The organism is Corynebacterium sp. c3Ub_189 (genome assembly GCF_039907195.1).
Taxonomy (GTDB): Bacteria; Actinomycetota; Actinomycetes; order Mycobacteriales; family Mycobacteriaceae; genus Corynebacterium.
In genome coordinates this window covers 1-57,381 of sequence record NZ_JASBOF010000014.1, presented here as the reverse complement: position 1 = coordinate 57,381, position 57,381 = coordinate 1, and the positions used below count along the sequence as shown (strand labels likewise).

The window sequence follows — 57,381 nt, the reverse complement described above, 5'->3', positions numbered from 1 at the left end:
TTTTCAGCTGGGTCACCTTCGACTGGGAAACGCTCCTTTCGGAACGCAACGGTGACGTCATCGAGCTCGGTACCAAGAGCAGCGAGTTCATCGTTGCTCATCTTGTCGAGCTCAGCGTTAGTGTAATTCTTCTTCACATTGCTCATGAGCGCGATCCAATCCACATAGCGGCGGCGCACAGGGCGCTAATGCCGATAATCCACATTGCCAGGCCTTCCGCTACTGGGCCGAGACCACCTAGGTCCCAACCTGCTGGGGAAGGGGTTTCCTTTGCAGACTTGAGGTAGGCAATGATGTCCTTCTTCTCGTCTGCGGTCAGCTGGCGGTCGGAGAACTTAGGCATGTTCTGCGGACCGGTCAGCATAGCCTGGTAGATCTCCTGCTCGCTGGCCGGAGCCAGCTCCGGAGCGAACTTACCGGAGGACAGGGCGCCGCCCTGGCCGGTGAAGTTGTGGCAGGAAGCACAGTTCATGCGGAAGAGCTCGGAGCCCTTCGCTACGTCTTCTGCCTGGATTTCGCCATTGTAGTTAGCACCACGCAGCGATTCCTGGGCAACGCTTCCGTCGTCGTTGTAGACAATGTCAGCGCCGCCGCCGTTGGCTGCAACATATGCAGCCAAGGCCAGAGTCTGCTGCTCGGTGTAGCGAGGAGCCTTACGCTCTGCCTGGGCATCGTTAGACATCATCGGCATACGGCCGGAGTGCACCTGGAAGTACACGGAACCAGCACCGATACCAACGAGGGACGGACCGCGACCTTCGATGCCCTGCAGATTGGCACCGTGGCAGGTGATACAAGCGGTGTCATAGATGTCCTTACCCTCTTGGACGAGGGCTTGGTCATCTTTTTCCGCCGTGGCGACCTGTGCGTCCGGGGTCAAGGCAGAAGCCAAGACGCCCGCACCGGACAGGCCAATCGCCAAAGCGAAGCCACCGGCAAGGGTGCGCTTCGCCTTGCGGCGACGGCGGGTCTTCTTAGCCGCCGCAGTGGTCTGCTCCACTGCCACGGACTGCGAATTGTTATCCATCATTTTCCTTTAGATAACTCGAACACGGGAGGACTGTTTGGGGATCTTGGCCAGTGCTACTGAACCAAGTAAATAACGGTGAAAACGCCGATCCACACAACGTCAACGAAGTGCCAGTAGTAGGACACTGCCATTGCTGCGGTCGCCTGTGCCGGCGTGAACTTGGACTTAGCAACGCGCGCGAGAATGATTGCAAAAGAAATCAGGCCCGCGGTCACGTGCGCAGCGTGGAAGCCGGTGATGATATAGAACACCGAACCAAAGACGCTGGACTGCACAGTCACACCTGCGTGAATCAACTCGGTCCACTCAAACGCCATGATGCCCAAGAACACAACGCCCAGTACCAGCGTCACGGTGTACCAGAGTCGAAGCTTGTAAACGTCACCCCTTTCTGCGGCAAACACGCCGAACTGCGAGGTCACAGAAGAAGAAATCAGCACTGCCGTAATGAGGAAACCCATGGGCAGGTTGATATGGGCGGTGTGCTCCGCCCAATCGCCTTCCTGACCGTTTGCTCGCGAGGTAAACCACATCGCGAACAGTCCGGCAAAGAACATCAATTCCTGAGACAGGAACACGATGGTGCCCACGCTGACCATATTGGGTCGGTTCAGCGAGGCAGCACGTGGTGCTGTCATACCTTGGTTAGAAACTACGCTCGTCACAGTGGCTATTATGGCTGTTCTGGGCGCTAAAGTCACCTCGATTCCCCCCGCTTTCTCTATTCGTTTTTGATGCTTCATCCAGCGAACGTTCAGCTCGCGAGGGTCAAAAACAATATTCCTCCAAACGGGAACTTTTTGCCCCACTTTCCGACGCCCCATTGATGCAGGTGACACCACCAGCTGGGCACTACCTTGAAATTCCTAAGCACCCCAGACGCCTGCGGCCCACACTTGTCGATGCGCCAATTAGCGCACCCGATCCCAGCCATCCAGAGAGATAAATCACATTCCACGGGCCCCCTAAACGCCCAGCTTTACAACTTTCGAACGACCCCCGCTAAAATCGGCTTCTACGTGCCAGAATGCAGAAGAAGACTAGTCGACAATACGTCACACAGTCAGGTGTCACTCCCCCACCGGCAAAACTTTTCAGAAATCTCGGGAACTTTATGACGCGACAGACGACGCTGGATCGCCAAAGCCCTCCTAGCCATGATGGCTAGGAGGGCGGAGAAGTTTTAGGCAGGGATTCCTTTACATCGAGGAATTAGTGTTTTTCCTTCGGTAGGCCGTACTGCAGGGACAGGCCGGTGCAGGCCGCGATGAGGCAGACAGCGCCGAGGGCAATCAGCCAGAAGTAGAGGAAAATGATTCCCAAGCCGAGGAGGCCAATGGCGCCAGTCATAGCCAGCGGCCAGATGGAGCCTGGGGAGAAGAAACCAAGGATACCAGCGGCATCTTCAGTTTCTGCCTCTTCCCAATCCTCTGGCAGGACGTCACTGCGGTCATCAGTGAAGTGAAGGTAAGCACCCAGCATCATGCACAGCAGGAAGGCGAGGAACATGCCCACGATGCCAACCCACTCGGCACCGTAGAGGTAGCCGTCGTCCTTAACGAAGGTGACGCCGAAGATGTAGACAATCAGCGAGACAAGAAGGTACGTCGCGATTGAGTAAAAGACTTTCGATGTTGCACGCATTGTGTTGTGTCCTTATCTCTTATGCCGCGGTGTTTACGTAGTTGTCGCCCTTAGCGGTGTCACGCTCGCCGGAGAACGGGTGGGTGGTTACCGCGTATGGGTCCTGGCCGATTTCTTCCAGAGCTTCCGCGTTGGTGGCTTCTGGGTTGTCCTCGCGGAACTTCAGGTAGGTGTTGAAGTCCTCCGGAGAGACAACGCGGATTTCAAAGTTCATCATCGAGTGGTAGGTACCGCACATTTCGGCACAACGGCCAACGAATGCGCCCTGCTTCTCAATCTTTTCTACCTGGAAGCTGCGCTCCTGAGCGTTTGCCTCGGGGTGTGCGTAGACGTCGCGCTTGAACAAGAACTCCGGTACCCAGAATGCATGGGAAACGTCGCCGGAAGCCAGACGGAACTCAATCGCGGTATCGGAAGGAAGGACCAGAACCGGAACCTCTTCGGTGGTACCGACGGTCTCAATCTTGTTGTAGTTCAGGTAGGAAAGGTCGCCCATGGACTTGCCGTGGATTGGGTTCGGGTTGTCCACGCCCTCAGGGTCGTGAGCAGTCTTCTCTGCCTCAGCCTGACGCTCCTTGTCGGCACCGTCGTAGTTCTCACCATTGACGTGATTCTCGGCGTAACCGAACTTCCAGTTCCACTGGAATGCAGTGACGTCGACGACAACCTTCGGATCCTTATCCAAGGCGGTGACCTTTTGCTGAGTCTGAACAGTGAAGAAGAACAGGCCCATAATGATGAGGATCGGGACGATGGTCAGAACCATCTCCAGCGGAACGTTGTACTGAATCTGGCGCGGGAACTCGCCCTTGCCATCCTTCTTTGCCTTCTTCGCGCTCCAGCGGAAGATTGCGGTGAGGAACAGGCCCCACATAATAAAACCAACGATCCATGCGGCAACCCAGACCCAAATCCAGAAGTTGTACATGGCCTCCGCCTCAGGGGTAATGCCCTTCGGCCAACCGAATCCCAGGAGGTTCTCTACAGCAGTTGGCGCCTGAACGTCACAACCTGCCAGAGCGAGTCCACCCAGGGCAAGTGCGCCAGCTACGCCCGCCTTGCGGGCAAAGGTGCGCTTATTACGCTGTCCCACGTGTGTTCTGCCTTTCTGTCCACACAAAACTTCTCGAATACTCACAGAGCACTCTTACCCAATCAGAATAGAGGATAATTGCCAGATTCCCAGCCTGTTTAAAGGCATAAAAGGGCACCTAGTGCACTCATTTCATATTCTCCTTCTGGTAGGTTACCGCCCCACCTGCACAATGTTCCAACCGCACCCCCAGCAGCCACAGAATCCATGTGCGCCAATTCACAGGAATCGGACGGAACCATCATCCGAAAGTTCGCACCCCTATCGGGGAAGCTAATTCCAAGGCAGTCGGCAGGTTTCCTTAAGCCGTGGCGTGTTCTGGTTTCACGCCCTCTAGCCGTAAAGTGGGTGACTAGCAGTAGACGCTTATATATAAGGAGCAATCTTTTCATGTGCGGACTTCTTGGCATGCTCGCCGCCACAGGCAACGTAGATAAGTACGTTGACGCGCTGGAACGTTCCCTGCCCTGCATGCGCCACCGCGGCCCAGATGCGGCCGGCACGTGGCATGACGGCGATGCCGCCTTCGGCTTCAACCGCCTGTCCATTATTGACTTGGAGCATTCCCATCAGCCCCTCCGCTGGGGCCCGGAGGACCAGCCCGATCGTTACGCCATGACCTTTAATGGCGAAATCTACAACTACGTGGAGCTGCGCGAGGAGCTCAAGGGCCTCGGCTACACCTTCCACACCGAGGGCGATGGCGAGCCCATCGTGGTGGGCTACCACCACTGGGGCAAGGACGTAGTCAACCATCTGCGCGGCATGTTCGGCATCGTCATCTGGGACACCCACACCAAGACGATGTTTGCCGCTCGCGACCAATTTGGCATCAAGCCGCTGTATTACGCCACTACCGAGGCGGGCACCGTTTTCGCTTCGGAGATGAAGTGCATCCTTGAAATGGCAGACGAGATTGGTCTAGAGCTCAACCTTGACCGACGCGCCATTGAACACTACGTCGACCTGCAGTACGTCCCGGAACCAGAATCCCTCCACGCGAATATTCGCCGCGTAGAATCCGGCTGCACTGTTACCCTTCGTCCAGGCGAAGACGTTGTCGCCGAGCGCTACTTCAAGCCTCGCTTCCCTGTGCAGCAGGTTAAGCAAGGCGAAGAGCAACAGCTATTTAACCGCATTGCAGAGGCGCTCGAAGATTCCGTCGCTAAGCACATGCGTGCCGACGTCACCGTGGGTTCCTTCCTATCCGGCGGCATTGACTCCACCGCTATTGCCACTCTGGCCAAGCGCCACAACCCAGATCTACTAACCTTTACCACCGGCTTCGAGCGCGAGGGCTATTCTGAGGTCGATGTCGCGGCAGAGTCCGCAGAGGCTATTGGCGTGGAGCACATCGTCAAGATTGTTTCTCCTGAAGAATATGCCGAGTCCATCCCGAAGATCATGTGGTACCTGGACAATCCGGTGGCTGACCCCTCGCTGGTTCCGCTGTACTTTGTGGCGCAGGAAGCCCGCAAACATGTCAAGGTAGTTCTTTCCGGCGAGGGCGCGGACGAGCTCTTTGGTGGCTACACCATCTACAAGGAACCACTATCCCTCGCGCCGTTTGAGAAGATCCCGTCGCCGCTTCGTCGCGGACTGGGCAAGCTCTCCCAGGTTCTACCGGAGGGCATGAAGGGCAAGTCCCTGCTTAATCGCGGCTCGATGACGATGGAAGAGCGCTACTACGGCAACGCTCGTTCCTTCAACTTTGACCAGATGCAGCGCGTTATCCCGTGGGCAAAGCGCGAATGGGACCACCGCGAGGTTACCGCCCCCATCTACGCCCAGTCCAAGGACTTTGATCCGGTTGCCCGCATGCAGCATTTGGATCTATTCACTTGGATGCGCGGTGACATCCTGGTCAAGGCCGATAAGATCAATATGGCCAACTCGCTGGAGCTGCGCGTGCCATTCTTGGACAAGGAAGTCTTCAAGGTTGCCGAATCCATCCCTTATGACCTGAAGATCTCGCACGGCACCACCAAATACGCCCTGCGCAAGGCCATGGAACAGATCGTGCCGGCGCATGTTCTGCACCGCAAGAAGCTGGGTTTCCCAGTGCCGATGCGCCACTGGCTGGCCGGCGATGAGCTTTATGGCTGGGCCCAGGACACCATCAATGAATCCCAGACCGAGGACATCTTCAATAAGAAGGAAGTTCTCGAGATGCTCAAGGAGCACCGCGACGGCGTTTCCGATCACTCCCGCCGCTTGTGGACCGTGCTGTCCTTTATGATCTGGCACGGCATCTTTGTGGAAAAGCGCATCGATCCGCAGATCGAGCAGCGCGACTACCCAGTCAAGCTCTAAGAGCCTTCCACACATACAAAGAGGGTGGGTGCCAGTGGCACCCACCCTCTTTTCTGTCCTTCTATTTAGTTGAAGGAATCGCCACAAGCGCAAGAGCCGGTGGCATTCGGGTTATCAATGGTGAAACCCTGGGACTCGATGGTGTCAGCGAAGTCAATCTTGGCACCGGTCAGGTAGGGAACGGACATCTTGTCCACAACGAGGTTTACGCCGCCTACCTGGTCAACCTTGTCACCATCCAAGGTGCGGTCATCAAAGTAGAGCTGGTAGCGCAGGCCAGCGCAGCCACCAGGCTGGACGGCAATGCGCAGAGAGAGATCGTCGCGGCCTTCCTGATCAAGCAGCGCCTTTGCCTTTGCGGCTGCTGCTTCAGTCAGAATGACGCCGGTTGCGGAAGCTGGAGCGGTCATCACTTCTCCTCAATAAGTATTGGATTCGTTGCCACTACCCTACCCGGTTAGTTCAGGTGGGAAAAGGTAGCCCATACCTACAACACCATCTGGGCCGGGCCTATTCCCCTATTCACACCTAAACCTTGTAGTGTGAGGAGCGTGAAACTCCCGTGGCAAAAAGATGACAAGACCTCCACTGAACCCGCCCCTGTACAGGACAAAGCTCAGGCCAAAGTTCAGGAAGAGCCCCAGCGCAAGGGCTACACCCCACCGAAGGGTCGTCCTACGCCAAAGCGCGCAGAGCAAGAGATTGCGCGCGGCGTAAAGCGCGATCCCAATGGCATGTCCGATGCGCAGCGCTACCAGCACCGCAAGGACATGAAGAAGTCCATGAGCAAGGACGAGTGGAAGGAATATAAGAAGAAGGAGCGCCAAGAGCGCCAGCAGGCCAACCGCGAGCAGCAGGCCCGCATGGCAGAAGGCGATCCGCGCTTCCTCCCCGCCCGCGACCAGGGTGAAGTGCGCGCCTATGTGCGCGATTGGGTGGATGCCCGCCGCAGCCTGAGCAACTGGGTCATGCCGATGGCCTTGGTGCTCATCGTGGTCATGTTCTTGACCTACGCGGTACCCAGCATTGCAACAATCATCAACGCGGTAGCGATGGTTATCCTCGTAATCTTCGCCATCGAGGGCGTCATTTTGGCCCGCCGCTGCAATAATGCCGTGCGCGCCAAGTTCCCTGGCACCACCGAAGCCGGCTTTAGTCTTGGTTTTTATGCGTATTCTCGCGCCAGCCAGCCGCGCAAGTGGCGCATCCCGCGCCCCCGCGTGGAGCTCGGCGCTGACGTTTAGGGGGACTACTCATGGCCATTCCGCAGCCCGATAAGCAGGCACATACCGCACAGGACGCGCAGCTCGCCCCTTGGGGGCGCCTGACCGACGCCGCTCAATGGCTGGCTGCTTGCCAAGGCGCGGCACCTGCCCATGAGCCGCGGCGCGTGCGGGCCGTGATTTTCGCGGATCAAGAGACCTCGCTTTCGGCCGCTGAGACCGCTGCGCGTCGCGCCGAGGCCGGGCTGAATGTAGTCACCGTGACGGATTATTCCCAAGCCTACAGCCTTGGAGCCGCAACAGCGGATGCGGAAATTGATGCCGGGGCTGACCTACTGATTCCCGGCGGCGAAGAGCTCGCCCGAGTACCGGCCGTGGTAATGGCAACTATGACGCAGACGGAGCCGGTAGTGATCGTCGGCAAGCAGCGCAGCGTGGAAGACTGGAAGCGCGAGGTCTGCGCTATCCGGGACGCTATGTTTCGCGCCCGTAACCTCGAAGGCATGGAGCTGGTTGAATCGTGCCAGTCCACGGTGCTGGCAGCCACGGTGGGGTTCATTGCCCGAGCCGCGGAGCGCCGCACGCCCCTGCTTATCGACGCCCCCTTGACCGCCACCGCCGCGCTCCTTGCCGAGCGCGATAATCCCGGTGTGAAAGACTGGCTCTTCGCCACAACCCTGTCCGCTGCCCCTGCGCATAAGTTGGCACTGGAAAAGCTAGGGCTCCACCCCCTGCTTGAACTGGGAATGGAGCCACAACCTGCACTAGGCGCGCTCGCGGCGCTGCCAATGTTGCTGACCGGAGTGGAGATCGCTGCGGACGCCTAACCGGGGACTACTTCACTAGGGTATGGAGCCAACCGTGGGTATCCTCCACTGCGCCGCGCTGGATACCGGTGAGGCGCTCGCGCAGGGCCATGGTGATCTCCCCCGCTTCATTGCCATTGACCTGGAAGTCGGCAGAGTCTCCCAACACGTGACCCACCGGCGTAATAACCGCGGCAGTGCCACAAGCAAAGGCCTCTGACATAGCGCCGGATTCGGCATCGCGCTGCCACTCTTCGGCAGTAATGCGGCGCTCGGTGACCTTGTAGCCCACATCCTGTGCTACCTGCAATAGGGATTCGCGGGTAATGCCGGGCAGCAAAGAGCCCGATAGTTCTGGTGTAACAATCTCCGCGCTATCACCAGAGCCATATACAAACATCAGGTTCATTCCGCCCATCTCCTCGATGTAACGGCGCTCAATGGCATCCAACCAGACAACCTGGTCACACCCCTTTTCATCCGCCTGGGCCTGCGCCAAGAGCGAGCCTGCATAGTTGCCCGCAAACTTGGCCGCGCCGGTGCCGCCAGGGGCTGCGCGCACGTAGTCAGTGGATAGCCACACCGAAACCGGCTTGATTCCGCCGCTGAAGTAGGAACCCGCTGGGGAGGCAATGAGCACGTAGCGGTAGGAATTGGCGGGGTGAACGCCCAAGGAGACCTCGGTGGAGATCATAAACGGGCGCAGGTACAGCGCTGCTTCCCCGCCGGCTTCTGGTACCCAGTCCTGATCCACCTCCACCAATTGGCGCAGGGACTCAATAAACTCCTCCTGCGGAAGCTCCGGCATAGCCAATCGCTCAGCGGAGTTGATTAAGCGCTGCGCATTGTGGTCCGGCCGGAAAGTAGCGATAGAACCATCCGGCTGACGGTAGGCCTTGATGCCTTCAAAGATTGCCTGCCCATAATGGAATACGTTGGTGGCAGGTTCCATGGTCATCGGTCCGTACGGGCGCACCTGAGCATTGTGCCACCCCTTTTCTTCGGTCCAGTCAATGGTGACCATGTGGTCTGTAAAGTGCTTGCCAAAGCCGGGGTTGGCGAGGATGTCGCTCAATTCTTCCGCGGAGGTGGGGTTATCGGTACGAGTAATCGTGTAATCAAGCATGCCCACAATCTACCCCTTTATCTATAGCAAGGCAGGAATAAGTTCATCGCCGCGCGGTACAGTGGTGGGAAGATTGATAAGCCTTTCCACAAAGGAGGAGACAAATGGCACAGTCCGATCTACCAGCACGCGGCCACTTTCCCCAGGTAAAGCTGGGAAAGAAGGTTCCTAAGAAGGCGGAAGCTCTACTTATCGCCGCTTTCGAGGGCGAAGGCGGCCTAGAGCTGCCAGGCACCGATCTGCTTGGGGGCGCGGCGCTGCGCTCCACTTATGAAGCACTGGTGGCCGTAGGGGCCTCTGGCAAGGCCGGTGAGGTCACGCGCGTGCCGGCCCCATCCAAGGCGGGCGTAGCATCCATCATCGCCGTTGGCTTGGGCGATGCGGAAGAAGTTGACGATGAGACGCTGCGCCGCGCTGCCGGCCAAGCCGCCCGCTCTATCACCAAGGTGGGGGCCGTAGCCACCTCCCTGGGCGATTTTGGAATCACCCCAGTGGTAGAAGGCCTTATCCTCGGCGGCTATAAGTATTCTGGCCTGCGCTCCGAGTCGGCAGCGGAGACCACCACCTACACCGTGGTGGCGGAGAAGTCCGCTCAAAAGGAGTTCGACAGCGCCAAAATTACCGCCGAGTCCGTCCTCATCGCCCGCGACCTCGTCAATACCCCTTCCAATCTGCTCTATCCAGAAACCTACGCGGCGTTCCTGTCTGCCCAAGCGGCAGAGGCCGGCCTTGAGGTAGAGGTCTTGGATGAAAAGGCGCTGGAAAAGCAGGGCTTTGGTGGCATCATGGCCGTCGGCCGCGGATCCGCCCGCCCGCCGCGCTTGGTCCGCTTGAGCTGGAAGCCGAAGAAAGCCAAGCGCCACGTCGCCCTAGTAGGCAAGGGCATTACCTTTGATACCGGCGGTATTTCCCTGAAGCCGGGCGCCAAGATGTGGGACATGATTTCTGACATGGGCGGTTCCGCTGCAATGGCCGCGGCCATCATCGCTGCGGCAAAGCTGAACCTCAAGGTAGGTATCACCGCTACCCTGCCGCTGGCAGAAAACATGCCGGGCAGCGATGCCACCCGCCCGGGTGACGTCATCACCCACTACGGCGGCATTACCTCCGAGGTACTCAACACTGACGCGGAGGGACGCCTCGTGCTTGCCGACGCCATTGCGCGCGCCAGCGAGGACAACCCCGATTTCCTCATCGAAACCGCGACCTTGACCGGCGCCCAGATGGTCGCCCTGGGTGAGCGCACCGCCGGCGTGATGGGCTCGGAAGAATTCCGCGATCGCATGGCCGAGATCGGCCGCGAGGTGGGCGAGAAGGCTTGGGCCATGCCGCTCCTGGAAGAACACGAAGAATCAGTGAAATCTGCCAGCGCCGATATCCGCAATATCAACGCCAAGCGTGAGGGCGGCATGGAATACGCCGGCACCTACCTCCAGCACTTCGTGGGCGAGGGAATCGAATGGGCCCATATCGATGTGGCTGGCCCTTCCTTCAACACCACGGGCGCTTATGGATACACCCCAAAGATGGGCACCGGCGTGCCCACCCGCACGGTGGTTGCCGCCTTGCGCGAGATTGCTGAATTAAAGTAGCACCACAACAGGCTTAGTGCGTTTAGAATCCTAGAAGCATGAAGCCTGCTTTAATCATCGTTGACGTGCAACATGACTTCTGCCCCGGCGGCGCCTTAGGCACCGAGCGGGGCAACGAGGTCGCTGTAAAAATCGCTACCCTGCAACGGGATTACGAAACCGTCGTAGCCACGCAGGATTGGCACATCGATCCGGGTTCTCACTTTTCTACGGACCCGGATTTTGTCGATTCTTGGCCGGTGCACTGCGTAGCCGAGTCCCACGGGGCAGCCATGCATGAGGCCATCGGGCCGGCGCAAGCCTACTTCCGCAAGGGCGAATACACCGCCGCCTATTCCGGATTCGAGGGCGCTGCGAACGGCACCTTGCTCGCCGACTGGTTGCGCGAGCGCCACATAGACGCCGTGGATATCGTGGGCATTGCCACCGATCACTGCGTGTGTGCCACGGCTGCCGACGCCCTTAAAGAGGGCTTTACCGTCCGAGTGCTGCGTGAGTATTGCTCCCCAGTGGACGAAGCACGCGGCGAAGCCGCGTTGCAAGAGTTAGCCGCTGCCGGCGCCACCATCTGCTAAACACATGAAGACGCCTACGGCCCTCGAACCGAATCTGGTCCGAGGGCCGCTGGCGTCTCTCTACAAGGTGTTTCCATGTATCGGCTAATGCAGCCACCCTCTGGAAACAGGAGGGGTTCTCTCTATCTCTCTCGCATGCGCTCTCTCAAACGCATGAATTAAGTATGGAATGCCGATATTGGATCCGGGTGTCAGGTACCTGAAAGTTTCCTGTTGAATTGTGCCACCAAGGCTCCTACTACCTCACCTCGACAAATACGTCTCCACCCAAATGGCGAAAGCTCTGCGCTATGCGAGACGATTGTTATAGGGTGATCTGCGTCCCCACGGGTGCCCGAGCACGGGCTGAGAGTGCGCTAAAGCTGCGCATAGACCGTTCGAACCTGTTTGGTTAATACCTACGAAGGAAGAGAGGAGCGCTTGCCATGACGGCTGCCCCAGAAAACCACCCTAAGCATTCCTATTCCCCCATTCACCACGACGGTCTAGAAGTTCCAGAGACCGAAATCCAACTGGATGATTCCCCACAAGGCCCCAATGAGCCCTTCCGCGTCTACCGCACGCGTGGGCCAGAATGCGCACCTGAAGTGGGGCTACCGGCCCTGCGCAGCGAGTGGATTAGCGAGCGCGGAGATACCAAAGAGTACGCCGGTCGCGGCCGCGAGCTGGCTGACGATGGACGTGCCGCACAGCGCCGCGGGGCGTCTTCCCAAGAGTGGAAAGGCTCTAAGCGCCCGCCGCTTAAGGCTCAGCCCGGGCGCCGCGTAACTCAAATGCACTACGCTCGCCAAGGAATCATCACCCGCGAAATGGAATTCGTAGCACTGCGTGAGCACTGCGATCCGGAATTCGTTCGCGCTGAGGTAGCTCGCGGCCGCGCCATTATCCCTAATAATGTCAACCACCCCGAGTCTGAGCCCATGATCATTGGGCGAAAATTTCTCACCAAAATCAACGCCAATATTGGTAACTCCGCGGTTACCTCCTCCATCGAGGAAGAAGTGTCCAAACTGCGCTGGGCTACCCAGTGGGGCGCGGACACCGTGATGGATCTTTCCACTGGTGACGATATCCACACCACCCGCGAGTGGATCCTCCGCAATTCCCCAGTTCCCATTGGCACCGTGCCCATTTACCAAGCATTGGAAAAGGTCAATGGCGTGGCAGAGGATCTGACCTGGGAAATCTTCCGCGATACCGTCATCGAGCAATGCGAACAGGGTGTGGACTATATGACCATTCACGCCGGTGTGCTCTTGGCGTATGTACCGCTAGCAAGCAATCGCGTGACCGGCATTGTCAGCCGTGGTGGCTCCATCATGGCGGGATGGTGCCTTGCTCACCACAAAGAGTCATTTCTGTACGAGCACTTCGATGAGCTATGCGAGATTTTCGCTCAATACGATGTTGCATTTTCGCTTGGCGACGGCCTGCGCCCCGGCAGCCTTGCCGATGCTAACGACGCCGCCCAATTTGCAGAGCTAAAGACTATCGGCGAACTTACCCGCCGCGCCTGGGAGTATGACGTCCAAGTCATGGTGGAAGGCCCCGGACACGTGCCGCTCAACATGATTCAAGAAAACAACGAACTCGAACAGGACTGGGCTTCAGATGCCCCCTTCTATACCCTGGGCCCTCTAGTTACCGATATCGCCCCTGGCTATGATCACATCACTTCCGCCATCGGTGCCGCCCATATCGCAATGGGTGGTACGGCCATGTTGTGCTATGTCACGCCGAAGGAGCACTTGGGACTGCCCAACCGCGATGATGTAAAAACTGGTGTCATTACTTATAAGATTGCGGCGCACTCAGCGGACGTTGCCAAGGGACATCCAGGCGCCCGCGCATGGGACGATGCCATGAGCAAGGCCCGCTTTGAATTTCGCTGGAATGACCAATTTGCGCTCTCCCTCGACCCAGAGACCGCTCAGGCCTATCACGATGAAACGTTGCCTGCTGAGCCAGCAAAGACCGCACACTTTTGTTCCATGTGTGGGCCGAAGTTCTGCTCCATGCGCATTAGCCAAGACATCCGCGAGATGTTCGGCGGGCAAATGGCCGAGCTCGGCATGCCGACGCTGGGCGAGCAGGTCCGTGCGGCAGCCCACGGCCCAGCACCACAGGAAGGTATGCAGGAAAAATCCGCCGAATTCCGCCGCAACGGGTCTCAAATTTATTTACGCGAGGATGCTGACCTAGCTTAGCTCTCGCCCTGTATCGGGATTTTCGCCGCGCTCAAATCGGGCGCGGCGTTGCCTTTGTTCTTCCCTTTTGCGCAAGATGCGCTGCCTCTCCATTCGATCGCGCATGCGCTGCGGATAGCCGGTTTCTTCCACGTCATAAATATCGCAGCTCAAAAGTTTGGCCACCGCATCAATTCCTTTCGGCCCGCCAATACGGCGCCGGATAAAATCGCCGTGTTCATCCACAACGACAACGGACATCTCATTGACTACAGTTTCCGGTTCCACAAAGGCCTCTACATATACCTTTCCGGCGGCCCATTGTTGCAGATCCTGCGCGTCTTCCGGGCGGATGGTCTCCCCCGGTCCGCGGGGTGGTCGCAGTGACGATCTGGACTTGTTGCGGCGGAAAGGGTTGAACATAATTCCCTAGCTTACCCGGAAGGAGGGTAGTTACTAACCCCACATCTGCACGAGGGTGAGCATCACGCTGTAAGATTGTCGGGTAGCGATAGAACACTTCCAACTTTCGAGGAGTCTTATAACTCATGGCGAACTCCGTTGAGATGCCCGAGCTGGGCGAATCCGTAACCGAAGGCACCATCACGCAGTGGCTCAAGTCCGTAGGCGACACCGTCGAGGTCGACGAACCATTGCTCGAGGTCTCCACTGACAAGGTCGATACCGAAATCCCCTCCCCCGTAGCCGGCACCATTATTGAAATTAAGGCTGACGAGGATGACACCATCGAGGTCGGCGAGGTCATCGCCATCATCGGTGACGAGGATGAGGCAGGCTCCGCATCCAACGACTCCTCCGCTGACAAGGGCGAGGAAGAAGCAGAAGAAAAGAAGGAAGAGCCGAAGGCTGACTCCTCCAACGGCGGCTCCGGCGACGCAGCCGACGTGGAAATGCCAGAACTCGGCGAATCCGTCACCGAGGGCACCATCACGCAGTGGCTGAAGTCCGTAGGCGACACCGTCGAGGTAGACGAGCCACTGCTCGAGGTCTCCACCGACAAGGTCGACACCGAAATTCCTTCCCCAGTAGCAGGCACCCTGGTAGAAATCCTCGCAGACGAGGACGACACCATCGAGGTCGGCGAAGTCATCGCCCGCATCGGCGACGAAAACGCCACCGCATCCTCCTCCGAGGCCAAGCCAGAGCCACAGGAAGAAAAGAAGGAAGAGCCCAAGGCCGAAGCAAAGGAAGACAAGAAGCCAGAACCGAAGGCTGACTCCTCCAACGGCGGCTCCGGCGACGCAGCCGACGTGGAAATGCCAGAACTCGGCGAATCCGTCACCGAGGGCACCATCACGCAGTGGCTGAAGTCCGTAGGCGACACCGTCGAGGTAGACGAGCCACTGCTCGAGGTCTCCACCGACAAGGTCGACACCGAAATTCCTTCCCCAGTAGCAGGCACCCTGGTAGAAATCCTCGCAGACGAGGACGACACCATCGAGGTAGGCGAAGTCATCGCCCGCATCGGCGACGAAAACGCCACCGCATCCTCCTCCGAGGCCAAGCCAGAGCCACAGGAAGAAAAGAAGGAAGAGCCAAAGGCCGAAGAAAAGGAAGAGAAGAAGCCAGAACCGAAGGCTGAGGAGAAGAAGGAGTCCAAGCAGGATTCCTCCCTGAACACCTCTGCCAAGGTCAACAATGGCGACAACGTTCCTTATGTCACCCCACTGGTACGCAAGCTGGCTGAAAAGCACGGCGTAGACCTCAACACCGTTGAGGGCACCGGCGTGGGCGGTCGCATCCGCAAGCAGGACGTGCTCGCCGCTGCTGGCGAGGGCGATGCACCTGCCAAGTCTGGCGCACAGTCCGATAACTCCCCACGCGCACGTTGGTCCACCAAGTCCGTGGATCCGGCCAAGCAGGAGCTCATCGGCACCACCCAGAAGGTCAACCGCATCCGCGAAATCACCGCCGCCAAGATGGTCGAGGCGCTGCAGATTTCCGCGCAGCTGACCCACGTCCAGGAAGTCGACATGACTGCCATCTGGGATATGCGCAAGAAGAACAAGCAGGCGTTCATCGACAAGCACGGTGCCAACCTGTCCTTCCTGCCATTCATCGTGAAGGCTACCGCCGAGGCTCTGGTCTCCCACCCGAACGTCAATGCGTCTTATAACCCAGAGACCAAGGAGATGACCTACCACTCGGACGTCAACATCGCTATCGCCGTTGACACCCCGAAGGGCCTGCTCACCCCGGTCATCCACAAGGCACAGGACATGACCCTGCCGCAGATCGCTCAGCAGATTGCAGAGCTGGCTGATAAGGCCCGCAATAACAAGCTGAAGCCGAACGATCTCACCGGTGCTACCTTCACCGTGACCAACATCGGTTCCGAGGGCGCCATGCTCGATACCCCGATCTTGGTTCCGCCACAGGCCGGCATCCTGGGCACCGCGGCTATCGAAAAGCGCCCGGTTGTTGTCAACGAGAACGGCCAGGACGCCATCGCCATCCGCCAGATGTGCTACCTGCCATTCACCTACGACCACCAGGTAGTTGACGGTGCGGACGCAGGCCGCTTCATCACCACCATCAAGGATCGCCTGCAGACCGCAGACTTCCAAGCAGACCTCGAAGTCTAAAGGTTCTATCGCCGCTTAAAGCCTCTTAGCCCCACCGCGGGGCTAAGAGGCTTTAGCTATGTCTGGGGTGCCAAGTGGGGGTGACGGATCCGAAAACGGCGGACTAATCCATCCCTTTTTATTCGAGGTGTTGAGGGTGCCTTGCCCCTAAGCCCATGGTGAGCGCACTGGGCGCAGTTCTATACAGTGACGCGCTGCATAAAAGTTTCCAAAGCGGGATCGGCTCACCCATTGTTAAACATATAATTGGGGCGGTTACAGCCACTGTCCCCCTATTAAGGAGTCTCACTGACATGGAATTCATCTCCCGCCACCTAGGGCCGGATTCTGCGGAGCAGGCCACCATGCTTGCGAAGGTAGGCTACGACAGCGTGGACGCGCTGGTCGATGCCGCCATTCCGTCAAAGATCCGCGCCGCAGAACTGCCTCAGCTTCCTGAGGCACTCTCGGAAGATGAGGCGCAGGCTACATTGCGGGAGTACGCCAACCAAAACACCGTGCTGAAGTCCTTCTACGGACAAGGCTTTTCTGACACCCTCACTCCCGCGGTCATCCGCCGCGGTTTATTGGAAGATGCGGGATGGTACACCGCCTACACCCCGTATCAGCCAGAGATCTCCCAGGGTCGTCTTGAAGCGCTGTTGAACTTCCAGACCATGATTGAGTCCCTGACCGGTCTGCCCATCGCGAATGCATCCTTGCTGGATGAGGCCTCCGCCACCGCGGAAGCCGTGGGGCTTATGTCCCGCGCGGTCAAGAAGGGGCGCCGCGTGGTGCTGGATTCTCGCCTGCACCCGCAGGTGCTTACCGTCGCCGCGGAGCGCGCCCGCGCGATTGACCTCGAGGTAGAAATCGTAGACCTGCGCGAAGGCCTCGTGGGCGAGGATCTCATCGGCGCAGTAATCGCCTACACCGGTACCGAGGGCGATATCTTCGATCCCTCCACCATCATCGAGGAGCTGCACACTCGCGGCGCACTGGCTACCGTGGCCACTGACCCGCTTTCGCTGCTCCTGCTGGAGGCACCTGGCTCGCTGGGCGCCGATATTGTGCTCGGTTCTTCCCAGCGCTTTGGCGTTCCACTCTTCTTCGGCGGCCCGCACGCTGCCTACATGGCGGTCACGGAAAAGCTGAAGCGCCAGATGCCTGGCCGCATCGTAGGCGTGTCCAAGGACGCGGATGGGCGCCCCGCTTACCGCCTGGCACTGCAGACCCGCGAGCAGCATATTCGCCGCGAACGTGCCACTTCCAATATCTGTACCGCGCAGGCACTACTGGCCAACGTCGCCTCCATGTACGCCGTCTACCACGGCCCGCAAGGTCTCAAGGCCATTGCCCAGCGCGTCCACGCGCTCGCTTCCTCCTTTGCACAGTCCCTCAAGGATGCCGGGAAGCAACTCGTGTCCGAGGACTTCTTCGATACCGTTACTGTCGCCGGCGTAGACGCCGCCACCATCAAGGCTGACCTCCAGAAGGAGGGCTACCTCGTGCGTACCATCGGCGAGGACAAGGTATCGGTGTCCTTTGGTGAGTCGGCGACCAAGGAGGACGTCGCCAAGCTCGCCCACGCCTTCGGCGCCAATGCCGCTGAGGCCGACTTTGCTCTGCCGGAGAACCTGCAGCGCGGCGAGGAGCCACTGCAGCACGAGATCTTCAATCGCATCCACTCCGAGACCCAGATGCTGCGCTACCTGCGCAAGCTAGCCGATAAGGACTTGGCGCTCGACCGCACCATGATTCCGCTGGGCTCCTGCACGATGAAGCTCAACCCCACCGCCGCCATGGAACCCATCTCCTGGCCGGAGTTTGCGGGCATCCACCCCTACGCACCAGAGGAAACGACCGCCGGCTGGCGCGCCTTGGTAGACGAAATTGAAGGCTGGCTGGCCGAGGTCACCGGCTACGCCAAGGTCTCCATCCAGCCCAATGCCGGCTCCCAGGGCGAGCTGGCGGGTCTATTGGCCATCCGCCGCTACCACGTAGCCAATGGCGATAACGAGCGCGATGTAGTGCTCATCCCAGCTTCCGCGCACGGTACCAATGCGGCCTCGGCAACGCTGGCTAACCTGCGCGTTGTTGTGGTCAAGACCGCCGAGGATGGCTCTATTGACCTGGCAGATTTGGATGACAAGATTGCCAAGCACGGCAACCACATCGCCGGCATTATGGTGACCTACCCGTCCACCCACGGTGTCTTTGACCCCGAGGTTCGCGACGTATGCGATAAGGTCCACGCGGTGGGCGGCCAGGTCTACATCGACGGTGCGAATATGAACGCGCTGACCGGCTGGGCCCGCCCAGGCCAATTCGGCGGCGATGTTTCCCACCTCAACCTGCACAAGACATTTACCATTCCGCATGGCGGTGGCGGCCCGGGCGTGGGTCCGGTCGCAGTAGCCGAGCACCTCATCCCCTTCCTGCCCACCAACGCCGCGGATCCGCAGCTGGATGCCACCACCGCTACCCCGGTAGGCCAGGGCGTGCCAATTACCAATACCAAGTACGGCTCGGCTGGTGTGCTGCCGATTTCCTGGGCGTACCTAGCTATGACCGGTGCGCAGGGACTGGCCCAGGCCTCCGCACACGCGATCTTGGGTGCGAACTACCTGGCCAAGTCCTTGGAAGATTCCTTCCCGGTGCTCTACACCGGCAATGCTGGCTTGGTTGCGCACGAATGCATCCTTGATCTGCGCGCGCTTACCGACGCCTCCGGCGTCACCGCCGCTGACGTAGCCAAGCGCCTCGTGGACTTTGGTTTCCATGCCCCGACCCTCGCCTTCCCGGTGGCCGGCACCCTCATGGTCGAGCCCACCGAGTCTGAAGACTTGGGCGAGCTGGACCGCTTCATTGAGGCCATGCGCACCATCCGCGCCGAGATCCAAGAGATCATCGACGGCGAGGTGTCCTACGAGGGCTCCGTTATCCACCACGCACCATTTACCGCGGAGTCCGTAGGCGCCGATGCGTGGGAGTTCTCCTTCAGCCGCGAAAAGGCAGCGTGGCCTGTGAAATCCCTGCGCCACAGCTACAAGTACTTCCCGCCGGTGCGCCGCATCGACGAGGCCTACGGCGACCGCAACCTGGTCTGCAGCTGCCCACCACCAGAAGCTTTCGACATCGACGATTCTGAGGAGTAACCATGACCGAACTACTCACCTCCCCGCTCCATGCCGAGCACGACAAGCTCGGCGCCACCTTCACGGCCTTCGGCCCGTGGAATATGCCCTTGAAGTACCAGAATGAGCTGGATGAGCACCGCGCGGTGCGTAGCACCGCTGGCCTCTTTGACCTGTCCCACATGGGCGAAATCTGGGTCAACGGCGCCGACGCCGGCAAGTTCTTGTCCTATGCCTTCATCTCCAACTTCGAGCCCCTCAAGGTGGGCAAGGCCAAGTACTCCATGATTACCGCTGAAGACGGCGGCATCATCGATGACCTGATTACCTACCGCTTTGAAGAGGACAAATTCCTCGTCGTCCCGAATGCCGGCAACGCCGATACCGTGTGGGACGAGCTCAATAAGCGCGCCGAGGGCTTCGATGTTTCCCTGAAGAACGAGTCCCGTGACGTCGCCATGATCGCCGTCCAGGGCCCTAAGGCCGCAGAAATCCTCGTCCCGCTGGTAGAAGACAATAAGCAGGACGAGGTATATAACCTCGGCTACTACGCTGCCACCATGGGCAAGGTAGCGCGCACCTTCGCCATTATCGCGCGCACCGGCTACACCGGTGAGGATGGCTTCGAGCTCATCGTGTATAACTCCGATGCCCCACAGCTGTGGGAAGAACTGCTCAAGGCCGGCGCGGAATACGACCTCAAGCCGTGCGGTCTTGCCGCCCGCGATTCCCTGCGCCTCGAGGCCGGCATGCCGCTCTACGGCAACGAGCTCTCTCGCGATATCACCCCGGTAGAGGCGGGCATGGCGCGTGCCTTTGCCAAGAAGGAGGCCGATTTCGTCGGCGCCGAGGTCATCCGCCAGCGCGCCGCCGACGGCCCACAGGTGGCTATCACCGGTCTCACCTCCACGCAGCGCCGCGCCGCGCGCGCCGGAGCCGAAGTATTCGTGGGAGACAAGAAGGTCGGAACGGTCACCTCCGGCCAGCCTTCCCCCACCCTGGGACACCCAGTGGCCATCGCGCTGCTGGAAACCAGCGCTGAACTCGAGCCCGGCGCCGAAGTCGAGGTAGAGATCCGCGGCAAGCGCTATCCTTTTGAAGTAACCGCGTTGCCGTTCTACAAGCGCGATAAGTAAACACTTTCTCAACCAGCCCGAAAGGACTACATCACCATGGCTACCCTTCCACAAGATTTCTCCTACTCCGAAGACCACGAGTGGGTCAACGCCACCGCTGACGCCGTCGCAGGCGCTACCGTGCGCATCGGCATTACCTCCGTCGCTGCCGATCGCCTGGGCGAGGTTGTCTTTGCCGAGCTACCGGAGGTGGGCGATACCGTCACCGCCGGCGAGTCCTGCGGCGAAGTCGAATCCACCAAGTCCGTCTCTGACCTCTATTCCCCTGTCACCGGCACCGTCAAGGCCGTCAACGAGGCCGTGCACGATGACTACGCGGTCATCAACAACGACCCGTTCGGTGAGGGCTGGCTCTTCGAGGTCGAGGTAGATGAGGCCGGCGAGCTCATGGATGCCGCCGCCTACGCATCCGCTAACGGCCTAGACTAATTCGGCCCCACGCGGGAGGGTGTGCCACGCGCATCCTCCCGCTTTGCTTTGCCCACCGCACCAGAGGAAACTTTGAGGCTATGACTGCACCACGCGATCCTTTCTTCCCCGCCGAGCGCTCTATCCGCGCCTCCGATAAGCCACTAGAGGTCCGTTTCCTGGGCCGGATGGACTACCAGGAGGCGTGGGATTACCAGGCCGAGGTAGCGGCCGCCCGCGCCAAGGGCGAGCAGGGCGACGTGGTGCTCGTGGTCGAGCATCCCAATATCTATACCGCCGGCAAGCGCACCCAGCCAGAGGATATGCCGGATAATGGCCTGCCCGTTATCACCGTGGACCGCGGCGGGCGCATTACCTGGCATGGCGAGGGCCAGCTGGTTATCTATCCCATTGTCAAGCTGGCAGAGCCTGTCGACGTCGTCGACTATGTCCGCCGCTTGGAGGAAGCCACCATCCAGACGGTTCGCCAGATGGGGGTGACCACCGCTGGGCGCATCGACGGCCGCTCGGGTGTATGGGTCCCCTCCACCACCCAGGCCAAGGATCCGGCTGCCCCGAAGCGCGACCGCAAAATTGCCGCGCTGGGCATCCGTATTACCCGCGGGGTGACCATGCACGGCTTGGCGCTCAATTGCTGCAATACGTTGGACTATTACGACCACATTGTGGCCTGCGGCATCGATGACGCCGATGTGACCACCCTGTCTCTGGAACTGGGCCACCAGGTCAGCCTCGAGGACGCCACCCAGCCGCTGTTGGAAGCGCTGGACGACGCCCTCTCGGGCCGCCTCATCGTTGCCGACCACACCTTCGGCTCAGCCCCGGATCCCACGAAGCTGGCCAATGAAAGGGCACGGGAGAGGCGTCGGCAAGCGCGGCACTAGCCCTCGTTCGGGGCTGGCGCGGAATAGGATGTGACCCTGGCGACTTATACCTAGAAGAGCTATTAGCCATCACCACCATCAACCGATAAAGTGAGTTTTTGTGACTGTAAAGCCTGAAGGACGCAAGATGCTCCGCATTGAAAAGAAGAATGCGGAGTCACCCATCGAACAAAAGCCACGCTGGATTCGCAACCAGGTCCGCACCGGCCCGGGCTACGAGGACATGAAGTCCCGCGTGGCCGGCGCCTCCCTGCACACCGTGTGCCAAGAGGCAGGCTGCCCGAATATCCACGAGTGCTGGGAATCCCGCGAGGCTACGTTCCTTATCGGTGGCGATAAGTGCACCCGCCGCTGCGACTTCTGCGATATTGCCACCGGCAAGCCGGAAGAACTCGACCGCGACGAGCCGCGCCGCGTGGCCGAAAATATCCGGGAAATGGACCTTAACTACACCACCATTACCGGCGTTACCCGCGACGATCTCCCGGATGAGGGCGCATGGCTCTATGCCGAGGTGGTGCGCAAGATTCACGAGCTTAACCCGCATACCGGCGTGGAAAACCTCACCCCGGATTTCTCCGGCAAGCCGGACCTGCTCGAGGAGGTCTTCGAGGCTAAGCCAGAGGTCTTCGCCCATAACCTGGAGACCGTGCCGCGCATCTTTAAGCGCATCCGCCCGGCCTTCCGCTACGAGCGCTCTCTGGACGTAATCCGCCAGGCCCACGACTATGGCCTGATTACCAAGTCCAACCTGATTTTGGGCATGGGCGAGACCGAGGATGAGGTCGAGGAAGCATTGCGTGACCTGCGCTCTGCCGGCTGCGATATCATCACCATCACCCAGTACCTGCGCCCCGGCCCGCGCTTCCACCCGATTGAGCGCTGGGTGCGCCCAGAGGAATTCGTCGCCCACTCCAAGCTGGCCAAGGAGCTCGGCTTCGGCGGCGTCATGTCCGGCCCGCTGGTGCGCTCGTCCTACCGCGCCGGCCGCCTCTACGTGCAGGCCATGGAAAAGCGCGGCTTCGAGCTTCCAGAAAACCTCAAGCACCTGGCCGAGACCTCCCAGGGTGCCACCGCCCAAGAGGCCTCCACCCTGCTGGAGAAGTACGGCCCCTCGGAAGAGACTCCAGTGACCACCCGCATGGCCAAGACCCCGGCTAATGCGAATTCGGCGGCGGCCACCATCCGCTAAACCGAACGTTTTCATAACGGCCTGCGCTTTTCGCGTGGGCCGTTTTAACATTTATGCCCGTTGACCTTTAAAGTAGGAGCCATGGCGAAAGATGACAAGGCAGCACTAAAGGCTGCAAAGAAGCAAGAACGCGCGGCCAAGCGCCAGCAGCGTAAGCAAACCTGGTCCCAAATGTGGCAAGCATTCAATATGCAGCGCAAGCAGGATAAGGCGCTTATCCCCATCATGCTGGGTGCCTTCCTGGGCATGGGCTTGCTCTTCTTCCTCATTGGCCTGCTTTTTGGCGGCGAGTGGTTCATGCTCATCCTCGGTTTGGGCATTGGCGCGTTGCTCGCCATGTTCCTCTTTACCCGCCGCCTTGAGCGCGATATGTACAAGCGCGTAGAAGACCAGCCGGGCGCTGCCGGCTGGGCGCTGGAACAGCAGCTGCGCAACACCGTGGGCATCGTGTGGTCCGTAAAGACCGGTGTGGCCGCCACCCGCCAGCAGGATCTTATCCACCGCGTCATCGGCAACGCCGGCGTCATCTTCGTTTGCGAGGGCAATAAGAACCGCGTACGCCCCACCTTGAACCAGCTTAAGAAGCGTGTAGACAAGATCGCCGGCGGCGTTCCCATCTACGAGATCTTCGTGGGCAACGGCGAGGACGAGGTTCCCGTATCCAAGCTGCGCAATAAGGTCATGAAGCTGCCGCGCAACTTCAATAAGAACGAAACCTACGACAACATCCGTCGCATCGAGGCCATGGATTCCATGCCGGGTACCACCCCGGGCATGCCCAAGGGCCCTATGCCCCACCAGGCCCAGAACATGGCCGGCATGAACCGCCGCATGCGCCGCGCCCAGCAGCGCAAGAAGAATAAATAAGCGCCTAAAGCTAATCCCTGCTACACCGTCGACGGCGTAGCAGGGATTTTCTTATGCCCAGAAAAGTCGGGCACCTTAGGAGCGAATGACGATGGTGCCGGTGGCGCGGTCGTGCATGCCGCGTCCATCCGCATCAACCATGGCCGCCGGGAACAGCACACCAGTGAGCACCGTGCGCAGCGCCGCGCGCCATAGGCCTACGCGGACACCGGGGACATCGAGTCGCGCCACGCCCATCCCCAGCAACAGCATGCCGGGGGTGCGGGCAAAGAGCCAACCGCAGACAATGCCCATGATGACCCACAGGGCGTAGCCCAAGAAAGCCACACCGCCCAATTCCGTGGTGAACATGTGGATCAGATTGGCAATGAGCATGCACACGATCCAATCAATGGCCACGGCGCCGGCACGGCGGCCAACGGGGGCCAGTGATCCCGGCCCGGACTCCGGAAGGCCGAGCTTTTCGCCCGGCCAGCGGCCAGGGCCTTCCATGTCATCGTATTCGCCCGGAATATTCGGCCCGTCAAGCCACGTACGCTTATCTGCCATGCTCACCAATCTAGCGGGCACAAAGTGAGATGTGAAACGAGGGGAATCGCGATGCCGACGGTGGGAACCTAGTAGGCTATAGAGAGACAATTCACCGGTCAACAACGAGGAGACAAACGTGTCTTTCGAGACAGTGCAGGACATCGTCCAATTTATTAAGGACGAGGACGTAAAGTTCGTCGATATCCGCTTTACGGACGTCCCAGGCACCGAGCACCACTTTTCCATCCCAGCAGATGAGTTCACCGTAGAAGATGCCGAAAATGGCCTTGCTTTCGACGGCTCCTCTATCCGCGGATTCACCACCATCGATGAGTCCGACATGACCCTGCTGCCGGATCCAGCCACCGCGCATATCGATCCGTTCCGCACGGCCAAGACCCTGAACATCAAGTTCTTCGTCCACGACCCATTTACCTTTGAGCCTTTCTCCCGCGACCCGCGCAACATCGCGCGCAAGGCGGAAGAGTACCTGCAGTCCACCGGCATTGCCGATACCTGCAACTTCGGCGCTGAGGCCGAGTTCTACCTCTTTGACTCCGTGCGCTTTGGCACCGACGTCCAGCACGGCTTCTACGAGGTTGATTCCGATGAAGGTTGGTGGAACCGCGATAGCGAGACCAACTTCGACGGCACCCCGAACACCGGCTACAAGACCCGCCTGAAGGGCGGCTACTTCCCCACCGCGCCGTATGACAAGCACGGTGAGGTACGCGACGCTATGGTAGAGAACCTGCAAAAGGTTGGCTTCCAAATCGAGCGCTTCCACCACGAGGTCGGCGCCGGCCAGAATGAGATCAACTACCGCTTCAACTCCATGTTGCACGCGGGCGATGACATTCAGACCTTCAAGTACGTGATTAAGCAGACCGCGGCGCAGTGGGGCAAGACCGCAACCTTCATGCCCAAGCCGCTGGCCGGCGATAATGGTTCCGGTATGCACGCCCACATGTCCCTGTGGAAGGACGGCAAGCCTCTCTTCCACGACGAGGCTGGCTACGCAGGCCTGTCCGATATCGCCCGCTACTACATCGGCGGTATCCTCCACCACGCCGGTGCCGTTCTTGCGTTTACTAACCCAACGCTGAACTCCTACCACCGCTTGGTGCCGGGCTTCGAGGCCCCGATTAACTTGGTCTACTCCCAGCGCAACCGCTCGGCCGCCATCCGTATCCCGATTACCGGCTCCAACCCGAAGGCCAAGCGCATCGAGTTCCGCGCTCCGGACCCATCCGGCAACCCTTACTTGGGCTTTGCCGCCATGATGATGGCCGGCATCGACGGCGTAAAGAACCGCATTGAGCCGCACGCTCCAGTTGATAAGGACCTCTACGAGCTGCCGCCGGCAGAGGCTGAGTCCATCCCGCAGGCGCCGACCTCCCTCGAGGCTTCCCTGAAGGCCCTGCAGGAGGACATGGACTTCCTCACCGAAGGCGATGTCTTCACCGAGGATCTCATCGAGACCTACATCAACTACAAGTACGAGAACGAGATTAACCCGGTTCGCCTGCGTCCTACCCCGCAGGAATTTGAGATGTACTTCGACTGCTAGAGCTGCGCCTGCCCACGCCCCCTCTCGCCACCGGCTTTCCGCCTTCCTAGGCTCCCAAATTGCTGAGTGCCGATTGGGGGCTTTGCAGATCTATTTGCACTTTGGATTCAGAAATTTTGCACCCAACATTGACAAGCGTCCTTGGTTCTTGGCGGTGCCCCACTCCTTGTTGTTTGACTATCGCAGCGTTTTCAAATGCATGGCACTTGAGCAAAACCTTGCGCAAATGATTACTAAGATTGCGCATTTTGAGCTATACTTTAGGCAATCGATACCCCCTCCAAGCTTCCCATAGGAACAGCTCAATATGAGAGGGGGGCTTTGCTATTCTGAAGCAATGAACCGCAGGAAGAAGTTCCTTAGCATTGAAGAGCAAGTCAGTTTAATTCAACGCCGTGGGTTAATTCTTCCTTCCGAAAAATCTGCTAAAGATTTCCTTGAGCGTCAAAACTATTACCGCTTTTCGGGCTACATGCGGTACTTCCAAGAAAACTTAGCCGGTGACGAAGCCAAATTCTTTCCTGGCACCCAGTGGGATGAAATAGTTAATATCTACCGGCTGGACATCGAACTTCGTTCTCTCCTTCTCCGCGGGCTCCAAGAAGCAGAGCTTGCGGCCAGGACGGCCTTTGCTCTCAGCGAAGGTGAAATCCATTCTCCTTATGAGAAGTATCTTCAGCCCACTGCGTACCGGCGCCCACCAAATCCGGCCATGCCGCCCACACACGATCTAATTGTCAGTGAGCTCAAGCGGTCTAAGGAACCATACCTCCATAAATACCAAAAGGACTCAGGGTCCGACGCTGAAAGGTGGGTTTACGATGTCCCAATTTGGGTGGCCGTCGAGGCTCTGTCCTTTGGTACGTTGTCGAAAGCAATAAGCTTCCGAAAAGACAACAACCAAGTTTACGCAAAGACTTGTTCCATTCTTGGCGTAAAGAAACAATATTTAGCGCGCCAATTGCGCTCTTTTACCTTCGTGAGAAATAAATGTGCCCACTCAGCTCGGTTATGGAACAGTTTCGTTTTGGACCAACCTTCAGTTTCTAGTGCTACGAAACGGCGTGCTGAGAAAGTTTTAGGTCAAAATTACGGCGAGAACTCGCTACTAGCAGTAATTGTAGCCCTTGATAACTTTCTCTTTCTTACTAATTCGTGGGATGGATTTTTGGATGAGTATATAGAGCTGGTCAAACGAACTCCGGCTTTCCACCAAGGTATAGCGAATCCTCATCATTCATAGCCCTCTTGGTGCATGAACACACATTGGTATTCCGGACCCTTTTCATGCGACCCCGGCCACATATCCTTAAAGTCTTGACCCCTGCCCCTAATTCAGCGCCAGTTGAGGGTTCTCACCAGCAAAAACGACAGCAAAATTCTGATAACCCGACCGAAAGAAATTAACATGTGGGTGTGACTGATAGATTCCGCCAACTCCCGGCCCCTGGCCCCGCGTGGGGAGGCAGCCTCATGGGCACCTCCATCGTTTCGCGCCTGCTCGTGGAAGAAGGATTGATGATCTTGGCCGGCATTTTTGCCGCCATCGCGTGCGTCATCTTTGTCGTTCTCACCGCGGGCTTCTTGCGCTACCGCCATCCTAGTTTTGAGCGCACCACTATGGCGGAGTGGTCGATGTTTTTCATCGGAATCTTGGCGCTCGGTGCCGCGCTTTCCGGTCTGACGGATATCCCTACCTTCCGTCTCGTGGGCTTTTGGATCGGTGGTCCGGTTACCGTTATTACGTGGGCTATCCAGCTCACGCGCTTTGATGGCGAACCGAGGTTCACTTGGGGCTTGCCACTGGTCGGCCCTATGATTTCGGCTTCCGTTTCCGGTTGGCTGGCTAATGATTACGGCCCGCTCTACCACGTGATGGGTACGGTATTTTTCTTCATGTCCCTGGTGACGGCGGTGCCCACCTTCGCCCGCGTGTATTGGGCCGCATGGCACGGCAAGGTGGATTTCACCGGCGCGAAATCGGCCACCGCATGGGTTCCGCTAGGCGTGGTGGGCCAGTCCACCACGGCAATGCAGATTCTCTTCCCTGGCCCCGTCTCCATCTATTACGGCGTTACGGCGCTTATTATCGCCATTCCGCTGTCCATCTACGCGATGTTTACCTTCTATCCCAATGTGGCACGGTGGGTTCCGTACTCCCCGGCGTGGTGGTCCTGCACGTTCCCGCCAGGAACCGTGAGCATGGGTGGCCACCAGCTGGCATTGGTCAATGGCTCCGAGCTTATCGACGCCATTGCGCTCACCATTCCCGTCCTCCTCACCGCCCACTGGATGCTGTGCTCCACCCGCTTCCTCAGCTGGGTGTGGGAAGGAAAGAAGGAAACCGGCCCTGAAGAGCCGCTCATTAAGACTGGGCCCAAAAGGTAGTAAGGAGGCTAAGCCGCTATGCGAGACGCCAGCTTTGAACGAGGCAAGCGCCGCACACGCCGCCGCACGCCTGAGGCCCGACCGCGGCGCGAGCACTGGAGCAGGGAATACGCAATCTATGCGGAAGATTCCTGGGGCATCGATGACTTAGGGTCCGAGGGCGGCGAGAATTCCGTGCGCACCTATTCCGGTGGCCGCGCAGATGGCAATCGTCGCCGGCGCCGCTGATGCATAATAGCTCCCCTATCACCTTCATCGCCTGGGAGCGCGCCAACCTGGCTGCGGTGAGAGACGTACTCGCTGGCCTGCAGCGAGACGGCATCTATCTGCGCCGCGACCACCTGCTGATGGAGACGTCGTGGCTTGGCACAGGCGCGCGGGACTTCTACGCCACGGCCTGGCGCTGGGGCGCACAAGACTGCCCGCTCTTTTATGACTTAGCCCGGCGCGGACAGCTCCTACTTACTATCGGCGATACCGTGATTGCGTGTGGCAACGGAGCTGATATCGACGCTGCGCGCGATTGCATTGCACAAGAGCTCATCGCCGCCCAGGATCCGCAGCAGTTGTGCGGGCTGCTTGCCGACGCCCCAGAAGACTAGCCCTACAGTCCCGGTTGCTCGCTGCGCTTCATCCAGCCCATGCGCGGGGCAAAACCGCGGGGATGCTTCATCTGCGCTACGGCGTCGGCAATCATGAGGCGGTGGCGGCGCGACACGCTATCGGGAAGCTTTGCCACGGAGAACCACCCTGCCTCGGTATTTTCTTCGTCGCTGATGACCGGCTCTGCGCCATCCGCTACTGATACGCGCAGCGCCGTTCCCATAAAGGTGCACTCATCACCGTTGGGGTAGGTCACTGGTCCGGACTGCCCCACGCCCAATAGCGCTTCCACCTTGGCGTCAAGGCCGACTTCCTCTTTGACTTCTCGCAGCGCGGTGGTGGTAATTTCCTCGCCTGGCTCGCAGATTCCTTCCACCGGGGTCCACGTACCGTTATCGGAGCGCTTTACTAGCAGCACGGAGGGGACTTCCCAGAGTGCGGCGTCTGCCGGCACATCGCGGATGATGATGGCGCTGCAGGCTGGCACAAAGATCTGATCGTGGCCAATCTTTTCGCGCAGCTGAACAATAAAATCTGGAGTCGGCATGCCACCTAGCGTAGACCAGTGCGGCGCACTTAGGCCATGGGCCCCAAGACCTCTTTAGCTAGAAGCTGAATATCGGTGGCCAACGTGAAAGACAGCTCCATGTCCGTCGGCGTGGTTTGGCAGGTATGACCTTCTTCGAGGCGCTGCGTCGTTCCGGAAACCACGCCCACGATGGTTTGTTTTCCTTCTACTTCGCCATACACCGGACCACCGGAGTCACCATTGGTGCTGCATACGTGCGCCCTAGCGGCGAGCGAATCCCGCTGGAGTCCCTCCGAGTTCAGCTGCGCCATCTCTGCATCGTGGGAAAGCGTGCCACAGGTCTCATCGGTCACGCGGCCAAGCTTGCACACCTGATGCGGCAGGTGAGCCAGGGAGGTGGCGACGCTATTGTCCACCACCCCGGGGACATAGTACTCAGCGCTGCCAGTGATCTCGATAAAGGCCACATCGAGGTCGTGGCTATCTTCGGAATAGAAATCAGAGTAGATGACCTCGCCGATAGGTTCGGCGGGGTAGCTAAAGTCGCCGTCGGCGGTTCCGGCCCAGACCTTATCGCCGGGTTTGCCGCAATGGGAAGCGGTAACGGCGATCGTGCGGGCGTCGGCAAGCGTAAAAGACCATGCCGCGGTACACGACTGGTAGTTGAAGTAGGCGCCCGGCCGCGGTTCATCGCCGGAGAGATCTAAGGCGGTGCCCGGAGCGAGCGGCGCCGCGGCTGGGGAATAGGACTCGTTAGGAATGAGGTTTTTATAAGACAGGGCGGAGAAACTTGGTTCTTCCCCACCCCGCACCGGGCTGCAGGCTGCAAGGAACGCGGCCGTGCACACTACAAAAACGCTAGTTGCTCTCCGCGTCCGCATTCCCGGCGTTGTCCTTGTTCTCTTCTTCCGCATCCATCTCCGCCTGGGCGTTGAGATCGCGGATGAACTTTTCCGGATCAAACTCGGTGTAGTGTTCCGGGCCGGCAAAATTTTCTAAGGCCATGGTCTAAACCTCCGTTTTCTGAATCGACGTGGTGATGTAATCCTTGACCGCCGCGGCATCATTAGGCAAGTCCTTGACGTGCCGCTCAGCATCGAGGATGCCGGCAAAGCGCTCGGGTGGCTCAGGGGCAGAGCCGATGGCTTCCGTGATCGTCTCGGCAAACTTCACCGGCAGCGCGGTCTCCAGACACACGATTGGAGTCTTTACCCCCTCGCGCTGTGCGCCACGAGCCACCTTGATGCCGTCGGCCGTGTGCGGATCCGCCAGGTAATCAAAGCGCTCGTGTACATCCTTGATGGTGGCTAGGCGATCGGCATGGCTGGAGGAACCGGACAGGAAACCATAGTCCTCGCGGGCAGCAGCAATCTTGTCGTGGTCGAGGCTAAAGCCGCCCTCTTTCACCTTGGTGCCGAATAGCTCCGCGGTTTCGGCTGCATCGCGGCCGAGCAAGTCGAACGCAAAGCGCTCAAAATTCGAGGCGCGCGAGATATCCATGGACGGCGAAGAGGTTGCCATGGTCTCTGCGGCTGGACGCGGCCGGTAGTTTCCGGTGCGGAAGAACTCATCCAGCACATCATTTTCATTGGTAGCCACGATAAGACGATCAATGGGAAGGCCCATCTGGCGAGCGATGTGGCCGGCACAGATATCGCCAAAGTTACCGGTGGGAACGCTAAAGGAAACTTTCTGATCGGCAGTTTCGGTGACCTTGAGCCAGCAGGAAATGTAGTAGACCACCTGGGCCATCAGCCGTGCCCAGTTAATCGAATTGACCGCGCCAATGCGGTAGGCGGCCTTAAAATCAGCATCTCCCGATACCGCCTTGACCACATCCTGGCAATCATCGAAAACGCCATCTAGAGCGATGTTAAAGATATTCGGGTCATCCAGCCCAAACATCTGCGCCTGCTGGAAGGCCGTCATTCGGCCGGCCGGGGTGAGCATAAAGACGCGAATGCCGTGGCGCCCGCGCATCGCATACTCTGCAGAGGACCCCGTATCGCCGGAAGTGGCGCCCAGAATATTGAGGGTCTCACCGCGGCGGGCGAGCTCGTATTCAAAGAGCTCACCCAAAAGCTGCATGGCCATGTCCTTAAATGCTGCAGTAGGTCCTTCGGATAAATGGCCGATGAAAAGGCCCTCACCTAGTTCGGTGACGGGAACGATTTCGGGGTCCGCAAACTTGGGGCTGGTATAAGCGCGCGCGGCGATATCCTCGATGTCTTGCGATGGAATATCGTCAATGAAAAGCTTAAGTACCTCGGCCGCAAGCGCCGCGTAGCCTTTATCCGCTAGGAGCCTGCGCCATGAATTTAAAGTGGCGGAATCTAGCTGTGGGTAGCTCTCAGGCAGGTATAAACCGCCATCGGAGGCAAGCCCGCCGAGGAGAATATCTGTAAAAGATGCGGGCTGACGGGCGGTATCGCGGGTCGAAATGTACTTCACACAAAAGAATCTTAGTAGTTAAGGCGTAAGGTATCAGCCATGTCGCATCCGAATCCCCGAGAAGTCATTACCACTCAGGCTTTAGGTATTTGGGTAGCCGCCATGGCGGTCTACCTCGTAGCGATTACCGGCCGTACCTCTTTTGGGGTGGCCGGTTTGGATGCCATTGAGCGCTTCGATGTCGATGCCGGCCGTATCGCGGTCTTTACCTCTGTGCAGTTGGGCGTGTATGCCCTAGCCCAAATCCCCACCGGCATCTTGATTGATAAATTTGGCCCGCGCCTACTCCTCGTGGTCGGCGCGGTCATTATGGGCATTGGCCAGGTTGTCTTGGGCTTTACCACCAGCTATGGCGTAGCCATTGCCGCGCGCGTTCTCATCGGCGCGGGCGATGCCACGGCATTTCTCTCCGTGATGCGCATCCTGCCCTATTGGTTCCCACTGCACCGCACCCCCATGTTCACCCAGGTGACGTCGTCGTTGGGGCAAATGGGTCAGTTCATTTCCGCGGTGCCCTTCCTGTGGTTGCTGGGTGCGGCCGGATGGACCGCCGCCTTCGTTACCCTTGGCGCGGTAGGAATCTTGGTAGCCATCGCCGCTATCGTGGCGGTGGCAGACTCACCAGAGAAGTTGGGGATTATTCCCACGGAGAAGGAACCACCCAACTCGCAGGCCACCAGCATCCCCGCCCGCTTGAAAACGGTATTCCGCTCGCCGGTGGCCTGGCAGGCTTACTTCATCCACTACATCGGCATGCTCCCGCTCATCGTCTTTGTCATGCTCTGGGGCATGCCCATGATGACCCAGGGCATGGAGATGTCCAAGGCCAAGTCCAGCCTGGTTCTCACCTTGCTGGCGGTATTCTTGGTCATCGTCGGCCCCTTGCACGGCAAAATTTCCTCCCGCGCGCAGCATGTCCGCCCGTGGCTTAGCCTCGGGTTCGTAGCAATTCACGTACTGACCTGGCTGATTTTCTTTACCTTTGGCACCGACAGCGGTGTGGCCGCAATTTTGGTGGTGTCCTTCGTTACCGCGCTGTGCACGCCGACGGCTAACTATGGCTTCGACATCGTGCGTGAGCGCATGGACCGCTCGGTGGTGGCCACAGCCACGGGCTTGGGAAATATGGGCGGGTTTACCTCCGGCATGTTGGGCGCGCAGCTCTTCGGAATGGTGTTGGACCACTCCTCCGACGCCCCTGATTACTCCATGCCGGATTTCACTGCCGCCGCGGCTGCGGTGCTAGCCGTTTGGGTAGTAGGCATGATTGGTGTGGTCATCACCCACTTCCTTCGCCGTCGCGCGGGCGAAGACGGGCCTTCTGTCACCATCGTGGAGGTTTCCTAGAAACTCTCGGTTGATTACTCTGGGTTGAGGATAAAGCGAATGGTCCCCTCAGGGTCCGCCAAAAGCTCCCGGGTCGCCGCCACGGCTTCCGCTTCGTCGAAGGCGATGCGCTCAAATCCAGTATCGTTGAGCTCCACAATGTCCGCACCAGGGCAGGCCAGAAGAATCGGCGAGTGCGTGGCAATAATGACCTGTGCACCGCGGTCAACCGCTAGGGCAATTTCCCCTACAAGGGCCAGTTGCCGGATAACGGACAGCCCAGATTCTGGCTCATCCAGGATGTACACACCTTGGCCATTGATGTGCTCATAGAGCAGGTCAAAGACGGATTGCCCGTGCGAGCGGCGGGACAAATCCACGTTCTGAGAAAGAGTCGAACGGCCGCCCCGTTCGGCCGCTGAATCCCCACGTCCAATCAAGTACTCGTGCTTTTCGGCGCGCAGGAAATAGGCACGCTGGATAACTTCGTCTGTAACACAGCGGATGGGGCTGCGAGGAACGATTTCATCTGGGTCATCCATGCGGCCGCCCGCAGGTGAACAGCCCAAATCACTAGCTACGCCAGCGAGCAAGCTCGATTTGCCAATGCCGTTTTCACCTACGAAGACGGTGACAGGGCTTCGCAGCTTGAAGCTGCCCAAATCAACTAAGTAGTCGAAGACAGGCAGCTCGGCGCGGTAGTCATCGGGCTTGAACTTCAGGCTTAGGGCATCAACCAGCATGGGCCCTAGGTTAATTCAGTTCATCGAGTACGCGCAGCGCATCTTCTTGCGCTGCCGCCGCGCCAAAGTTTTTCAGGTGGTCGCCCAAGTCGCCGGCCGGAACTGATTGGGCGATGGTATCGGCCGGCACGGTATTGACGGCATAGGCCACCCCTACCCCGCCGGTGATGGGGATGGCAATGGCGGCGAGTACTCCCGCCGCGGTCGACAGCGTGGTCTTGAAAGTCATAGTCTCCTCCAGAGGCTTCGGCACCGAGCACCGTGCCCGTTACCAATTTGTGATGTTTTACCTTAGGAAGAATTACTGCCAAGGCCATGCCGCCTAGCTGCGGGTTGCCTGAATTTTCGCGCCCAGTTCGCGAGGAAATAAAGGGCTAGTTTGCCGGGTAGCTCTCGGCTACGATGCCATCGCTAGCCGGCATCACAAGGCCTCGCTCAAATGCTACGAGGACTGCCTTTTCATCGGATTCGCTGATGTCACCAGACTCCACCGCACTGTTGAGCTCGCGCTCGAGGTAGACGCGCACATCGGATTTGCCGTTTTCCGTCTGGGTAATATCCCGCGGGACGGAATTGAGCGGGATGCCCAGCGCCTTCGCCAAGGAGGTCACGCGGTTGGCGTCGGTGGAATCATCGCCTTTGATAGCACCATTGACCTGTGCGGGCATGTCTTCTTGGACTACCCCACCAGCCACGGCCTCGCCCACCGTCTTCGTCCCCTTGGGGGGATTATCGCGGTTGGTGGCCCACACCCCGACAGCGATGGCCACGATGACGGCCACGGCTACAAAGGCCCACAGGTAGATGAGCTTATGTCGATACACTCCGCTGATTTTAGCCATGGTAACCAGCGCTATCGCCGAAGGAACCGTAGCCATTGCCGCGAGGGTTCTCGCCGCGATCATTGAGGGCGTCGATGATGGAGCGGATGGTGGCCTCTCCTATGCGGTCGGCACGCCCCCACGAGCGAGGGGCCTGGCGAGAATTGTGCGGTGCTGATTCTGGGCGCGGCGGCGCTGGCTTTTCCTCCCGCGGCGTGGAGACCTCGACGGTCAAGGTGGTGCCATCAAGGCGGAGGACGTCACCATCGCGCACGCCCGCGGCACGCGCTGCAGAAAGCAGCGCGGATAGTTCGCTCACCGTGGCGTTGTCCACATCGAGTTGCAGCTTAAAAGACATAACTAGCCAGTCCTTTCTTGTTCCCATCCCACTTTAGAGCCCGAAAGTGCAAAAAGTAAGGCCACAATGCGCGCATCGGGGACTTTCAAGGCTAACTCTAAGAATGCTCGAAGGATTCCTCCTCGCCCCAGAAGACCTCATCTACAACCTTCCGGGCATGGCGGGTAAGTTTCAGATAGTTTTCTAGAAACCCTTGGTTATCCTCCGGCGGCCAGCCAGCGGCACCGGCTACCTGGGCCAGCTGCGGACCGGGCCCGGGCAACTGGTCGACGCGCTTGCCGCGCACGAGCACCAGTGCATTGCGGGCGTCGGTAGCCATAAGCCAGGCTTCGCGCAGGTCCGAGACCTGCTCGGCAGAGAGGATTGCGTTTTCCTCCAAGGCGTCGAGCACGCGCAGTGTGGACGGATCGTGCAGTTGGGCATACTCGTGAGCATGCATCATGGTCAGGAGCTGTACGGTCCATTCAATATCTGAGAGCGCACCGCGCCCCAGCTTGGTATGAGTATTGCGGTCCGCGCCGCGCGGCAGGCGCTCATTGTCCACGCGCGCCTTCATGCGCCGGATATCGCGAATGGTCGAGGCGCTCGCGCCGCCTTCTGGGTAGCGGAAGCTATCGACCATGAACATAAATCGCTCGCCTACTTCCTTGTCACCAGCCACGAAGGCCGCGCGCAACAAAGCCTGCAGCTCCCAAGACTCGCCCCACTCGCGGTAGTAGCGCTCATAGGAGGAGATGGTGCGTGCCACCGCACCAGAGCGGCCCTCTGGGCGCAGGCCCAAATCGACGTCCAACGGCGGGTCGCCCGAAGGCTTAGACAAGCGTCGCCGAAGCTTATCGACGATCCCGATGGCCCACTTCACGGCCTCCCCTTCCGCACCAGAGTCATCGGCCGGTTCGCTAGGTTCTGCTACGACGAGCACATCCGCATCTGAGCCAAATCCCAGCTCCATGCCTCCCAAGCGGCCCATGCCAATGACGGCGATGCGCGCTGGCGGCTCTGCGTCCTCGTTAGCCAGGCGCCACGCACGCACCTCGGCGCGAAGTGCAGCCTCAAGGACAGCATCCCAAATTGTGGAAAGCTCGTGACACACCTGCTTGACCGGCATGAAGCCCAGCAAATCCGCACTGGCGATGCGGGCCAGCTCGACTCGGCGCAACGAGCGCGCCACCGCCACCGCTTTATCCGGGTCGGCGTGGCGCTTGCTGGAATTGACCAGCGCCTTGGAAACCTGTTCGGGCTTGGTTTCTAGCAGTTTGGGGCCAGTGGCGCCGTCGGAAAGCTGCTTAACCGAATCCGGCGCGCTAATAATCAGATCAGAAGTAAACGGCGAGGTACCCAGAATGTGCATGAGCCGCTGGCCCACAATTCCTTCATCGCGCAGCATGCGCAAGAACCATGACCTATCGTTCGCGGCCTCCGAGAGCTTGCGATAGTTCAACAGACCCATATCGGGGTCTGCGGTATCAGCCAGCCATTCCATCAAGGTAGGCAGCAAAATCGCCTGGATGCGTGCCTTGCGCGAGGTTCCCGCCGCCAAGGAGGTCAAGTGCTCGAATGCGCGGTCGGGGTGGTTATAGCCCAACGCGGCCAGCTGCAGCTTGGCGGCCTCCGGCGACAGCTTGAGCTCATCGGCGGACATGGTGACCACGGAATTAAGCAGCGGCCGGTAGAACAGGCGCGAGTGCAGCTCGGAGATCCGCAGACGGATTCGGCGCAGGTGCGATAGCATGCGCTCGGCCGCCGACTTGGTGCCCTGCGGATAAAAGCCGGCGATGCGCGCCAGCCACTTCATCCCCTCTTCATCGTCCTTTTCCGGCAGCGTGTGTGTGCGGCGGAAGCGCTCCAATTGCAGGCGGTGCTCAAGCAGGCGCAAAAACTCATAGGCTTCAATGAGCTGGGTGCCGTCCTCGCGGCCGACGTATCCCGCTGAAATCAGCGCTTCCAGCGCTTCCACCGTGGAAAGCGCGCGCAGCGTCTCATCAGAGCGACCATGCACCAACTGCAGGAGCTGGACAGCAAATTCGATATCGCGCAGGCCGCCCACGCCTAGCTTCAGCTCGCGGTGTTTGAGCTCTGCGGGAACATTGGCCAGCACGCGGCGGCGCATGGCCTGTACGTCCTCAACAAAGGACTCGCGCTGCGACGCCGTCCACACCATCGGGCGAATCTGGTCCAAATAGTCCTGGCCTAGTGGGAGGTAGCCCGTCATAGCGCGCGCTTTAAGGAGCGCCTGGAATTCCCACGTCTCTGCCCATCGCTTGTAGTAGGCCACGTGGGATTCCAAAGTGCGCACCAACGCGCCCGACTTTCCCTCCGGGCGCAGGTTGGCATCCACCTCGAAAAAGGTGGTGGATCCAATGCGATTAAACTCCGCCGCTAGCCGCGTGGCCCTAGGGGTTGCCTCGCTGCCGACGAAGATGACGTCCACATCGGAGATATAGTTCAGCTCGCCTGCGCCACACTTGCCCATCGCCATGACTGCCAGCTGTGCATCCAAGGGTTCATCGCCGTAGATGGTGCGCACGGCGCAGGCAAGGGAGGCGGTTAAGGCGGCGTCGGCAAGCGCGGTGGTCAGCGCCGTAGTCTGGCGGAATCCTACCTCCGGCTGCAGCTTGGTCTGGCCCTTGCGTGAATGGAAGGTGCCCGCCACATCACAGGCGGCAATGCGCATCATCAAAGTGCGGTAGGTCGTGCGCAGCGCCTTCTTATGCTCACCCTCGCCGGCGCGGTAAGTACCCGCCGCGCTCAAGTCCTCGCGCGCCGGATCGGGCCGGTCCACGTCGTGAGCAAAGTCCGCAGGCTGGGCATCGACCGCACCAAGCAAGCTTTGCAGCATCTCTTCGGGCTGAGGAAGGGGTTTTTCTAATTCTCGCCACAGTTCAGGGTGTGCCGCGAGATGATCGCCAAAGGCGGTCGACGCCCCCAGTAAGGCGAAGAGGCGCACGCGCAAGGTTTCATTGGACCGCACGGCATCATCTAGCTCTGGGGCTTGTTCATAGATGCGGATCAGATTATTGAGAGCCAGGTCTGGATCCCCCACGGCAGCGAGGGTCCACAACAGATCCGCTGATTCCGGATTCTTCCACCCCAGCTGCTCAATATCCTGGGCAGCGTGCGAGCGGGTAAGACCTAGTGTGGCCGGTGAAGGCACAGCAGCAGGACGCATTATTCTCCTAGAAGTTCAGGTTATTGCGCAGCTCAAAGGTGGTGATTTGGCTCTGATAGTGGTGCCACTCATCCCATTTGGAGCGCAGGAAGAACTCAAAGACGTGCTCGCCCAAAACTTCTGCCATGAACTCGGATTTTTCAAATTCTCGCAAGGCCTGATCCAGGCTAGTGGGTAGATCCTTATAGCCCATTGCCCGGCGCTCGCGGCGGGTGAGCTGGTGGACATCGTCCTCGGCCGGTTCATCGAGCTCGTAGCCCTCGCGGATGCCTCGCAGGCCTGCTGCTAGTAGCACCGCATAGCCCAGGTAGGGGTTCATCGAGGCATCAATGGAGCGGATTTCTACCCGGCGCGATTCTTCCTTGGTAAGCCGGTAGGTGGGAACGCGGACCAGCGCGGAGCGATTCGATACTCCCCAGGTGGCTGCGCCCGGCGCCTCGTTGCCGAACATCAGGCGCTTATAAGAATTGGTCCATTGATTCACAATCGCGGACATCTCCGTGGAGTGCTCCAAGATGCCGGCGATGAACTGGCGGCCGGTCTGGGACAAAGAGAATTCATCATCCGGATCGTGGAAAGCATTGGATTGGCCTTCAAAAAGGCTCAAGTGGGTGTGCATGCCTGAGCCCGGCAGGTGCTCAAAGGGCTTAGGCATGAAGGTGGCGCGCACATTGGAGTTGGTGGCCACCTGCTTGATCACATGCCGGAAGGTCATGATGTTATCGGCCATGGTGAGCACGTCCGCATGGCGCAGGTCAATTTCTTGCTGGCCCGGCGCGGTTTCGTGGTGGCTAAACTCCGTGGCGATTCCCAGCGATTCCAGCGCTAGCATTGCCTTCCTGCGGAAAAGCGGGGCGGTATCGTGCGTTGCTTGGTCGAAGTAACCGCCGTTGTCCGTGGGCACCAAGTCTGTGAGTTCGCGGCCGCGCTCGAAGAGATAGAACTCGATTTCTGGTGAGGCCATGCAGGTGAACCCATCGTTGGCGGCCTCGGTGACCTGGCGGCGCAGGATATGGCGCGGGTCCACCATGGAGGGCTGGCCGTCTGGCTGTGCGATATCGCAAAACATGCGGGCCGATTGCAGGTCCGGCTCATCCAAATCAAAGGGCAGAATCTGGAAGGTGGAGGGATCTGGCAGCGCGATGGTGTCAGACTCAGAGATACGAGAAAAGCCCTCTACGGAAGAACCATCAAAGCCAACACCTTCTTCAAAGGCCGATTCCAGCTCGGACGGGCTCATGACCACGGATTTAAGGGCGCCCAGAATATCCGTAAACCACAGGCGGATAAAGCGGATATCGCGTTCCTCAACGGTGCGCAAGACAAATTCGTGTTGGCTATTCATGCTTTAGACCTTACCGGCTCTCCCCCGAGGGATGTGCAGTTCATGCGACAGTTTTTCCGGGGCGAAATGCGCAGGTCGCAAGAGTATCTAGGGGGTGGCCAGTGGGGGATTTTCCGGCAGGAGCCAGCTCCAGCGCATGCTTTGCTAAGTGGGCAAGCAAACACACGTACACCTCTTAAAGGACGAATCTTTATGACCACCCACTGCGATGACCTTTCTGCTCACGTAATCGAACGCCTCGTCTCCGCCGCACAACAAGGCTGGGCGCCGGCGGACTTAGAACACGTCTTAGGCCCGCACGCCTATCCCATTATTTACCGTGCAAGCCCCCATGTGCCGGCACGAATTACCTCCCCTGCGCTGCGCAAAGCATGGCTACAGATGGCCCCTCCGCAGGAAAACTTCATTCCCCGCGATAAGTTACGCGCCATTATTAAAGAGCTCATTCACCTACCGAGGCTGCGCGATACCGAGCTTTTAGCCTCCGGCGAATCCTTGCGGGAGGACGGGCTCAGCGATAAGCAACGCAAAATCCGCGAGAAGGTTCTAGGCCTTTTGCGGAAAGCGGAATCTACCAGCTTTGAGGATGAGGCCGAGGTCCTCATCTCTAAGGCGCAGTCCCTGCAGCAGAAGTATCGCATCGAAGACCTGCTTACTTCCGAGCTGCCTCATCTCATTTCCCACCGCGTGCACATCCACCCGCCGTATATCAAGCACCAGGCTTCCCTGTTAAGCACCATCTCTGACGCCAATGGATGCACCACTCTCCTGATTCATGACAAGGGCTTGGCCTGCGTGATTGGCGCTCCGGCCGACGCCGCCCATTGCGCCGACCTCTTTGCCTCCCTCAACCGTCAATGCGATTGGTTCATGCGCAATGGTGACGGCGCAGAAATTGCCCGCGCTACGGGCTCTACCGCTGCCTATCGCCGTAGCTTCCGGCTTTCTTATGCCGCCCGCATCGGTGAACTGCTCACTCAAGCAAATGAGGATGGCATCGCAGATAACCTGCGGGAGTCCCAGTACTGCTCTCACCACGCAGAGGCTGTAGCTACCCAAACCCTTCCGGCGTTGCAGGCGCGCACCGATCATGCCATCGACACTCGCAATCGTCTTTTCCCCAACCTGACGGAAATGTCGCTTTCCATGAACAGCATGCACGGCATCAACGACGGCATTGCGGCTGCCGATAAATCTCACTTTGGCGGCGATGCTTCCGGGATCGGTTCGGTTCCAGAAATTACGCAGTAATTTTGCCCTGCTCAAGGCCATTCTTCCCTCCCGTTCCCTGCTAGCGAACGGGGGGCGAGGAGCGACACCGAAACGAATGCTTAACGGGTAGGATCACCGGTGAGATATTGGTCTAGAAAGTAAAAGGTACGTGAATGTCTACACAGTCTTTTCTCGAAGTTGAAGCGAAATTCTCCGTAGCCGAGTCCACTCAGCTCCCTGAACTGACCCGCCTCGAGGGAGTTGACCACGTTGCAGACACGCGCCACCACGCGCTTTCTGCCATCTACTACGACACCGAAGACCTCCGCCTCACCCATGCAAAGGTCACCCTCCGCCGTCGCACCGGTGGTAATGATGATGGTTGGCATATCAAGATTCCTAGCGAGGCTGGCCGCACTGAAATCCACGCCGAGCTGGGAGAACCTGTAGATGGCCGCTACGAAGTACCTGAGGAGCTTCTCCACCAGGTCCGCTCCATTATCCGCCACAACGAACTCACCCCGATTGCTCAAGTAGACAACAAGCGCACCGAGATGGTCCTAGCGGATGCCGATAATAAACCGGTAGCAGAATTCTGCGATGACCACGTCACCGCCTTTTCCTTCCTTCCTGGTGGCCAGCAGCAGTCGTGGCGCGAGTGGGAAGTAGAGCTCGCCGGTGAGCTTCCTGGCACTGAGGAAGGTACGCAATTCATTCGCCGTGCCACTTCCCTGCTCATCGGTGCCGGTGCGCGCGTTTCTTCCTCCCCATCCAAGCTGAAGTCTGCTTTGGGCGATTCCTACGCCAATGCCCCGCTGCCTCCAGCCCTGGTATCGCCGGATGTGGACCCAGACTCCCCTGCCGCGGCCGTCATCACTGCACTCCAAGCCAACCGCGACAAACTAGTTGATTATGACCCGCGCGTGCGCCGCGATGAGTGGGACTCGGTTCACCAGATGCGTGTCGCCACCCGCGAACTGCGCAGCCACCTGCAGACCTTCCATGGCATCGTTGTCGGCCCAGAAATCGACAAGATCGAAGCCGAGCTCAAGGAGCTTGCCGGCATTTTGGGCGTTGCTCGAGATGCGGAAGTTGTAGAAGAGCGCTGGCAGAAGCTGCTGGAGTCCGAAGATTCTGACACCTTGGATGACTCCACCCGCGAGCACATTGCGCAGGATATGGGCAACGCCTACCGCCGCGCGCACCGCCGCGTTATCGCAGCCCTGGATTCCGAGCGTTACCTCGAATTGCTGGAATCCCTGGACCGTCTTCTCGCTGATCCGCCAACGGCCGATAAGCAACAAGAGTCCGCTCCGGTAGCTAGCGAAGCGGAGGAGCAGTCCTCTGCGGAAGAGGACGCCGCTACCCCTACCGAATCCAGCGAGGACAGCGCGCCTGCTGCGGACAAGTCCGAGCACAAGCCGGAGAAAAAGAAGTCCAAGGCCAAGTCCGCCGACATGGATACCGTGATGGCGCAGCACCTTGAAAAGGCCTATAACAAGCTGGTCAAGCGCCATAAGAAGGCCGTGAAGAACTGGGATAACCAGGAATTGTCCCTGCACGAGCGCGAGGATTATTTCCACGATATGCGCAAGGCAGCAAAGAAGCTGCGCTATGCAGCTGAAGCAGCTGGTTCTGCTACCAACCTCAAGACCAAGCGCCTCTACAAGGCCTGCAAGCAGATGCAGTCGGTGCTCGGTGACTTCCAGGATTCCGTGACCTCGCGCGATAAGCTGCTCGAGTTGGCAGAGTCCGCTCGCCGCCGTGGGGAGAATACCTTTGGCTATGGCCTGCTCTACCAGCGCGAGCGAACCATTGGCCTAAAGGCCCTTGATGATTACGCCGAGTCTTTCAAAGACATCAAGGCTGCGTTTAAGCCGCTGCGCAAGAAACTAAAGTAGCCGCGCTCCCCGGGTCGGCGCCGGGAAACACGGCTTTAAAAGAGATGGCTGGGAGTTAGTTACTTCCAGTCATCTTCTTCGTCTGCGGCATCTGCCGCATCATTGCGGGCTTGGGCGATTTCGATGGCGTTCTCTGCCTCTTCGCGGGTGTCATACGGGCCCATCCGATTTTCCCAACCAGAGGTCTTGCCTTGGCTGACTTCCTTAGTGGCGGGATCAAAGAACCACTTCTGGTCTGCATCGCTCATGAAACTATCCTCTCAGTCGTTGCATCAACGGCACCGGCTGACTGCTGCCGCTGATATGGTTTCTGCCCACACTACCTACGCTGTCTCACCGCTGCCCGCTAGAATGTGGGGCAGCACAATTCTTTTATACGAATCCATGTCGTATTCCCCGCCACCGCGCACATAGGTGGCGGGCGTTCGTTGCTTTAAACGCACCGCCGCGTGTGTGGGGCAACGAAGACTACTGGTCCCAGAACCTGGAAAAGGAGCTTTAGCACCCATGCCACTGTGGTCAACGCCTGCAGAGCCCGTAGCCGAGCGCGCCGCCCAAGCACATACCGAGTTCACGGGCAGCGCTCCAACGCATACCGCCAGCGCGCCGGCAACGTGGTCCCTTATTGGTGAACATATTGATCACTTCGGCGGCATTGTCGCCATGTGTGTAGGAAAGTTGCGCGCTGCAGCGGCAGTAAGCCCGCGCACCGACGGCGTGGTGGCCGTCCATTTCCACCCAGCTCAGGGCGAGACTGCCCATGACTCGATTAGCCTGCAGGCGCTTGCAGAACTGGCAACGGCGCAACAGCCCACCACGGATGCGGAAGGCCAGCCTGTTATTCCGCCGGCACCACGAGGTGGGTTAGCGGCCCGCGTGGGTGGCATTGTCCACACGATGATTAATCGTCAATTGCTCTCCCGAGAGACGGCCGGTGCGGATATCACCATCGCCTCCGATATTCCAGAGGGCGCAGGTGTGGGCGCGGATGCCGCTGCGGACGTCGCGGTGGCGCTAGCGCTCATGGGCGCAGATGCGGATCTCGATGCACCGTTGAGGGCCCGGGTCGCGGATGTCTGCACCCAGGCCGTTTCTACCTTCGCAGCGCGGCCGCCACTGCGCGCACGCCACAGCGCAGCGCTGCGCAGCACGGGTGAGGGCGTGTGCATCATGGACTACGCCGATGGTTCGGTCACCCACGCCCCGCATGTGGTGGGGCGCGCGATGTCCGTCTTTGCGGTGGCGGTGCCGGAGGATTTTTCCGCGCAGGAGGAAAAGGCCATCGCCGATATCCGCCAGCGCCAGCGCTTTATCGATGATGCGTGCCACTCCTTTGGCACCGATTCGCTGCGCTTGCTTCCCGACGCCCAACAGCGCGTCCTCGACTGGCTCAAGGCCGTGCACAAGGTATACGGCGAGGAAGGCCGCCCGAGCATCAGCGCCGCCACGGAGTGGATGGCCTTTTATGAGGAAGAAACTGAGCGCGTAGAAAAGTTTGCGCGCTGCCTGCGCTCGCACCGCGGCGCGGAGCTCTTCCCTATCCTGTTGCAGTCGCAGTCTTCCTTGGCCAATATCTACGGTTTGGATTCGGCAGAAAAACTCGCCGAGCTGGTCACGGTTCGCGGTGCCGTAGCGGGTCGATCGGCGCATGCCGGCACCTCGAACGCGGTCATTGCTTATGTGCCAGCGAAAAGCGCGCACAATTTCGCAGCTGACTTGGCTGAAGACGGGCTGCTCGTCGTCGAGCTGCAACCAGGCGAGGCCGCCCGCGGCGAAGGCTAGGAGCCTTGCCGGCTAGTCGGCCGGCCAGGCAAAAAGAACCTCGCGCGAATCGGTATCCGCCGTCACCAGCGAGACAGTGGTTTCACTGCCGGTTTCCGGTGCGCCCACGGAGTGGGCGAAGACGGGTGGCTCCGGCACGAAAATCCGCGCCTTGTCCCGCTTCGGATCGCCGCGAACCACAGTGGCTGGGAAATTGGTACCCAGCCAAGGTCGCAGCACTGTCGCCTCCGTCAGGTTCAGGCAAGCCTTATCCACTTGGGAGGCGAGCTGCGAGGTCGAACGCATTGCCCCGATGACCTCCGTGGCGCTGCCTGTTACCCACTCGGGAACCTCATAATCGCCGCATAGCGCTAGGCATACTTCCGTGGCGAACCTATCGGAAAGGCGTCGCAACGGCGCGGTGACGTGGGCATAGTAGCCACCAATACCGGCGTGTACTTGCGCTTCCTGCTCGCCTAGCCAGGCATAGTCGGCTCCGCGCAAAAGGCTTTGGGCTTCGCGCATGACGGCCATGCCGCGCGGGGAATCGGCGTCGACGGTGAGGAGGAATTGGGGAATGGGGGCGTCGCCAAGCGCAAAGCCTAGGGCCTGCGCCTCGGCGCGAAATTGACGCTCGTGCTCCGGCTCGGCCGCGGGCAGGGTGCGCAAGAAGCCCACGCCAGCTTCCTGCATGAGGCGCCCGGCGCACATGCCAGCAAGCAAAGACATCTCCGAGTTAAAGTCCATGACCTCATAGCGTGGCTCGATGATGAGCTCGAAGGTGCCGTCCTCGTTGTCCACCACTCGCTGGGAGGGCAGGCGCAAGGAAATGGCCTCGCGGCGCAGGGAGGATTCCTGGCGCAGCCGTCCGACCACTGGCAGCAGTGCAATAGATGGGTGGAGGTTGCCGGCCGCAAGATCCGCATGCGCGCCTTCATAATCCAGGCGGGCCTGGGAGTAAATGAGCGCGCGCTCGACGTGGAAGGACTCCACCTCGCCATTGCCATCCAAGTCAAAGGTCCACAACACGGCCGGCTTATCGGTGCCAGGCAGTAGCGAGGCTCGGTCCTCGGAAAGCTCTGGCGGGTGCAGGCGCGCGGGTTCATCGGGAAGATAGATGGTCTGGCCGCGGCGGAACGACTCGCGCTCCAGCTCGCTGCCGGGCTCGATGAAAGCAGCAACGTCCGCGATGGCATAAAAGACGCGGTATCCGCCCTCGCGTTCTTCGATGTAGACCGCCTGATCCAAGTCCATGGAACCGGCGGGATCCAGGGTCACGAAGGGAATGTCGCGGGCGTCGCGGCGCGAGTCGGCGTATCGGTCCTGCGCGCGGGCGGCCTGGGCGGTGACCTCTGCCGGAAAATCGGTGGCCACCGAAAATTCTGTGGCAATGGCGCGGAAATCGAGCGGGGCGGCGTAGAGCTTCATGCCCACCACCATAAACGTATTAGGGCGAATGAGCCGGCCTATAAGCCGGATTCTGTCTAACCGCGGCACTCCCTGGGAAGCACCGCGCGGTGAACATCCATCTAGACCAACCGTTGCCAGTTGGTTCCAGCAGCTACCTTCAGGCTCGAGCGAGCAGCCTTAAAACGCCTGATCGGGCCCCGCAACGTGGCGGGGCCGTGATGCCTTGCTCCCGGTGGGGTTTACCCAGCCACCGCCATCACTGACGGTGCTGGTGCGCTCTTAACGCACCGTTTCACCCTTACCTTGTGGCTCCAACTCGGCCGAAACCAAGTGGAGGTACAAGGCGGTCTACTTTCTGTTGCACTTGCCCGCGGGTTTCCCCGGGTTGCCGTTAGCAACCACCGTGCTCTGTGGAGTCCGGACTTTCCTCGGCGCCCACGCGGCAGCACGTGGCTGCCCGTATGAAGCGACGCGATCACCCGGCCGGCTCATTCGCGTTCTTTATTCTAGCGCAGGCCTGCCAGGTGGCCCACATCGTTAAATCCGTGCACCATAGAGCCGCCTTCCCAGAATTCCACCCGCGAAATGGCAGCCAGGTCGAGGAAGAGATGCCCAAAGGTGGCAGGGCCGGCATCGAGTGCTTGGCGGATGAAGGACTTAATTGGGTTGACGTGGCTGACCACCAGCACGGTCTTTCCTGCGAAGCGCTCTTGGAGCTCCTTGCGGGTAGTGCGCACGCGGCGGTTGACCGCCTGCAGCGATTCGCCGCCCGGACAGGCGACGCTCGCATCATGCAGCCATTCCTCGTGTAATTCCGGATCGCGCTGGTGGGCCTCGGCTGCGGTCTTGCCTTCCCACGCACCGAAGTCCACCTCGATGAGGCCTTCGACGGTCTCTACCTCGATATCCCGGCCATTGGCCACGGCCGCCGCGGTCTCTTGGCAGCGGCGCAGGGGCGAGCAGACGATGGCGTCAAAGTCGGCGTCGGCAAGCGCTTGCGCCGCGGCGAGCGCCTGCTTTTGGCCAAGCTCGGTAAGGCCCGGATTGGCGCGCCCCGAGTACTGCTTGGCAGCCGACATCTCCGTCTGCCCGTGGCGAAGCAAGATAAAGCGGGTGGTAGGTCCGCGGTCCCCCAGCCAATCGGTGGGGTGCGGCGCGGTGGTGTCCTGTTCCGCGGCTGGTGCTGGCTCGGAGTCTTCTTCGCCGGCAACGATGCCTTCGGGGTGCCCGGCGGCCGCGGCATCCATGGCGTCATTAGACAGGGCGTCTGCCACCTTGTTTTTGGCGCGCGGTACCCAGTCCAGGCTGAAAGTAGAAAAGCCGTTGATGTATTCGCGGGCGCGCAGGGCCAGCTTCTGCATATCGGGGTGCTTGATCTTCCAGCGGCCGTTGATTTGTTCCACCACCAGCTTGGAATCCATGTGGAATTCCACCTCGGTAGCGCCCATCTCGGTGGCAGCTTCGAGCCCGCGCAACAGGCCGTTGTATTCGGCGACGTTATTGGTTGACTTGGTACCTACCACGTAGACAATCTCGCGCAGGATGCGCTGCCCGCTGCCGTCATAGATAACGGTGCCGGAACCGGCTACTCCGGGGTTGCCGCGGGAGCCGCCATCGGCGTAGATGATGACCTTCATTAGACCAGGCGCACCAGGTAGGAGCCGCAATCGCCGCACTGCGGCAGCTCATCGGCCGGGGCATTGCGCACAGCGTTTTGCTCGGCCGGCGGCAAGACGATGAAGCAGCCGCCGCAGGCACGGTTGGCCTTGAACTGGGCGGCGCCTACGCCGTTTTCCTCGCGCTGGGTATCGTACTCGCTGAGCACTCCGGCGGGCAGTTGATCGCGCAGCTCGCCGATGCGCACGGCCGGATCTTCTTGATTGGCGGCCGCTTCCTTAGCCGCCTCGGCTGCGCGGCGCAGCTTTTCCAGCTTGCGCTCGGAATCAGAAACGCGCGCGCCGTGGACGTCCAGATTGGACCGCAGCGCGTGCACCTCGTTATGCGCCTCCTGCAGCTCGCTCATGAGGTCTGCGATGCGGGACTTGGCCGCGTAGAGATCGTGCTCCAGATCCTTGCGGGTTTCTGGGTCCACAGCGGCGCCAAGCTGGCGCTTATCATCGCGCTCGCGCTGGCGCAGCTTGCGCTCATCGGCCTGGATGCGCAGGATTTCAGTCTCCATGTCATCGACGGCCATCTGCGCAGAACTGGAGGCATCGAGCAGGCGCTTGTGCTCCTCTTTGGCCTTGTCATACTCGGCTTGTTCCGGGATTTCCTTCTCAGCGCCATGGCCCTGCGAGCGTTCCAGGTTGGCCAGCTCCAGCAGTACCGGCTGTAGTTCTTGCGATAGTTTCACTTATGACTCCTTTGGGTGCGCAGAGATAGTCCACGGGTCGGTGCGCAGGCTAATAATTTCCGTATCCAGTTCTAAAGCATCCTCTACGATATCGCGCGCTTGGGCCGTCCACGGAAATTCGCTGGCCCAGTGGGCGGTATCGATGACGGCGGGGCCGCCGGCGCGCAGGTGCTCATCCACCGGGTGGTGGCGCAGATCCGAGGTAACGTACACGTCCACGCCTAGCTTCGCGGCCGCAGAAAGGAAAGAATCTCCCGAACCGGAAGACACGGCCACCGTGCGCACCTTCTGGTCCGGATCGCCGGCGGCGCGGATACCCCAGGCGGTCTCCGGCAGGGCATTTGCCACCTGCTGGGTGAACTCGCGCAGGGTCATCTCCTGCGGCAGCTCTCCCACACGCCCCAGGCCGAGCGCCTTGTCCAGGTCCTGGTGGCCGGCGGTTTCCGTGATGTCATAGGCCGGAACCTCATAAGGGTGGGCGGTGTGCAGGGCCTTCAGCAAGGAGGAGCGAAGTGCGGCTGGGGCGACAAACTCGACGCGGAGTTCCTCGCCGCGGTGCAGCGCGCCAATCGTGCCCTCGGTAGGGTCAGCGCCCTCCTCCGGCTGGAATTGGCCCGTGCCGGCGATGTCAAAGGAGCAGTGCGAGTAGGCGCCAATGTGGCCCGCGCCGACGTCGAAAAGCGCCTGCTTTACTTCCTCGGCCGCGGCGACCGGCACGTGCACGCCCCACTTATCCACGCCCTGGGGCTCCGGCACGATGGGCCGACCGGGGTTGATGCCTACCAGCTCCGCGAGCTTGTCGTTGACGCCCGGCCGCGCCTTATCCGCGTTGGTATGGGCTGCAAAGAGGGCAACGCCATTGCTGACCAGCGTGTGCACTACCTTGCCCTTGGGCGTATCGGCCGCCACGGACTCCACCCCGCGCAGCAGCAACGGGTGGTGGACCACGAGCATGTCCGCGCCGAGCTCCACCGCGCGCTCGGCCACCGCCTGGGTGCAGTCCAAAGCGAAGGCCACCCGCTTTACCTCCGCGGCCGGATCGCCGCAGATAAGCCCCACGGCATCCCACTTTTCCGCCAGGTGCGGCGGGTAGGCCTCATCGAGTACGCGGCGGACATCGCCCACGCTCACAGCGGACATAGAGGTGCTCCTTTATGCTCGTTTCATGGAATAGTTACTACTGCTATATCCTATCTTCCGCACCACAGTACTATTCGCGCGAAGGGGTTTTCCGCATGACCGAATCCGATACCCGCTCCGGCCTTTACCTCGTCTTTGTCTGCACCGGAAATATCTGCCGCTCCCCCATGGCAGAAATCATCGTGCGCGATGAAATGGAAAAGGACATGCTAGACCTCGTCGCCACCGTAGATTCCTGCGGCCTAGGCGGCTGGCATGTGGGCCAAGGCGCAGATGAGCGCGCGATTGCCGAGCTGCGCCGCGGCGGCCACGATGGCGGTTCCCACCGCGCGGCCAAGCTAGGCGCCGAGCACATGGACGCTGATCTTTTCATTGCTATGGACAAGGGCCACCGCGAAGCCCTCATTGAGCACGGCATCGACCCAGCCAAGATTCGCTTGATGCGCAGCTTCGACCCCAACTCCCCGGAGGACGCGGACGTGGCAGACCCCTATTACGGTTCCACGGCGGATTTTGAAACCACACGCAAGAATATTGAGGCCGCCGTGCCTGGCCTGCTGGATTGGATTCGCGCTAACCGCGACTAAACTAGGCCCCATGCTAAAGACGTTCCTTAAGCCGGGTTGGGTTCTACTGCTGCTGTTCGTCGTGGCTTTTTCCTACCTGGCTTTTACCGTCCTTGCCCCGTGGCAGCTGGGCAAGGACGATGACATTGTGGAACGCAACGAGCTCATCACCCACGCCTACGAGGCCGCCCCACAGCCGGTGGAAGACCTCGTGGATGGCAACGGCGCCATCAAGGGCGATGAGTGGTCCCGCGCCACCCTGCACGGCCATTACCTGCCGCAGGATGAGGTGCTGCTGCGCCTGCGCCCGGTCGATTCCGGCCCGTCCTACCAATCCCTGGTTCCCTTCCGCACCGATTCCGGCCTGACCATCCTGGTTAACCGCGGCTGGGTCAAGGCCGGCGAGGCCAACGCCGTGCCTGATATCCCTGCTGCTCCCTCTGGCGAGACCACACTTACCGGCATGATCCGCGCCGACGAGGCCGAGCACCAGTCCGCCCCCATTAAGCAGGAGGGCTACCAGCAGGTCTACTCCATCCATACGGAGCAGATTGCCTCGCTTATCGACGCCCCCTTGGCCCACGACTACATCCAACTCTCCGCCGACCAGCCCGGCGTGCTCAACGCCATGCCCATCCCGCAGCTCGACCGCGGCAACCACCTCTCCTACGGCTACCAATGGATTGCCTTCGGCATCATGGCCCCGCTGGGCTTGGGCTACTTCGTGTGGTCCGAAATCCGTGAGCGCCGCCGCCTGCGCGAGGAGGAAGCAGCCCTCTCCGCCCTCGATGCCGATGCCTCAACTCCATCCGAGCCCGCGGACGCCTCCAGTGCAAGCTCCGCACCGGTAGAAGCCCCGTCCCCCGCGACCTCCCGGCGCGACGCCCACGCGGCCGCTGACGACGCCACCGATACCGCCCCAGCCGTTCCCGCCGCGTCCTCCTCGCATGCCGCCAGCCGCCGCAATCGCTCGCGCTACGGCGACTCCAAGCCGGATCACTACGCCAAGCTGAACAAGCGCCGCCGCGAGCGCTACTAGGTCCTCTGCCTGCCTAGGCTATTTCTTGAACATCCGCCCAGGCCCCGAATCAGCCACGTTAATGCGTTATGCCCTCCCCTCTTGGGGCATAACGTGGCCACAAGTTGGCTATCGAGGCTTTAACTCCTTAACGCTGCCAGCCACCTAAGCCCACCAACACAAAATGTCGTTTAACTCGACACGCCGCAAAACAACACAAGCTGTCGTTTAGGCCTCGGATGTCGTGGGGGTTAAGGGTCAGAAAGTGTGTCTGGAAACGGGGACTTTTAGGCTCTGACCTTTGAGTTAACGTCAAATATACGCTTCGGGAGCATATATCTGGCCTTGGGACGCTAAAACCCCGGTGTGGCTGCCAATCTGTGGTAGAAGACGGTCGTTCGACCACACTGCTACTGCGGTGAAGATACAAAATGCAACAAATCGGACAGCCGAAGCTTCGACCGATGGCGGTTTTAACCAGGTGGCTCTCCGCCATCAAGATTCACTCCCGATGCCCGTTACCTTGTGAGTGTCCCCGATAATGGGGATAGTCGCTGGTCCCGGTATGGCTTACCTGCCCTGTAGTTTCCATAATCCGGGGGGTGTTGCCGCCGGGTGCCAGGACTTTCGATGACAGCTGATAGGGACACGGCCAGTTTTAAACTAGGTCTCTTTGTAACGTGGGTGCTTGCAACGAAGGTCATGACACCAGCGACTGGAACAACGCCATACCCATCTCGTTTTCTAGGAGCTCATCATGTCTCCGGAGCATTCCATCGACATATTCCTTGGGTTAGACGTCGGCAAATCTGAACACCACGCCTGCGCCTTAGACCGTGATGGCAACAAGGTCTTCGACAAACCGTTGCCTCAACTCGAATCCGAACTAGCAGGCGTTTTTCACCAGCTTCAGAAGCTTGGCACCGTGCTCGTGATCGTCGACCAACCCAACACCATCGGCGCACTACCGATTGCTGTAGCCCGGGACTGCGGTTGCGAAGTCGGATACCTGCCAGGTCTTGCGATGCGCAAAGCTGCAGATCTCTATCCGGGACGTGCAAAAACAGACAAACGCGACGCATTCATCATCGCCGACACCGCCCGCACAATGCCCCACACGCTACGTGCCGTCGACCGCAATGATGAGGTACTCTCCGCCCTAAAGATGCTGTCCGGCTTCGATGATGACATCGCCCGCGATTGCACTCGCACTGTCAATCGGCTTCGCAGTGTCCTCACCCAGATCTACCCCAGCCTGGAACGAGTTTTTGCTGGTAGCACCCTGACTCGCACGCCGATCCTGGAATTATTGATCCATTACAAGGGACCGCAGGGGCTAAAAAGAGCCGGATACCAACGAGTGTTGAACTGGATGATCAAGCGCACACGTAAAGACCCCACCCCGCTGGTAGACGACATTTTTACAGCGCTGAAAGCTCAAACAGTCACCGTGCCTGGAAGCGATGCCGCCGAGTTAGTAATTCCTCAACTGGCTGCAAACATCCAGGCCCTCAAAGAGCAACGAAACACCATTGCTGAGCAGGTTGAAGAGATGCTCGCTGATTTCCCTCTTTGTGAGGTCTTGATGAGTATGCCCGGAGTCGGCATCAAGACCGCAGCGCAGATCCTTCTTGCGATCGGTGATGGCTCCGACTTCGCTAGTGCTGGCCACTTAGCTGCTTATGCTGGAATAGCACCCGTGACTAGACGATCCGGTTCGTCGATCAGAGGTGAATTCCCGGCACGGTCAGGCAATAAACGACTGAAAAACGCCTTGTTCTACTCCGCATTCGCAGTTATCCGCAGCCACGAACCGTCACGGCGGTATTACGAACGCAAACGCGCTGAAGGAAAACGCCACAACGCAGCAGTCATCTGCCTGGCACGACGCCGATGCAATGTCATCTACGCGATGCTGAAAAACAAGGAGTTCTTCCGCGAAATCCCGCCACGCCCCGTCGCCGCATAAAGCCCCAAAGACGAAGCCGACCAGCACACGCTGGCCGGCTCCTAGGCACGCCTAAGAAACTACTCCCAAGACTGTGCTCGTCAACATCGGTCTGGCACTTGACAAAAACATAGGGACACCCCCCAACACCACCCCACCCCAAAGTTCAATACATTGAATTTGGTGATTCATTGAACTGAACGCTATTCTTGGCTGCCATGAGTATTAGCGTCCAGAACTTGAGCGTGAGCTACGGCGCGAACACCGCGATTCGGAACATCAGCTTCACCCTCGACTCCCCCGGCATGCACGGCATCATCGGCCCCAACGGCTCAGGCAAATCCACCCTCATGAAGGCGATGCTCCAGATCCTGGACAAACACAACGTCCACGGCACAGGCCCCACCGGCGCCCCTGCCGGCTACCCCGTCACCCTCGACGGCAAGGCCCCCGCCGAGCAGCGCCGCGCAATCGCTTATATCGAGCAGCGCTCTGACCTCGACCGCAACTTCCCCACCAGCGTCTTCGACACCGTCCTGATGGGCACTTACCCGCGCCTGGGTCTTTTCCACCGCCCCGGCAAGGCCGAACGCGAAGCAGCCACCCAGGCTCTCAAGGACGTCGACATGTGGGACTTTCGCCACCGCCACATCAGCGAACTCTCGGGCGGACAGTTCCAGCGCGTCCTCTTTGCCCGCGCCATCGTCCAGGACGCGGAGTACATCTTCCTGGACGAGCCCTTCGTCGGCATCGACGTCCCCAGCGAGAAGACGATCGTGACCCTGCTGCGGCAGATGGCGGACGCGGGCAAGCACGTCGTCGTCGTGCACCACGACATGAACACGGTGCGCGGCTACTACAACGACCTCATCGTCCTCAACGGCGAGCTCGTCGCGGCGGGTCCCACCGAGGAGGTCTTCGTCCCCGACGTGCTGCAGAAGGCCTTCGGCGCGCTCGTCATCCGCGAGCCGTCAGCACCAGCCCACCCCACGCCACGGCAGGCAGCCCTCCAGGAGGAGACAGCATGATCGCGGAGTTCCTCGACTCACTACTCAGCCACGGCTACCTGCAAAACGCGCTGATCACCTCGGTGATCGTGGGCGTGGCCTGCGGCATCGTCGGCAGCTTCATCGTGCTGCGCGGCATGGCCCTGATCGGCGACGCCATCTCGCACGCCGTACTACCGGGGGTCGCGGCCTCCTACCTGCTCGGCACGAACCTCTTCCTCGGGGCGGTGGTCGCGGGTCTACTCGCCACACTGGCGATCGGGCTGATCGGCGAACGCTCCACTGTGAAGAACGATTCGGCGATCGGCATCGTCTTTTCCACCTTCTTCGCGATCGGCGTGCTGCTCATGGCGAAAGCGCAGACGGCGACGGATCTGACGGAGATCCTCTTCGGCAACGTCCTGACCGTTCAGGACGCCGACCGCAACCTCTCGATCGGTATTGCCGCTGCCGTGCTGATTCTCACGCTGGTCTTTTACAAGGAGCTCAAGCTCAGCACCTTCGACCCCGTCATGGCGCAGTCGGCTGGCGTGCCCGTGCGGGCAATCCACTACGGGCTGATGGTGGTGCTCACGCTGGTGACGGTCATTTCCCTGCAGACGGTGGGCGTGATCCTGGTGGTCTCCCTGCTGATTACTCCGGCGTCGGCGGCGTACCTGCTGACGAACCGGCTGGGAGTGATGATCGGGCTTTCAGTGGCGATCTCGGCGCTCAGCTCCGTAGTGGGGCTGTTCCTGAGCTATAGCTACAACGTGTCCTCCGGCGTGACGATCGTGCTGACCGCCAGCGCGCTGTTCCTGCTGGCTTTCCTCTTCGCGCCAGGCAAGGGACTGATTGCTCGCTCGCTGGGCAATAAGCCACTGGCCGCGCTGTTGGCCCTCCTGGTGGGCGGTGCCCTCGTGTTCGGGGCCGTGACCTTCTCGACGGAGGAGAAGGCAGACGGTGAGCAGCTGAACGTCGTCACCACCTTCACGCTGCTGGCGGACCTGGTGGAGGAGATCGGCGGCGAGGCGGTGGACGTCCATAACCTCGTGCCGACCGGCACGGACCCGCACGACTACGACCCCCTGCCCGCGGACCTGGATGCGACGAGCGACGCCGACCTGCTGTTCTACAACGGGCTGAACCTCGAGGGCGGTGAGCACGGCTGGCTCGCGAAACTGAAAAACACCGCGGGCCTGGACGATTCCCAGATGGTCGAGGCCACCAAGGGCGTGGAACCGAAGTACCTCAAGGACGAAAAGGGCAATCAGGAGATCAACCCGCACGCCTTCCTGGACCCGACCGTCGGCATCGCGATGGCCGAGAACGTGACCGCGGCGCTGGCCGAGGCCCTGCCCGAGCGTGCCGAGCACATCGAGGAGAAGGGGGCGGAGTACAAGGCCATGCTGGAGAGCATCGACGCCGACTACCGCGAGCAGATCGGTGCGCTGCCGAAGGAGGATCGTGTGCTCGTGGCCAGTGAACATGCCTTCCAATACATGGTCGACACCTACGGCATGGAGCAGCTGTATATCTGGCAGATCGACACGGATGAAAACGGCTCCCCCGCGCAGATCGGACACCTCGTGCGCCAGCTGAAGGACAAGCGCCCGAAGCACCTGTTCGTGGAGTCGAACGTGGATACGCGCCCCATGAAGACCGTCTCGAAGGAGGCCGGGATTCCGATCTTCGACGAGCCACTGCACTCCGATGAGCTCGGCAAGCCGGGCACGGTCGCGGGAACCTACGAGGATTTCCTGCGCAGCAACTTGAAGACCATGATCGCGGGGCTGAAGCGCTAAAACGCGAATGCTCGAGGCCCACATGCGTTGGGCTTCCCCGGTCGCATTCCCGTTACCTTGTGAGTGTCCCCGATAATGGGGATAGTCGCTGGTCCCGGTATGGCTTACCTGCCCTGTAGTTTCCATAATCCGGGGGGTGTTGCCGCCGGGTGCCAGGACTTTCGATGACAGCTGATAGGGACACGGCCAGTTTTAAACTAGGTCTCTTTGTAACGTGGGTGCTTGCAACGAAGGTCATGACACCAGCGACTGGAACAACGCCATACCCATCTCGTTTTCTAGGAGCTCATCATGTCTCCGGAGCATTCCATCGACATATTCCTTGGGTTAGACGTCGGCAAATCTGAACACCACGCCTGCGCCTTAGACCGTGATGGCAACAAGGTCTTCGACAAACCGTTGCCTCAACTCGAATCCGAACTAGCAGGCGTTTTTCACCAGCTTCAGAAGCTTGGCACCGTGCTCGTGATCGTCGACCAACCCAACACCATCGGCGCACTACCGATTGCTGTAGCCCGGGACTGCGGTTGCGAAGTCGGATACCTGCCAGGTCTTGCGATGCGCAAAGCTGCAGATCTCTATCCGGGACGTGCAAAAACAGACAAACGCGACGCATTCATCATCGCCGACACCGCCCGCACAATGCCCCACACGCTACGTGCCGTCGACCGCAATGATGAGGTACTCTCCGCCCTAAAGATGCTGTCCGGCTTCGATGATGACATCGCCCGCGATTGCACTCGCACTGTCAATCGGCTTCGCAGTGTCCTCACCCAGATCTACCCCAGCCTGGAACGAGTTTTTGCTGGTAGCACCCTGACTCGCACGCCGATCCTGGAATTATTGATCCATTACAAGGGACCGCAGGGGCTAAAAAGAGCCGGATACCAACGAGTGTTGAACTGGATGATCAAGCGCACACGTAAAGACCCCACCCCGCTGGTAGACGACATTTTTACAGCGCTGAAAGCTCAAACAGTCACCGTGCCTGGAAGCGATGCCGCCGAGTTAGTAATTCCTCAACTGGCTGCAAACATCCAGGCCCTCAAAGAGCAACGAAACACCATTGCTGAGCAGGTTGAAGAGATGCTCGCTGATTTCCCTCTTTGTGAGGTCTTGATGAGTATGCCCGGAGTCGGCATCAAGACCGCAGCGCAGATCCTTCTTGCGATCGGTGATGGCTCCGACTTCGCTAGTGCTGGCCACTTAGCTGCTTATGCTGGAATAGCACCCGTGACTAGACGATCCGGTTCGTCGATCAGAGGTGAATTCCCGGCACGGTCAGGCAATAAACGACTGAAAAACGCCTTGTTCTACTCCGCATTCGCAGTTATCCGCAGCCACGAACCGTCACGGCGGTATTACGAACGCAAACGCGCTGAAGGAAAACGCCACAACGCAGCAGTCATCTGCCTGGCACGACGCCGATGCAATGTCATCTACGCGATGCTGAAAAACAAGGAGTTCTTCCGCGAAATCCCGCCACGCCCCGTCGCCGCATAAAGCCCCAAAGACGAAGCCGACCAGCACACGCTGGCCGGCTCCTAGGCACGCCTAAGAAACTACTCCCAAGACTGTGCTCGTCAACATCGGTCTGGCACTTGACAAAAACATAGGGACACCCCCCAA

General features: G+C 59.7%; 52 protein-coding genes, 1 other RNA gene and 1 riboswitch (1 of these 54 only partly in view). Of the genes, 28 read left to right on the top strand and 25 right to left on the bottom strand.

The annotated features are described in order from the left end of the window. The 5 genes from QKD99_RS08180 to QKD99_RS08160 all read right to left on the bottom strand — a co-directional run. A protein-coding gene (locus QKD99_RS08180; RefSeq protein WP_347951194.1) for a ubiquinol-cytochrome c reductase iron-sulfur subunit crosses the window boundary here: on the bottom strand, positions 1 to 146 show its start. 1,075 nt of this gene lie to the left of the window's left edge; only the first 146 of its 1,221 coding nucleotides appear in the window; its start codon is at positions 144 to 146; the stop codon falls past the left edge of the window. Next, the gene (locus QKD99_RS08175) at positions 143 to 1,030 is read right to left on the bottom strand and encodes a cytochrome c (RefSeq protein ID WP_005324465.1); all 888 of its coding nucleotides are present in this window, start codon (positions 1,028 to 1,030) and stop codon (positions 143 to 145) included. The genes QKD99_RS08180 and QKD99_RS08175 overlap by 4 nt, the downstream gene beginning before the upstream one ends. 53 nt (positions 1,031 to 1,083) lie before the next feature. Further along, on the bottom strand, positions 1,084 to 1,668 hold the full coding sequence (locus QKD99_RS08170; RefSeq protein ID WP_179386734.1) for a heme-copper oxidase subunit III: 585 nt from the start codon (positions 1,666 to 1,668) through the stop codon (positions 1,084 to 1,086). 574 nt (positions 1,669 to 2,242) lie between these two features. Beyond that, a complete protein-coding gene (locus QKD99_RS08165) occupies positions 2,243 to 2,674 on the bottom strand; it encodes a cytochrome c oxidase subunit 4 (protein WP_005328946.1) in 432 nt (143 codons plus the stop codon). A gap of 19 nt (positions 2,675 to 2,693) precedes the next feature. Beyond that, entirely contained in the window at positions 2,694 to 3,767 is a 1,074-nt protein-coding gene (locus QKD99_RS08160; RefSeq protein ID WP_005324460.1) for a cytochrome c oxidase subunit II, read from the bottom strand. 390 nt (positions 3,768 to 4,157) lie between these two features. Between QKD99_RS08160 and asnB the strand changes: the two genes are divergently transcribed. Continuing rightward, complete coding sequence (gene asnB / locus QKD99_RS08155; protein ID WP_284843753.1) at positions 4,158 to 6,080, top strand: asparagine synthase (glutamine-hydrolyzing); 1,923 nt, start codon at positions 4,158 to 4,160, stop codon at positions 6,078 to 6,080. A gap of 65 nt (positions 6,081 to 6,145) precedes the next feature. On the opposite strand, the gene QKD99_RS08150 is transcribed toward asnB, so the two are convergent. Further along, on the bottom strand, positions 6,146 to 6,490 hold the full coding sequence (locus QKD99_RS08150) for an iron-sulfur cluster assembly accessory protein (RefSeq protein ID WP_005324455.1): 345 nt from the start codon (positions 6,488 to 6,490) through the stop codon (positions 6,146 to 6,148). Between the two features lie 141 nt (positions 6,491 to 6,631). Between QKD99_RS08150 and QKD99_RS08145 the strand changes: the two genes are divergently transcribed. Continuing rightward, positions 6,632 to 7,324 (top strand): DUF3043 domain-containing protein, encoded by a 693-nt coding sequence (locus QKD99_RS08145; RefSeq protein WP_225746698.1) that lies wholly within the window; start codon positions 6,632 to 6,634, stop codon positions 7,322 to 7,324. 11 nt (positions 7,325 to 7,335) lie between these two features. Beyond that, a complete protein-coding gene (locus QKD99_RS08140) occupies positions 7,336 to 8,130 on the top strand; it encodes a nicotinate-nucleotide--dimethylbenzimidazole phosphoribosyltransferase (protein ID WP_225746697.1) in 795 nt (264 codons plus the stop codon). Positions 8,131 to 8,137: 7 nt separating this feature from the next. On the opposite strand, the gene QKD99_RS08135 is transcribed toward QKD99_RS08140, so the two are convergent. Then, positions 8,138 to 9,241, bottom strand: coding sequence for a branched-chain amino acid aminotransferase (locus tag QKD99_RS08135; RefSeq protein ID WP_347951193.1), 1,104 nt, complete (start codon positions 9,239 to 9,241; stop codon positions 8,138 to 8,140). A 98-nt stretch (positions 9,242 to 9,339) separates the two neighbouring features. Here QKD99_RS08135 and QKD99_RS08130 point away from each other — a divergent pair, with 98 nt between their 5' ends. The 3 genes from QKD99_RS08130 (at position 9,340) to thiC (ending at position 13,609) form a co-directional block, all read left to right on the top strand. After that, positions 9,340 to 10,827: a leucyl aminopeptidase gene (locus tag QKD99_RS08130; protein WP_347951192.1), complete on the top strand. Its 1,488-nt coding sequence runs from the start codon at positions 9,340 to 9,342 to the stop codon at positions 10,825 to 10,827. A gap of 38 nt (positions 10,828 to 10,865) precedes the next feature. Further along, positions 10,866 to 11,402 (top strand): isochorismatase family protein, encoded by a 537-nt coding sequence (locus tag QKD99_RS08125; protein ID WP_347951191.1) that lies wholly within the window; start codon positions 10,866 to 10,868, stop codon positions 11,400 to 11,402. Positions 11,403 to 11,718: 316 nt separating this feature from the next. Then, positions 11,719 to 11,829, top strand: a riboswitch (TPP riboswitch). Next, positions 11,828 to 13,609 carry a phosphomethylpyrimidine synthase ThiC gene (gene thiC / locus QKD99_RS08120; RefSeq protein WP_347951190.1) on the top strand — a complete coding sequence of 594 codons (1,782 nt, stop codon included), beginning with the start codon at positions 11,828 to 11,830 and terminating at the stop codon, positions 13,607 to 13,609. It overlaps the preceding riboswitch by 2 nt. On the opposite strand, the gene QKD99_RS08115 is transcribed toward thiC, so the two are convergent. Beyond that, positions 13,601 to 14,011 carry an oxidoreductase gene (locus QKD99_RS08115; RefSeq protein WP_225746692.1) on the bottom strand — a complete coding sequence of 137 codons (411 nt, stop codon included), beginning with the start codon at positions 14,009 to 14,011 and terminating at the stop codon, positions 13,601 to 13,603. The genes thiC and QKD99_RS08115 overlap by 9 nt on opposite strands. 125 nt (positions 14,012 to 14,136) lie before the next feature. Here QKD99_RS08115 and sucB point away from each other — a divergent pair, with 125 nt between their 5' ends. The 7 genes from sucB to QKD99_RS08080 all read left to right on the top strand — a co-directional run bounded on the left by sucB (position 14,137) and on the right by QKD99_RS08080 (position 23,818). Next, positions 14,137 to 16,194: a 2-oxoglutarate dehydrogenase, E2 component, dihydrolipoamide succinyltransferase gene (gene sucB, locus QKD99_RS08110; RefSeq protein WP_347951189.1), complete on the top strand. Its 2,058-nt coding sequence runs from the start codon at positions 14,137 to 14,139 to the stop codon at positions 16,192 to 16,194. Positions 16,195 to 16,487: 293 nt separating this feature from the next. Continuing rightward, on the top strand, positions 16,488 to 19,331 hold the full coding sequence (gene gcvP, locus QKD99_RS08105) for an aminomethyl-transferring glycine dehydrogenase (protein WP_239279115.1): 2,844 nt from the start codon (positions 16,488 to 16,490) through the stop codon (positions 19,329 to 19,331). Positions 19,332 to 19,333: 2 nt separating this feature from the next. Then, positions 19,334 to 20,446 (top strand): glycine cleavage system aminomethyltransferase GcvT, encoded by a 1,113-nt coding sequence (gcvT, locus tag QKD99_RS08100; protein ID WP_239279116.1) that lies wholly within the window; start codon positions 19,334 to 19,336, stop codon positions 20,444 to 20,446. 36 nt (positions 20,447 to 20,482) lie between these two features. Further along, the gene (gcvH, locus tag QKD99_RS08095) at positions 20,483 to 20,875 is read left to right on the top strand and encodes a glycine cleavage system protein GcvH (protein WP_005324433.1); all 393 of its coding nucleotides are present in this window, start codon (positions 20,483 to 20,485) and stop codon (positions 20,873 to 20,875) included. Between the two features lie 80 nt (positions 20,876 to 20,955). After that, complete coding sequence (lipB, locus tag QKD99_RS08090; RefSeq protein ID WP_297846207.1) at positions 20,956 to 21,759, top strand: lipoyl(octanoyl) transferase LipB; 804 nt, start codon at positions 20,956 to 20,958, stop codon at positions 21,757 to 21,759. Between the two features lie 127 nt (positions 21,760 to 21,886). Beyond that, positions 21,887 to 22,951: a lipoyl synthase gene (gene lipA, locus QKD99_RS08085; RefSeq protein ID WP_005327094.1), complete on the top strand. Its 1,065-nt coding sequence runs from the start codon at positions 21,887 to 21,889 to the stop codon at positions 22,949 to 22,951. An 81-nt stretch (positions 22,952 to 23,032) separates the two neighbouring features. Then, entirely contained in the window at positions 23,033 to 23,818 is a 786-nt protein-coding gene (locus QKD99_RS08080) for a DUF4191 domain-containing protein (protein ID WP_225746687.1), read from the top strand. 75 nt (positions 23,819 to 23,893) lie between these two features. On the opposite strand, the gene QKD99_RS08075 is transcribed toward QKD99_RS08080, so the two are convergent. Next, the gene (locus tag QKD99_RS08075) at positions 23,894 to 24,367 is read right to left on the bottom strand and encodes an RDD family protein (RefSeq protein WP_284791524.1); all 474 of its coding nucleotides are present in this window, start codon (positions 24,365 to 24,367) and stop codon (positions 23,894 to 23,896) included. Positions 24,368 to 24,485: 118 nt separating this feature from the next. Between QKD99_RS08075 and glnA the strand changes: the two genes are divergently transcribed. The 5 genes from glnA (at position 24,486) to QKD99_RS08050 (ending at position 28,909) form a co-directional block, all read left to right on the top strand. Further along, positions 24,486 to 25,919 carry a type I glutamate--ammonia ligase gene (gene glnA, locus QKD99_RS08070; RefSeq protein ID WP_284867603.1) on the top strand — a complete coding sequence of 478 codons (1,434 nt, stop codon included), beginning with the start codon at positions 24,486 to 24,488 and terminating at the stop codon, positions 25,917 to 25,919. Positions 25,920 to 26,256: 337 nt separating this feature from the next. Further along, the gene (locus QKD99_RS08065; RefSeq protein ID WP_347951188.1) at positions 26,257 to 27,162 is read left to right on the top strand and encodes an Abi family protein; all 906 of its coding nucleotides are present in this window, start codon (positions 26,257 to 26,259) and stop codon (positions 27,160 to 27,162) included. A gap of 173 nt (positions 27,163 to 27,335) precedes the next feature. Then, on the top strand, positions 27,336 to 28,307 hold the full coding sequence (locus QKD99_RS08060) for a TDT family transporter (protein ID WP_297845791.1): 972 nt from the start codon (positions 27,336 to 27,338) through the stop codon (positions 28,305 to 28,307). A gap of 18 nt (positions 28,308 to 28,325) precedes the next feature. Beyond that, a complete protein-coding gene (locus QKD99_RS08055; RefSeq protein WP_225746683.1) occupies positions 28,326 to 28,535 on the top strand; it encodes a hypothetical protein in 210 nt (69 codons plus the stop codon). Beyond that, the gene (locus tag QKD99_RS08050; protein ID WP_284791520.1) at positions 28,535 to 28,909 is read left to right on the top strand and encodes a hypothetical protein; all 375 of its coding nucleotides are present in this window, start codon (positions 28,535 to 28,537) and stop codon (positions 28,907 to 28,909) included. The genes QKD99_RS08055 and QKD99_RS08050 overlap by 1 nt, the downstream gene beginning before the upstream one ends. A 2-nt stretch (positions 28,910 to 28,911) precedes the next feature. On the opposite strand, the gene QKD99_RS08045 is transcribed toward QKD99_RS08050, so the two are convergent. From QKD99_RS08045 to thrC, 4 genes are read right to left on the bottom strand one after another with little or no spacing between them, the layout of a single operon-like run. Further along, on the bottom strand, positions 28,912 to 29,457 hold the full coding sequence (locus tag QKD99_RS08045; RefSeq protein WP_239279120.1) for an NUDIX domain-containing protein: 546 nt from the start codon (positions 29,455 to 29,457) through the stop codon (positions 28,912 to 28,914). 29 nt (positions 29,458 to 29,486) lie between these two features. Then, positions 29,487 to 30,287, bottom strand: coding sequence for a trypsin-like serine protease (locus QKD99_RS08040; protein ID WP_347951187.1), 801 nt, complete (start codon positions 30,285 to 30,287; stop codon positions 29,487 to 29,489). A 10-nt stretch (positions 30,288 to 30,297) separates the two neighbouring features. Next, positions 30,298 to 30,444 (bottom strand): hypothetical protein, encoded by a 147-nt coding sequence (locus tag QKD99_RS08035; RefSeq protein ID WP_347951186.1) that lies wholly within the window; start codon positions 30,442 to 30,444, stop codon positions 30,298 to 30,300. 3 nt (positions 30,445 to 30,447) lie between these two features. Next, positions 30,448 to 31,890: a threonine synthase gene (thrC, locus tag QKD99_RS08030; RefSeq protein WP_347951185.1), complete on the bottom strand. Its 1,443-nt coding sequence runs from the start codon at positions 31,888 to 31,890 to the stop codon at positions 30,448 to 30,450. Positions 31,891 to 31,929: 39 nt separating this feature from the next. On the opposite strand from thrC, the gene QKD99_RS08025 reads away from it, so the two are divergent. After that, positions 31,930 to 33,237, top strand: a complete 1,308-nt coding sequence (locus QKD99_RS08025; RefSeq protein ID WP_347951184.1) for an MFS transporter — start codon at positions 31,930 to 31,932, stop codon at positions 33,235 to 33,237. A gap of 14 nt (positions 33,238 to 33,251) precedes the next feature. Here the strand turns inward: QKD99_RS08025 and QKD99_RS08020 are convergent, their stop codons facing one another. The 6 genes from QKD99_RS08020 to QKD99_RS07995 all read right to left on the bottom strand — a co-directional run bounded on the left by QKD99_RS08020 (position 33,252) and on the right by QKD99_RS07995 (position 39,652). Next, positions 33,252 to 33,959 (bottom strand): AAA family ATPase, encoded by a 708-nt coding sequence (locus tag QKD99_RS08020; protein ID WP_347951183.1) that lies wholly within the window; start codon positions 33,957 to 33,959, stop codon positions 33,252 to 33,254. Positions 33,960 to 33,969: 10 nt separating this feature from the next. Further along, the gene (locus tag QKD99_RS08015; protein ID WP_284765722.1) at positions 33,970 to 34,188 is read right to left on the bottom strand and encodes a hypothetical protein; all 219 of its coding nucleotides are present in this window, start codon (positions 34,186 to 34,188) and stop codon (positions 33,970 to 33,972) included. A 145-nt stretch (positions 34,189 to 34,333) separates the two neighbouring features. Further along, positions 34,334 to 34,783 (bottom strand): hypothetical protein, encoded by a 450-nt coding sequence (locus QKD99_RS08010; RefSeq protein WP_239279126.1) that lies wholly within the window; start codon positions 34,781 to 34,783, stop codon positions 34,334 to 34,336. A 10-nt stretch (positions 34,784 to 34,793) separates the two neighbouring features. After that, entirely contained in the window at positions 34,794 to 35,138 is a 345-nt protein-coding gene (locus QKD99_RS08005) for a hypothetical protein (RefSeq protein WP_347951182.1), read from the bottom strand. Positions 35,139 to 35,235: 97 nt separating this feature from the next. Next, positions 35,236 to 38,307 (bottom strand): bifunctional [glutamine synthetase] adenylyltransferase/[glutamine synthetase]-adenylyl-L-tyrosine phosphorylase, encoded by a 3,072-nt coding sequence (locus QKD99_RS08000; protein WP_347951181.1) that lies wholly within the window; start codon positions 38,305 to 38,307, stop codon positions 35,236 to 35,238. Between the two features lie 7 nt (positions 38,308 to 38,314). Beyond that, on the bottom strand, positions 38,315 to 39,652 hold the full coding sequence (locus QKD99_RS07995) for a glutamine synthetase family protein (protein WP_347951180.1): 1,338 nt from the start codon (positions 39,650 to 39,652) through the stop codon (positions 38,315 to 38,317). Positions 39,653 to 39,844: 192 nt separating this feature from the next. On the opposite strand from QKD99_RS07995, the gene QKD99_RS07990 reads away from it, so the two are divergent. Both QKD99_RS07990 and QKD99_RS07985 read left to right on the top strand, forming a co-directional pair. Further along, on the top strand, positions 39,845 to 40,903 hold the full coding sequence (locus QKD99_RS07990) for a DUF2786 domain-containing protein (RefSeq protein WP_347951179.1): 1,059 nt from the start codon (positions 39,845 to 39,847) through the stop codon (positions 40,901 to 40,903). A 134-nt stretch (positions 40,904 to 41,037) separates the two neighbouring features. Further along, positions 41,038 to 42,765: a CYTH and CHAD domain-containing protein gene (locus tag QKD99_RS07985; protein WP_347951178.1), complete on the top strand. Its 1,728-nt coding sequence runs from the start codon at positions 41,038 to 41,040 to the stop codon at positions 42,763 to 42,765. Between the two features lie 59 nt (positions 42,766 to 42,824). Here QKD99_RS07985 and QKD99_RS07980 read toward each other — a convergent pair whose 3' ends face one another. After that, positions 42,825 to 43,013, bottom strand: coding sequence for a hypothetical protein (locus QKD99_RS07980; RefSeq protein ID WP_238799357.1), 189 nt, complete (start codon positions 43,011 to 43,013; stop codon positions 42,825 to 42,827). 259 nt (positions 43,014 to 43,272) lie between these two features. Here QKD99_RS07980 and QKD99_RS07975 point away from each other — a divergent pair, with 259 nt between their 5' ends. After that, positions 43,273 to 44,547, top strand: a complete 1,275-nt coding sequence (locus QKD99_RS07975; protein ID WP_347951177.1) for a galactokinase family protein — start codon at positions 43,273 to 43,275, stop codon at positions 44,545 to 44,547. A 12-nt stretch (positions 44,548 to 44,559) separates the two neighbouring features. Here the strand turns inward: QKD99_RS07975 and QKD99_RS07970 are convergent, their stop codons facing one another. The 5 genes from QKD99_RS07970 to QKD99_RS07950 form a co-directional block, all read right to left on the bottom strand. Continuing rightward, positions 44,560 to 45,954 (bottom strand): RNB domain-containing ribonuclease, encoded by a 1,395-nt coding sequence (locus tag QKD99_RS07970; RefSeq protein WP_347951176.1) that lies wholly within the window; start codon positions 45,952 to 45,954, stop codon positions 44,560 to 44,562. Between the two features lie 25 nt (positions 45,955 to 45,979). Then, positions 45,980 to 46,427, bottom strand: an RNA gene (gene rnpB, locus QKD99_RS07965) — RNase P RNA component class A. A gap of 15 nt (positions 46,428 to 46,442) precedes the next feature. Continuing rightward, entirely contained in the window at positions 46,443 to 47,573 is a 1,131-nt protein-coding gene (locus QKD99_RS07960; protein WP_347951175.1) for a bifunctional RNase H/acid phosphatase, read from the bottom strand. Further along, entirely contained in the window at positions 47,573 to 48,289 is a 717-nt protein-coding gene (locus tag QKD99_RS07955) for a C4-type zinc ribbon domain-containing protein (protein ID WP_347951174.1), read from the bottom strand. The genes QKD99_RS07960 and QKD99_RS07955 overlap by 1 nt, the downstream gene beginning before the upstream one ends. Continuing rightward, a complete protein-coding gene (locus QKD99_RS07950) occupies positions 48,290 to 49,429 on the bottom strand; it encodes a Nif3-like dinuclear metal center hexameric protein (protein ID WP_347951173.1) in 1,140 nt (379 codons plus the stop codon). Between the two features lie 95 nt (positions 49,430 to 49,524). Between QKD99_RS07950 and QKD99_RS07945 the strand changes: the two genes are divergently transcribed. From QKD99_RS07945 to QKD99_RS07920, 6 genes are all read left to right on the top strand, one after another. Continuing rightward, positions 49,525 to 50,016 carry a low molecular weight protein-tyrosine-phosphatase gene (locus tag QKD99_RS07945; protein WP_239228280.1) on the top strand — a complete coding sequence of 164 codons (492 nt, stop codon included), beginning with the start codon at positions 49,525 to 49,527 and terminating at the stop codon, positions 50,014 to 50,016. A gap of 10 nt (positions 50,017 to 50,026) precedes the next feature. Next, positions 50,027 to 51,034 (top strand): SURF1 family protein, encoded by a 1,008-nt coding sequence (locus tag QKD99_RS07940; RefSeq protein WP_347951172.1) that lies wholly within the window; start codon positions 50,027 to 50,029, stop codon positions 51,032 to 51,034. Between the two features lie 736 nt (positions 51,035 to 51,770). Continuing rightward, complete coding sequence (locus QKD99_RS07935) at positions 51,771 to 52,982, top strand: IS110 family transposase (RefSeq protein ID WP_011273191.1); 1,212 nt, start codon at positions 51,771 to 51,773, stop codon at positions 52,980 to 52,982. Positions 52,983 to 53,179: 197 nt separating this feature from the next. Beyond that, positions 53,180 to 53,989: a metal ABC transporter ATP-binding protein gene (locus QKD99_RS07930; RefSeq protein WP_035006260.1), complete on the top strand. Its 810-nt coding sequence runs from the start codon at positions 53,180 to 53,182 to the stop codon at positions 53,987 to 53,989. Beyond that, a complete protein-coding gene (locus QKD99_RS07925) occupies positions 53,986 to 55,752 on the top strand; it encodes a metal ABC transporter permease (protein ID WP_225746661.1) in 1,767 nt (588 codons plus the stop codon). Before QKD99_RS07930 ends, QKD99_RS07925 begins: the two co-directional genes overlap by 4 nt. A gap of 291 nt (positions 55,753 to 56,043) precedes the next feature. Next, complete coding sequence (locus QKD99_RS07920; RefSeq protein ID WP_011273191.1) at positions 56,044 to 57,255, top strand: IS110 family transposase; 1,212 nt, start codon at positions 56,044 to 56,046, stop codon at positions 57,253 to 57,255. Positions 57,256 to 57,381 lie beyond the last annotated feature (126 nt).

Bases quoted from the DNA above. Each gene is read 5' to 3' on its own strand.
- QKD99_RS07935 (WP_011273191.1), top strand. From the start codon at position 51,771: ATGTCTCCGGAGCATTCCATCGACATATTCCTTGGGTTAGACGTCGGC.
- QKD99_RS07930 (WP_035006260.1), top strand. From the start codon at position 53,180: ATGAGTATTAGCGTCCAGAACTTGAGCGTGAGCTACGGCGCGAACACC.
- QKD99_RS07940 (WP_347951172.1), top strand. From the start codon at position 50,027: ATGCTAAAGACGTTCCTTAAGCCGGGTTGGGTTCTACTGCTGCTGTTC.
- QKD99_RS08065 (WP_347951188.1), top strand. From the start codon at position 26,257: ATGAACCGCAGGAAGAAGTTCCTTAGCATTGAAGAGCAAGTCAGTTTA.
- QKD99_RS08165 (WP_005328946.1), bottom strand. From the start codon at position 2,674: ATGCGTGCAACATCGAAAGTCTTTTACTCAATCGCGACGTACCTTCTT.
- QKD99_RS08075 (WP_284791524.1), bottom strand. From the start codon at position 24,367: ATGGCAGATAAGCGTACGTGGCTTGACGGGCCGAATATTCCGGGCGAA.
- gcvT (WP_239279116.1), top strand. From the start codon at position 19,334: ATGACCGAACTACTCACCTCCCCGCTCCATGCCGAGCACGACAAGCTC.
- QKD99_RS08015 (WP_284765722.1), bottom strand. From the start codon at position 34,188: ATGACTTTCAAGACCACGCTGTCGACCGCGGCGGGAGTACTCGCCGCC.
- QKD99_RS08000 (WP_347951181.1), bottom strand. From the start codon at position 38,307: ATGCGTCCTGCTGCTGTGCCTTCACCGGCCACACTAGGTCTTACCCGC.
- QKD99_RS08050 (WP_284791520.1), top strand. From the start codon at position 28,535: ATGCATAATAGCTCCCCTATCACCTTCATCGCCTGGGAGCGCGCCAAC.
- QKD99_RS08115 (WP_225746692.1), bottom strand. From the start codon at position 14,011: ATGTTCAACCCTTTCCGCCGCAACAAGTCCAGATCGTCACTGCGACCA.
- gcvP (WP_239279115.1), top strand. From the start codon at position 16,488: ATGGAATTCATCTCCCGCCACCTAGGGCCGGATTCTGCGGAGCAGGCC.
- QKD99_RS07925 (WP_225746661.1), top strand. From the start codon at position 53,986: ATGATCGCGGAGTTCCTCGACTCACTACTCAGCCACGGCTACCTGCAA.
- QKD99_RS07960 (WP_347951175.1), bottom strand. From the start codon at position 47,573: ATGAAGGTCATCATCTACGCCGATGGCGGCTCCCGCGGCAACCCCGGA.
- lipA (WP_005327094.1), top strand. From the start codon at position 21,887: ATGCTCCGCATTGAAAAGAAGAATGCGGAGTCACCCATCGAACAAAAG.
- QKD99_RS08170 (WP_179386734.1), bottom strand. From the start codon at position 1,668: ATGACAGCACCACGTGCTGCCTCGCTGAACCGACCCAATATGGTCAGC.
- QKD99_RS07980 (WP_238799357.1), bottom strand. From the start codon at position 43,013: ATGAGCGATGCAGACCAGAAGTGGTTCTTTGATCCCGCCACTAAGGAA.
- QKD99_RS08080 (WP_225746687.1), top strand. From the start codon at position 23,033: ATGGCGAAAGATGACAAGGCAGCACTAAAGGCTGCAAAGAAGCAAGAA.
- QKD99_RS08055 (WP_225746683.1), top strand. From the start codon at position 28,326: ATGCGAGACGCCAGCTTTGAACGAGGCAAGCGCCGCACACGCCGCCGC.
- QKD99_RS08140 (WP_225746697.1), top strand. From the start codon at position 7,336: ATGGCCATTCCGCAGCCCGATAAGCAGGCACATACCGCACAGGACGCG.
- QKD99_RS08045 (WP_239279120.1), bottom strand. From the start codon at position 29,457: ATGCCGACTCCAGATTTTATTGTTCAGCTGCGCGAAAAGATTGGCCAC.
- gcvH (WP_005324433.1), top strand. From the start codon at position 20,483: ATGGCTACCCTTCCACAAGATTTCTCCTACTCCGAAGACCACGAGTGG.
- QKD99_RS08125 (WP_347951191.1), top strand. From the start codon at position 10,866: ATGAAGCCTGCTTTAATCATCGTTGACGTGCAACATGACTTCTGCCCC.
- sucB (WP_347951189.1), top strand. From the start codon at position 14,137: ATGGCGAACTCCGTTGAGATGCCCGAGCTGGGCGAATCCGTAACCGAA.
- QKD99_RS07970 (WP_347951176.1), bottom strand. From the start codon at position 45,954: ATGAAGCTCTACGCCGCCCCGCTCGATTTCCGCGCCATTGCCACAGAA.
- QKD99_RS08175 (WP_005324465.1), bottom strand. From the start codon at position 1,030: ATGATGGATAACAATTCGCAGTCCGTGGCAGTGGAGCAGACCACTGCG.
- QKD99_RS07995 (WP_347951180.1), bottom strand. From the start codon at position 39,652: ATGAATAGCCAACACGAATTTGTCTTGCGCACCGTTGAGGAACGCGAT.
- QKD99_RS08150 (WP_005324455.1), bottom strand. From the start codon at position 6,490: ATGACCGCTCCAGCTTCCGCAACCGGCGTCATTCTGACTGAAGCAGCA.
- QKD99_RS08005 (WP_347951182.1), bottom strand. From the start codon at position 35,138: ATGTCTTTTAAGCTGCAACTCGATGTGGACAACGCCACGGTGAGCGAA.
- QKD99_RS08130 (WP_347951192.1), top strand. From the start codon at position 9,340: ATGGCACAGTCCGATCTACCAGCACGCGGCCACTTTCCCCAGGTAAAG.
- QKD99_RS07975 (WP_347951177.1), top strand. From the start codon at position 43,273: ATGCCACTGTGGTCAACGCCTGCAGAGCCCGTAGCCGAGCGCGCCGCC.
- QKD99_RS08020 (WP_347951183.1), bottom strand. From the start codon at position 33,959: ATGCTGGTTGATGCCCTAAGCCTGAAGTTCAAGCCCGATGACTACCGC.
- asnB (WP_284843753.1), top strand. From the start codon at position 4,158: ATGTGCGGACTTCTTGGCATGCTCGCCGCCACAGGCAACGTAGATAAG.
- QKD99_RS07990 (WP_347951179.1), top strand. From the start codon at position 39,845: ATGACCACCCACTGCGATGACCTTTCTGCTCACGTAATCGAACGCCTC.
- QKD99_RS07950 (WP_347951173.1), bottom strand. From the start codon at position 49,429: ATGTCCGCTGTGAGCGTGGGCGATGTCCGCCGCGTACTCGATGAGGCC.
- lipB (WP_297846207.1), top strand. From the start codon at position 20,956: ATGACTGCACCACGCGATCCTTTCTTCCCCGCCGAGCGCTCTATCCGC.
- QKD99_RS07985 (WP_347951178.1), top strand. From the start codon at position 41,038: ATGTCTACACAGTCTTTTCTCGAAGTTGAAGCGAAATTCTCCGTAGCC.
- QKD99_RS08025 (WP_347951184.1), top strand. From the start codon at position 31,930: ATGTCGCATCCGAATCCCCGAGAAGTCATTACCACTCAGGCTTTAGGT.
- QKD99_RS07920 (WP_011273191.1), top strand. From the start codon at position 56,044: ATGTCTCCGGAGCATTCCATCGACATATTCCTTGGGTTAGACGTCGGC.
- thiC (WP_347951190.1), top strand. From the start codon at position 11,828: ATGACGGCTGCCCCAGAAAACCACCCTAAGCATTCCTATTCCCCCATT.
- QKD99_RS07945 (WP_239228280.1), top strand. From the start codon at position 49,525: ATGACCGAATCCGATACCCGCTCCGGCCTTTACCTCGTCTTTGTCTGC.
- QKD99_RS08035 (WP_347951186.1), bottom strand. From the start codon at position 30,444: ATGGCCTTAGAAAATTTTGCCGGCCCGGAACACTACACCGAGTTTGAT.